The following is a 57671-nucleotide window of genomic DNA, read 5'->3' as shown; positions in this document are numbered from 1 at the left end:
CCCCTGGGAGGACGTGTTCCGGATGCTGCGCTCCATCGACTACCAGGGACCCGTCTCCGTCGAGTGGGAGGACGCCGGCATGGACCGGCTCCAGGGCGCTCCCGAAGCCCTGACCCGTCTCAAGGCCTACGACTACGAGCCGCCGTCGGCCTCGTTCGACGCGGCGTTCGGCGGCAACGACTGAGCGACCCCGCTCAGCACGTTCCCCACAGGTGTCTCCGGGATGACGGCGCATCCCGGGGCACCGATCCCTCCGGGGATCCCTCCGGGGTGACGGCGCACCCCGGCGTTTCGCACACACCCGTGCACCCCCGTACGACCAGCCCCTTCCTGGAGGCATCTCGTGCACCCGTACGACAACATCAGGGACCACACCAGCCGTACCAGACGACCAACGATCCGTGGGGCACTCGCGCTGCTGAGCGGCCTGCTGCTCGCGGGCGCGTCCCTCTCCCTCACCGCACCCACGGCCGGCGCAGCCGTCGCCGAGCAGGGTGCCGCCGCCCCGGCGGGCGCCGCCGCGGCCGAGGACTTCCAGCAGGTCACCCTCGCCAAGGGCGAACCCGAGGTCGGCGAGCCCATGTCGCTCGCCGTCCTGCCCGACCGCTCGGTCCTGCACACCTCGCGCGACGGCGCCCTCCGCCTCACCGACGCCGCGGGCAACACCAGGCTCGCGGGCAAACTCGCCGTGTACGCGCACGACGAGGAAGGACTTCAGGGCGTCGGCGTCGATCCCGGCTTCGCCGACAACCGCTTCATCTACCTCTACTACGCGCCCCCGCTGGACACCCCGGCGGGCGACGCGCCCGAGACCGGCACCGCCGCCGACTTCGCACCCTTCGACGGCGTCAACCGCCTCTCCCGCTTCGTCCTGAAGACCGACGGCACGCTCGACACCGCCAGCGAGACGAAGATCATCGACATACCGGCGTCACGCGGCCTGTGCTGCCACGTCGGCGGCGACATCGACTTCGACAAGGACGGCAACCTCTACCTGTCGACGGGCGACGACACCAACCCGTTCCAGTCGGACGGCTTCACGCCCATCGACGAGCGCGCGAACCGCAACCCGGCCTTCGACGCCCAGCGCACCTCGGGCAACACCAACGACCTGCGCGGCAAGCTCCTGCGCATCAAGGTGAACGCCGACGGCTCCTACAGCGTCCCCGAGGGCAACCTCTTCCCGCCGGGCACGGACAAGACGCGCCCCGAGATCTACGCGATGGGCTTCCGCAACCCGTTCCGCTTCAGCGTCGACAAGGAGACGGGCATCGTCTACATCGGCGACTACGGCCCCGACGCGGGCGCGGCGAAGCCGGAGCGTGGCCCCTCCGGACAGGTCGAGTTCAACCGTGTGACGAAGGCCGGCAACTTCGGCTGGCCGTACTGCACCGGCGACAACGACGCCTACGTCGACTACGACTTCGCGACCGGCGCCTCCGGCTCCGCCTTCGACTGCGCCGCCCCGAAGAACACCTCGCCGAACAACACCGGGCTGACCGAGCTTCCCCCGGCCCAGCCCGCCTGGATCCCCTACGACGGCAACTCCGTACCGGAGTTCGGCGACGGCTCCGAGTCCCCGATGGGCGGCCCGGTCTACCGCTACGACGCCTCGCTGGACTCCCCGGTGAAGTTCCCGGAGGCCTACGACGGCGACTTCTTCGCCGGTGAGTTCGGCCGCCGCTGGATCAAGCGGATCACGTCGGACGCGGACGGAACCGTGCAGTCCATCAACCCCGTCCCCTGGAGCGGCACTCAGGTCATGGACATGGCCTTCGGGCCGGACGGCGCCCTGTACGTCCTCGACTACGGCATCTCCTGGTTCGGCGGCGACGAGAACTCCGCCCTGTACCGCATCGAGAACGCCACCGACGGCCACTCGCCCGTCGCCCAGGCGACCGCCGACCGTACCTCGGGACAGACGGGGCTGAAGGTCCGCTTCTCCTCGGCCGGGACCTCCGACGCGGACGGCGACGCGCTCACCTACAGCTGGGACTTCGGCGACGGCGGCACCTCGACCGCGGCCAACCCCACGTACACGTACAAGAAGAACGGCACCTACACGGCGACCGTCACCGCCAAGGACACCACCGGCCGCACCGGCAGCGCGAGCGTGCAGATCGTCGTCGGCAACACCGCGCCCACCGTGACGCTGGAACTCCCCGCGGACGGGCAGTTGTTCAGCTTCGGCGACGCCGTGCCGTTCAAGGTGAAGGTGACCGACGCGGAGGACGGCAGCGCGGTCGACTGCTCGAAGGTGAAGGTCAGCTTCGTCCTCGGCCATGACAGCCACGGCCACCCGCTGACCTCGGCCAACGGCTGCTCCGGCACCATCCAGACCAGCGCCGACGGCGGCCATGACGAGGACGCCAACATCTTCGGGGTCCTCGACGCCGAGTACACCGACCTCGGCGGGGGCGGGCAGGCCCCGCTGACCACCCACGACCAGAGCGTCCTCCAGCCCAGGCACCGCCAGGCGGAGCACTTCAACGACTCCTCCGGCGTGACGATCCAGTCCAAGGCCGGCGCGAACGGAGGCAAGACGGTCGGCGACATCTCGAACGGCGACTGGATCTCCTTCAAGCCGTACGTGCTGTCCAACGCCACGAAGATCACCGCGCGGATCTCGTCCGGCGGCGCGGGCGGCAAACTGGAGGTCCGGGCGGGCTCCCCGACCGGCCGGGTGCTCGGCACCGCGACCGTGCCCGTGACCGGCGGCTGGGAGAACTTCCAGGACGTCAGCGCCGGCCTGTCGCGCGCCCCGCGTGACACCACCACGCTCTACCTGGTCTTCAAGGGGAGCGGCAGCGGCGGCCTGTTCGACGTGGACGACTTCACCTTCACAACGTCTTCGGCCGGCTGAGGGGGCTGTTATGAGAGCAAGCGAACGACTGGCGACCGCTGTGGTCGGCGCCGCGCTGCTGATCGGGTGCGTTTCGGGGCCGGCGATGTCGCAGGGCTCCGGGACGGGAGCGGCGGCGTCGCAGGACACGGGGTCCGGCGCCGATACCGGTGCTGCCGCTCGTGCGGAGAGCCGGGTCCTGGTCTTCTCCAAGACCGGTGGCTTCCGCCACGACTCGATCCCCGAAGGTATCGCCGCCGTGAAGGAACTGGGCGCCGCCCACGGCTTCGCGGTCGACGCCACCGAGGACGCGGGCGCGTTCACCGCGCGCAACCTCGCCCGGTACGACGCCGTGGTCTTCCTGTCGACCACGGGTGACGTCCTGAACGAGACCCAACAGGGCGCGTTCGAACGGTACGTCCGGCGCGGCGGGGGATACGTGGGCGTCCACGCGGCCGCCGACACCGAGTACGACTGGGCCTTCTACGGCGGGCTCGCCGGGGCGTACTTCCAGTCGCACCCGGCGATCCAGCCCGCCACGGTCGACGTCGAGGACCGGGCCCACCCGGCCACCTCGGGGCTGGAAGCCACCTGGAACCGCACGGACGAGTGGTACAACTACCGCTCCAACCCGCGCGAGAGGGCCCACGTCCTCGCCTCGCTCGACGAGTCCTCGTACACCGGCGGCACCATGAACGGCGACCACCCGATCGCCTGGTGCCAGGAGTACCAGGGCGGGCGCGCCTTCTACACCGGAGGCGGCCACACCAAGGAGTCGTACGCCGAGCCCGCCTTCCGGCAGCACCTGCTGGGCGGGATCCGGTGGGCGACCGGTGAGGCACAGGCCGACTGCCGCCCGGAGAACGGCTACAGGTCGCTGTTCGACGGCACCACGGAGTCCCTGTCGGCGTGGCGGCAGGCGGGGCCGGGTTCCTTCGAGCTGAGCGACGACGGCACGCTGACGTCGTCGGGCGGCCTCGGCATGCTCTGGTACGCCGCTTCCGGCTTCGGGTCGTACTCGCTGAAACTCGACTGGAAGATGGCCAGTGCCTCCGGCGACGACAACTCGGGTGTCTTCGTGGGCTTCCCGGCCTCCGACGACCCGTGGTCGGCCGTGAACAACGGCTATGAGATCCAGATCGACGCCACCGACGTACCCGAGCGCACGACCGGCTCGGTGTACAGCTTCCAGTCCGCCGACATCAAGAAGCGCGACCGTGCGCTGAACCCGCCGGGGGAGTGGAACACGTACGAGATCCGCGTCGAGGGCGAACGGCTGCGCGTCTGGCTCAACGGCGTGCAGATCAACGATTTCACCAACACCGATCCGGTCCGGAGCCTGCGTGACGGTCACGTCGGCATCCAGAACCACGGCGCCGAGGACCGGGTGTCCTTCCGCGACATCCGGATCAAGGAACTGCCCGCGCGGACCGCGGCCTCCGCGGCTCCGTCGCCGGGCGACTGAACGGCGGCGGGCGGGGGACGCCGGACTCCCGCCCGCCGTCCCCCTCTCACCGGTTTCGCCCCTCTCACCAGTGATCGCCGATCTCAGGAGTTTTCGCCGAGGTGCGCGTACGACAAGGAGGTCGCTCATGACCGTGTCCCCGTCCGTGTCCCCTTCCGTGTCTCGTTCCGAGCCCCGGGTGGGGGTCTGGCTGATCGGAGCGCGTGGCTCCGTCGCCACCACCGTCGTCGCGGGGTGCGCGGCCGTCACAGCGGGCCTGAACGCCCCGACGGGCATGGTCACCGAGACCCCGCTCTTCGCCGGCACCGACCTGCCCGCCCTGTCGTCCCTGGTGTTCGGCGGCCACGACACCCTGGACTGCCCGCTGCCGAAACGCGCGGAGGCCCTGGCCGCCGGAGGTGTCCTGCCCCACGGCCTTCCCTCCGCGATCTCCTCCGAACTGACCGCGGCCGACCGCGAGATCCGCCCGGGCGGTCCGCTGCCGGGCGACACCCGTGAGCCGACCGAGCTGATCGACGCCTTCACCACGGACATCCGGGACTTCGTACGGCGCCACGCGCTCACCCGGGCCGTCGTGGTGAACGTGGCCTCCACGGAACCCGCCCCCACCGGATCAGCCCTCCCTCCGAGCTCCCTGTACGCGGCGGCCGCCCTGCGCGCGGGCTGCCCCTACGTCAACTTCACTCCTTCGACGGGTCTGCACCACCCGGCACTCGCCTCGCTCGCGGCCGCCTCCGGCCTGCCGTACGCGGGCCGGGACGGCAAGACCGGCCAGACGCTGCTGCGCTCGGTCCTCGGGCCGATGTTCGCCCAGCGCGCCCTGACCGTTCGCGCCTGGTCCGGTACGAACCTCCTCGGCGGCGGAGACGGCGCCGCCCTCGCCGACCCGGCCGCCGCCGCGGCGAAGAACGCCGGCAAGGAGCGGGTGCTGGCGGACACCCTCGGCGGGGCGCCGGAGGGCGAGACCCACATCGATGACGTCCCCGCCCTCGGCGACTGGAAGACCGCCTGGGACCACATCGCCTTCGACGGCTTCCTCGGCACCCGCATGATCCTCCAGACCACCTGGCAGGGCTGCGACTCGTCACTGGCCGCCCCTCTGGTCCTCGACCTGGCCCGCCTCACGTCCCGCGCCCACGAAGCGGGCCTGACCGGCCCTCTCACCGACCTCGGCTACTACTTCAAGGACCCCGTCGGAGACGGCCCGTCGGCCCTGGGGGAGCAGTACACGGCCCTGGCGGGGTTCGCGGGACGGTTGCGGGAGCTTCGGGGGGAGCGGGACGCGCGATGACGAGGGCCAGGACCAGGACGAGGAGCTGTATGAGAACCGGGACCACGACAGGGGCAAAGCCGAAGCCGGAGCCGGAGCCGGAGCCGGAGGCAGATACGAAAGCGAAGGCGAACACGAAGACGAACACGAAGGCGAAGGCGAAGGCGCGGATGAAGGGCCGGGCGCGGGCCTGGGCCGAACTGCTGCGACTGCCCGCCCTGTTCACCGTCCCCGGCGATGCCCTCGCGGGCGCGGCCGCCGCAGGCGCCGCCCACCCGAACTCCCGTACCCTGCTCGCCATCGGCTCCTCCCTCTGCCTGTACGAGGCGGGCATGGCCCTGAACGACTGGGCCGACCACGCCGAGGACGCCGTCGAACGCCCACACCGCCCCCTGCCCTCCGGCCGCGTACACCCCGCTTCCGCACTCGCGGCGGCGGGTGCGCTCACCGCCGCCGGCCTGGCCCTGGCCGCCCGCGCAGGCCGCCCCGCCCTCACCGTCGCCGTACCCCTGGCGGCCACCGTCTGGTCATACGACCTCACCTTGAAACGCACCCCCGCCGGCCCGCTGACCATGGCCGCCGCCCGCACACTCGACCTCCTCCTGGGCGCAGCCGCCACCACCGGCACCACCCGCGCTGCCCGCGCCGCCCTCCCTTCCGCACTGGCTCTCGGCGCCCACACGTTCGCGGTGACCACGGTGTCCCGCCGCGAGACACAGGGCGGCTCCTCCTTGGCCCCCCTGGCCGGCCTGGCAACGACGGGGATACTGGCCTGGCGACTGACCCGTGGACACACGACAGAGCGCCCCACAGCGGGTCCCAGTCCTTCGGCCGACGCCTCTGTTCTGGGCCTGGGCCTGGGGCTGAGGCCGGCCCGGTCAGCTGACGCGGACGGCCCCGCCCGCATCCACCCGACCAGCCTGCCGGGCCCGGCCACGCTGCCCAGCCCGCCGGGTGGCGAGGACCGCGGCCTCGGTGCGGCCCTGCACACGGCCCTCGCCGTCACCTACGCGGCGACCACCGCCCGCCCCTTCTTCCACGCCACCCTGAACCCGTCACCCCCGCTCACCCAACGCGCCGTCGGCTCCGGCATCCGCGCCCTCATCCCCCTCCAGGCCGCCCTCACGGCCCGCGCGGGCGCGCCGGGCGTGGCCCTGCTCACCGCCGCCCTCGCCCCGGCCGCACGCAGCTTCGCGAGGAAGGTGAGCGTCACGTGACCGCCTCCGACCCGCACATGAGCCGTCCCCTCCGCTTCGGCTACGGCACCAACGGTCTCGCCGACCTCCGTCTCGACGACGCCCTCGCCCTGCTCGCCGACCTCGGCTACGACGGCGTCGGTCTGACGCTCGACCATATGCACCTCGACCCCCTCGCCCCGGACCTCACCGCCCGCACCGCGCGGGTCGCCCGCAGGCTGGCGGCGCTCGGGCTGAGCGTCACCGTGGAGACCGGCGCCCGCTATGTCCTCGACCCCCGGCGCAAACACGGCCCTTCCCTCCTGGACGCGGACCCCGACGACCGCGCCCGACGCGTCGACCTGCTGCTCCGCGCGGTGCGGGTCGCCGCCGACCTCGGCGCCCACGCCGTGCACTGCTTCAGTGGGACCACTCCGGCAGGCACGGACACGGCCACCGCGTGGAAACATCTGTCAGAGGCGCTCACTCCCGTCCTGGACGCCGCCACCGACGCCGGTGTTCCCCTGGCCGTGGAACCCGAACCCGGCCACCTCCTCGCCACTCTCGCCGACTTCCACCAGTTGCGCGAAGCACTGGGCAGCCCGGACGCGCTGGGGCTCACGCTCGACATAGGCCACTGTCAGTGCCTGGAACCTCTGTCACCCGCCGACTGTGTCCGCGCCGCCGCCCCCTGGCTGCGCCACGTCCAGATAGAGGACATGCGCCGGGGCGTCCACGACCACCTCCCCTTCGGCGACGGCGAAATCGACTTCCCTCCCGTACTCGAAGCCCTCGCCGCCACCGGCTACCAGGGCCTGACCGTCGTCGAACTGCCCCGCCACTCCCACGCGGGCCCCCACTTCGCCCAGCAGTCCCTCTCCTTCCTCCGCCACGCCGTCCAGCCCTCCGTACCCGCGCCGGGCGAGTCCGCTGCCACCCCCGAAGGGAGAACCCCGTGAACCACCGCCCCTCCATCCCGGGCACCCCCGTGACGGGCACCCCTGTGACGGGCAGCACGCTCGCTCTCGCCCCGTTCGACGAGTTGCGCGCCTGCGTCACCGGCCAGCTCGACACCGCCGCCCGAGCATGGTTCGACCGGGCCCTCGACGAGGCTGCCGCCCGGCCGGGGCTCCACGGCCCCATCTCCGTCTGGGAGCTGCGCCTCGCCGAAGCGGGCCGGCGCTGCGGTCCCGAGCACGCCGACGCCGTACGCATCCTCATCCTCCGCGCGGCCCGCGCCGACGAGGACACCCTCATCCGTGTCTACCGCCAGGGCACCGCCGCCGAACGCCGTGCCGTCCTGCACGCCCTCCCCCACCTCGTGCCCGGCCCGGACGCCGTGCCGATCGTGGAGGACGCCCTGCGCACCAATGACACCCGCCTGGTCGCCGCCGCGCTCGGCCCGTACGCCGCCCGGCACCTGGACGCCCACAACTGGCGGCACGGCGTCCTGAAGTGCCTGTTCACCGGCGTCCCCGTCGACGAGGTGGCGGACCTGGCCCGCAGGGCCCGCGCCGACGCCGAACTCGCCCGCATGCTCGGCGACTACGCCGACGAACGCACCGCCGCGGGCCGTCCCGTACCCGAGGACCTCTACCGCGTCCTGGCCCTGACCGAGCCGGCGCCCGGGGGCGAGCACCGGTCCGGGCCCGAGCCCGCGTCCGGGCGAGCGTCCGGGCCCGCGACCGACGTGCCCACCGCTCCGGAGCCGTCCCCCCACCCCGGCACCCCGTCCGGCAAGGAGTCCTGATGCGCATCTTCGACCCTCACATCCACATGACGTCACGGACCACCGACGACTACGAGGCCATGCATGCCGCGGGCGTCCGCGCCGTGGTCGAACCCTCCTTCTGGCTCGGTCAGCCCCGTACCTCCCCTGCCACCTTCCTCGACTACTTCGACTCCCTCCTCGGTTGGGAACCCTTCCGTGCCGCCCAGTACGGCATCGCCCACCACTGCACCCTCGCCCTCAACCCCAAGGAGGCGAACGACCCCCGGTGCGTGCCTGTCCTCGACGAACTGCCCCGCTATCTCGTCAAGGACCATGTCGTGGCCGTCGGTGAGATCGGCTACGACTCGATGACCCCCGCCGAGGACACCGCCCTCGCGACCCAGCTCCAGCTCGCCGCAGACCACGAACTGCCGGCCCTCGTGCACACCCCGCACCGCGACAAGCTCGCCGGCCTGCGCCGCACCCTCGACGTCGTGCGCGAGTCCTCGCTGGCCGCGGACTGGGTGCTGGTCGACCACCTCAACGAAAACACCGTCAAGGAGGCCAAGGACAGCGGCTGCTGGCTCGGTTTCTCCGTCTATCCCGACACCAAGATGGACGAGGACCGGATGGTCGCCATCCTCAAGGAGTACGGCCCGGAGAAGGTGCTCGTGAACTCGGCCGCGGACTGGGGGAGAAGCGATCCCCTCAAGACCCGCAAGGTCGGTGACGCGATGCTCGCCGGCGGCTTCAGCGACGACGACGTCGACCGCGTGCTGTGGCGCAATCCCGTCGCCTTCTACGGGCTCAGCGGACGCCTCGACCTCGACGTCGCGGGCACGGCCGCCACCCACGAGGGCAACTCCGTCCTGCGCGGCGGGGAGTGAGCGATGCGCTTCCGCCACCCCGACGGCTCCACCGTCCACCTCGCCTACTGCACGAACGTCCACCCCGCCGAGACGCTCGACGGCGTTCTCGCCCAGCTCCGCGACCACTGCGAGCCCGTGCGCCGCAGGCTCGGCCGCGACCGCCTCGGCATCGGACTGTGGCTCGCGAAGGACGCCGCCCACGCCCTCGTCACCGACCCGTCCGCCCTGCGCGGGCTGCGCACCGAACTCGACCGCCGCGGCCTTGAGGTCGTCACCCTCAACGGCTTTCCCTATGAGGGCTTCGGCGCCAAAGAGGTCAAGTACCGTGTCTACAAGCCGGACTGGGCCGACCCGGAACGTCTCGACCACACCACGGCCCTGGCCCGCGTCCTCGCAGGGCTCCTCCCCGACGACGCCACCGAGGGCACCGTCTCGACCCTGCCGCTGGCCTGGCGCACCGCGTATGACGACGACCGCGCCGCCCGCGCCCACGAGGCACTGACCACCCTCGCCGAACGGCTCGACGCCCTGTACGAGCTGACCGGCCGCTCCATCCGCGTCGGCCTGGAACCCGAACCCGGATGCACCATCGAGACCACCGCCGACGCCATCGGCCCGCTCACCGCGATCGGTCACGACCGCATCGGCATCTGCGTCGACACCTGCCACCTCGCCACCTCCTTCGAAGACCCGCACACCGCGATGGACGCACTCACCCGCGCCCATGTCCCCATCGTGAAGTCCCAGCTCTCAGCCGCACTGCACGCCGAACACCCCCATCTCCCCGACGTCCGCGAAGCACTCGCCGCCTTCGACGAACCCCGCTTCCTGCACCAGACCCGCACCTCCCCCACTCTCACCTCCGTTCGAGCGGGAGGGGCCCCCATCTCCGCCGGACTGCGCGGCACCGACGACCTCGGTGAGGCCCTCGCGGGCGACGCCCTGCCCGATGCCTCGCCCTGGCGTGCCCACTTCCATGTCCCGCTGCACGCGGCTCCCGCCGCACCCCTCACCTCCACCCTCCCCGTACTCCGCGCCGCCCTGACCCGCCTTGTGGGCGGCGCCCATCCGCTCACCCGGCACCTTGAGGTGGAGACCTACACCTGGCAGGCCCTCCCACCCGAGCTGCGCCCCCGCGGCCGTGCTCAGCTCGCCGAGGGCATCGCCGCCGAACTCGCCCTCGCCCGCGACCTGTTGACCGACCTCGGCCTCAAGGAGCTGCCGTGACCCCTCACCCCGAAGCGGGGCCCACTCCTCTCCTCGTCCTGGACGTCGTCGGCCTCACCCCCCGGCTCCTCGACCACATGCCCCACCTCAAGACCCTCGGCCAGTCCGGCTCCCGTGCCCACCTCGGCACCGTCCTGCCCGCCGTCACCTGCGCCGCCCAGTCCACGTTCCTGACCGGCACGCTCCCCGCCGAGCACGGCATCGTCGGCAACGGCTGGTACTTCCGCGAACTCGGCGACGTCCTGCTCTGGCGCCAGCACAACGGCCTCGTCGCCGGGGACAAACTGTGGGACGCCGCCCGCCGCGCTCACCCCGGCTACACGGTCGCCAATATCTGCTGGTGGTACGCCATGGGCGCCGACACCGACATCACTGTCACCCCCCGTCCGGTCTACTACTCCGACGGCCGCAAGGAACCCGACTGCTACACCCGGCCCCCGGCCCTGCATGACGAACTCACGGCGAAACTCGGCACGTTCCCGCTCTTCCACTTCTGGGGCCCTGGCGCCGGCCTCGCCTCCAGCCGCTGGATCATCGACGCGACCCGCCACATCATCCGCACCCGGCACCCGGACCTGACTCTCTGCTACCTCCCTCATCTCGACTACGACCTCCAGCGCTACGGCCCTGACGACCCGCGCTCCCTGCAAGCGGCCACCGACCTGGACACCGCGCTCGCCCCTCTCCTCGACGACGCCCGCGCGGAGGGCCGTACCGTCGTCGCCCTGTCCGAGTACGGCATCACCCGCGTGAACCGTCCCGTCGACATCAACCGCGCACTGCGCCGCGCCGGCCTCCTCGAAGTCCACACGCAGGACGGCATGGAGTACCTCGACCCGATGGCCTCACGTGCCTTCGCGGTCGCCGACCACCAGATCGCCCATGTCTACGTACGCCGCCCCGAGGACCTGGAGGCGACCAGGGCAGCACTCGCCGACCTGCCCGGCATCGAGCAACTCCTCGACGACGAGGGCAAGAAGACCCACCACCTGGACCACCCGCGCTCCGGCGAACTCGTCGCCATCGCGGAGCCGGACGCCTGGTTCACGTACTACTACTGGCTCGACGACGCCCGCGCGCCCGACTTCGCACAGCTCGTCGAGATCCACCGCAAACCCGGCTACGACCCGGTCGAGTTGTTCATGGATCCGCTCGACCCCTACGTAAAACTCAAGGCGGCCACGGCACTCGCACGCAAGAAACTCGGCATGCGCTACCGCATGGCGGTCGTGCCCCTCGACCCGTCGCCTATTCGCGGCAGCCACGGCCGCCTTCCCACGAGCGACGACGACGGTCCGCTCATCATCTGCTCCACCCCCCGTGCTGTCGACGGCCGCCTGGCGGCCACCGATGTGAAACCACTGCTGCTCCACCTCGCCGGTCTCGACTGATCGGCGCCGACGGACACGCCATGGCCCGCGGTCCCACCCGACCGGTCTCTTCCGACTGATCACAAGTGAAGCACTCACCACTGACAACGCCCCCGAGCACCGAGGAGTTCCAGGCATGAGCCGCTTGATCCGCCCCAGCAGCACGGCCGCGACCAGCAAGAACCACGATCCCGAACTCTCCCAACGCCTCAGCCGAAGAGGCATGCTCGGCGTGGCCGCGGGCGCCACGGCCGCCGCCCTCCTCGGCACGGCCGCGACTCCCGCCACGGCCGCCACCTCCGCCACGGCCGACGCCGCGGGCCGGGGCCGCCCCGTCCTGCCGCCGGGACGGCTCGGCATCCAGCTGTACAGCCTGCGCGACAAGGTCTCCACGCTCGGCTTCACGCCCGTCTTCGCCGAACTGGAGAAGTACGGCTACGACGAGGTGGAGTTCGCCGGCTACACGCAGGGCTCCGCGGGCCCCATCACCCTCGCCCAGCTCAAGCGCCTGGCCCGCAATCACGGCCTGAACCCGATCGGCAGCCACGTCGGCTACTACTCCAGCGACCCGAACGCGTACACCTTCGCGCAGAATCTGAACAAGGTCCTCGACGACGCCCAGGCCCTCGGCCTCAAGCACATCGGCACCGCCGCCGGCCCGTTCCGCTACGGCTCGACCGTCGACGCGTGGAAGCGCGCCGCCGAGGACTTCAACACCTACGGCGCGGCGGCCAAGGCACGCGGCATGAAGTTCTACCAGCACAACCACTCCGAGGAGTTCTCCTTCGCCACCGACCAGCCCCACGTCCGCCTCTACGACGTGCTGCTCGAAGAGACCGACCCCGACCTGGTGTACCTGGAGATGGACATCTACTGGGCCTATGTGGCCCAGTTCCGCTTCTCCAAGCGGCCCGACGGCACCCCCGCCCCCTTCGAGCCCATCGACTACGTCCTCAAGAGCCCGGACCGCTACCCGCTCTTCCACGTGAAGGACGGCGAGAGCGACCCGTCCAACCCCTACGGCTACCGCATGGTGGACGTCGGCGACGGCGACATCGACTACCAGCGGTTCATCTCGGCGGTCACCCGCCTCAAGGGCCATCGCCTCGCCCACCACTGGCAGGCCGAGCACGACAACCCCACCGAGTCGTTCACCTTCGCCCGCCGCTCCAGCGCGCACCTGCACTCGCTGAGGGAGAACTGCTGAACCACCCGCACGAAGCGGCCGTCCAGTGGCCTCAAGCCACTGGACGGCCGCTTCATACGAGGAGCGTCAGGTGGTCGCGTCCGCGGTCCGCCGGAACAACCCTCCCTTCGTGGGACCGCCCGGCTGCCGCAGTAGCAGGGAGAGACCGGCGGCGACCAGGGACACGACGCCGGCCGTCGTGTACGCGCCGACATAGCCCCACGCGCCGATGACCACGGCGCCCAGGCCGCCGCCGAAGAGACCGCTGACGAGCTTGGCGCTGTAGACCATGCCGTAGTTGGAGGCGTTGTTGTTCTCGCCGAAGTAGTCGGGGACGAGTGCGGCGAACAGGGGATAGAACGCGCCTCCGCCGAAGCCGGAGAGGAACGCGAAACCCAGGAAGAGCGGTTCGTTGCGGATCTCGCCCGCCCACAGCACCCCGAACTGGGCCACCGCGAGGACGAGACAGACGTACGTGAGCGTCGTGCGTCGGCCGATCCGGTCGGACAGCCAGCCGACGACGCCCCGGCCCGTGCCGTTGATGACAGACATCACGCCCATGGAGGAGGCCGCGACCAGCGGACCGAAACCCATCTCCTTGGCGAACGGGACCTGAAAGGAGATGCCGAAGATGGACACGCCGGCACAGCACAGCATGCAGAACCACATGAGCGGGACGACGCCGGTCCGCAGCGCCTCGCCGGGCGTGTACTGGCGCGACGCGGGCGGGTTCCTCGCCAGTGCGGCGGACGACTTGGCATCACCGGCCCGGTTCAGCGGGTCCACCTGCTCCGGCCACCAGTTCTTCGGCGGGTCCTTGAAGAACAGCCCCGACACCAGGGTGACGGCCAGCACGTAGAAGCCGACGAGGTCCAGCACCGTACGGTAGTTGGATGTGTTGAAGCCATACGAGAACAGGAAGATGAATGGCACGGCCCCATACGCGAACGCGCCGTTCACCAGTCCTGTCTTGCCGCCTCTGCGCTCCGGATACCACTTGCCGACCATGTTGACGCAGGTCGAGTAGATCAGCCCGGAACCGAGTCCGCCCAGAACACCGAAGCCCAGCAGGGCTGTCCCGACGTTCGGCGCGTGACTCAGGCTCACAAAACCGATCAGCGAGCAGAACGATCCCGTGACCATGGCGGCCCGGCTGCTGAGGATGCCTTTCTCACGGAGCTTTCCGGCGGGGAAGGAGACCCCCGCCTGGAAGAAGATCCACACGCTCAGCACCCAGAAGGTGTTGGTCGACGACCAGTGGTGGGCCCTGGAGAGGGTGTCCTCGGCGGCCCCGAAGGCGTACTCGAAGACGCTGATGGCGAGCATGGCCGCCCACGGCAGCGCCACCATCGTCCACCTCGGCAGCCCGAGGATCTGCCGGTCGGATTCTCCGACCCGGTAGACGCGCCCCCTGCGGTCGGTGATTTCACGGTACGGAGGAGTGGTGTCGGTCGTACGTCGGGCGAGGGGCTCGGCCGTCATGTCCGGTCCACCTGCCCTGTCTGACCAACCGTCATGTCAGGCCATCTCCTCACCTAGAGGCTGCGGGTTGGGCGCGATGCCCCGGGTACGCGGCCGGTCCGGTGACTTCAGGAACAGCGCGAGGACGGCCGACGCGAGACCGATGGAGCCGGCCAGCACGAACGCGCCCTCGTAGTCCCAGGCGCTTACCACGACCGCGCCCATGCCGGAGCCCACGAGACCGGAGATGAGCTTCGAGCTGTAGACCATGCCGTAGTTGGAGGCGTTGTTGTTCTCACCGAAGTAGTCCGCCGTCATGGCAGCGAACAGCGGGAAGATCGCGCCGCCGCCGAACCCGGACACCATGGAGCAGAACAGGAAGAACGGCATGCTGCCCATCTGGCCGGAGACGAGCACACCGAACTGGGCGGTGCCCAGCACGACGCACACGATGATGAGCGTGTTGCGCCGCCCGAAGCGGTCGGAGATCCAGCCGATCACACCGCGTCCCGTGCCGTTGACGATGGCCTTCAGGGACATCGCGGTGGCCACGATTCCGCCCGCGAAGCCCATGTCCTTGCCGAACGGCACCTGGAAGGCGATACCGAAGATGTTGATTCCGGCCGTGCACAGCAGACAGAACCACATCATCCATAGAACGGGTGTGCGGGCCGCCTCCTTCGGGGTGTACTGCTTCACCGCGGGAGGGTTCTTCTCCAGCGCCCGCCGGATCTTCGGGTCGTCGGTCTGCTTCAGCGGGTCGACGTGCGGCGGCCACCAGTTCTTCGGCGGGTCCTTGAAGAACCATCCCGCGAAGGCCACGACGGAGCAGCAGATGAGCCCCACCATCACCAGGACACCCTGGTAGTTGCTGAGGTCCATGTACGAGGTGAACAGGAACACGAAGGGCACCGAGCCGTAGGCGAAACCGCCGTTGACCATGCCGGTCTTGCCGCCCTTGCGCTCCGGATACCACTTGCCGACCATGTTCACGCAGGTCGCGTAGACGAGGCCGGCGCCGATGCCGCTGAACATGCCGAAGCCGATGTACGCGACGATCACATGAGGCGCGTACGCCAGCGACAGGTAGCCGCAGACGGTGCCGAACGCGCCGAGCATCATCGCGTACCGTGCGGGCAGCTTGCCGCTCTCGCGCAGCTGTCCCGCCGGGAAGGCGACGGCGGCCTGGAAGAACACCCAGACGCCCATCAGCCAGAAGATGTGCCCACTGTTCCAGAGGTGGGCCTCGTGCAGGGTGTCCTCGGCGGATGTGAACGCGTATTCCGAGGAGCTGATGCCCAGCATCCCCATCCAGGGGAAGAGCACCATGGTCCAGCGCGGTCGCCCCATGATGTCCCGGTCGGTCTCACCGACGCGGTACAGGCGGCCGTTGCGGTCCGTCACCTCCCTATAGGGGACGGACGTCGTCAGGTCGGTGGTTGTCATATCGCGAAAGCACCCCTTGCGTCGAAAGTTCTGGCCAGCGCCCCCTGTCCAATGCCTTTCGTGTGCGCTCGGGTCCTGGGGGCGGCCGACGCGCACCGACGGCCGCCCCCTCGCTAACTCACCTCATGTACCGCCCCCCGACACTCCGGATATCAGCCCCCGGCGGCCCCTGCCGTTCACAGCAGCCCCGCCGCCCGCGCCCAGCGATACTTCGCGCCGAGCACGGCCACCGGCTTCTCGGTCGTGTACGGGTACGCCACGACCCCTCGCTCGAAGAGGTACTGGCACGCCTCCTCGACCTCCACGTCACCCGCGAGCGACGCCACCACGGGCTTGCTGATGCCGCGCTCGCGGAATTCGGCCACCACGCGCGCGGTGAGCTCGGCGAAGACCATGGGAGGGGTCACGATGGTGTGCCAGTAGCCGAGGACGAGGGCGTGGATGCGCGGGTCCTCCAGGCCCAGCCGGATCGTCGCCTCGTACGTCGACGGCGGCTCACCCCCGGTGATGTCCACCGGGTTGCCCGCGGCCCCGAAGGGCGGGATGAACTTCCTGAAGGACTCGTCCAGGTCCGGCGGGATCTCCATCAGGGAGAGCCCGTTGTCGGTGACCGCGTCGGACAGCAGGACGCCGCTGCCGCCCGCGCCCGTGATGATCACGACGTTGTCGCCCTGGGGCGCCGGAAGCACCGGCAACGCGCGCGCGTACTCCAGCATTTCGTTCAGCCCGGGCGCCCGGATGACGCCGGCCTGCTTCAGGATGTCGTCGTACACGGCGTCGTCGCCGGCCAGCGCGCCCGTGTGCGAGCCCGCCGCCTTCGCTCCGGCCGCCGTACGGCCCGCCTTCAGGACCACGACCGGCTTCTTCGGCACGGTCGCCCGCGCCGCCTCGACGAAGGCGCGCCCGTCCTTGAGGTCCTCCAGGTGCATCGCGATGCACTCGGTGTTCGGGTCCTCACCGAACCAGGTGAGCAGATCGTCCTCGTCCAGGTCCGACTTGTTGCCGAGCCCGACGATCGCCGACACGCCCGTCTTCGTGGTGCGCGCGAAGCCCAGGATGGCCATTCCGATGCCACCGGACTGCGAGGTCAGCGCGACACCGCCCTTGACGTCGTACGGCGTGCAGAACGTGGCGCACAGGTCCTGCCAGGTCGAGTAGTAGCCGTAGATGTTCGGTCCGAGCAGCCGGATGCCGTGCCGCTCGGCGATCGCCACGATCTCGGCCTGCAACGCGTGCTCGCCGGTCTCCGCGAACCCGGAGGGGATCAGTACGGCGTTGGGGATCTTCTTGCGTCCCACCTCCTCCAGGGCCGAGGCCACGAACTTGGCGGGGATCGCGAAGACCGCCACATCCACCTCACCGGGAACGTCCGTGACACTCTTGTACGCCTTGCGGCCCAGAATGTCATCGGCCTTGGGGTTCACCGGGTGGATCTCCCCGGAGAAGCCACCGTCGATGAGGTTGCGCATCACCGAGTTGCCGATCTTGCCCTGTTCGTTGGAGGCGCCGATCACGGCGACCGCGGAGGGCTGCATCAGGCGGCGCATGGAGGTCAGGATCTCCTCGCGCGTGTAGGTGCGCCGTGGCGTCGGCACCGAGTCCGCGAGGATCACGCGGATGTCCGCCGCGACCGCGCCCTCCGCAGTGGCGATCACCGGGTTGAGGTCGACCTCGGCGATCTCCGGGAAGTCCGCGACGAGTTCGGAGACCCGGCGGATCTGTTCGGCGATCGCCCACCGGTCCACGGCGGCGCCGCCGCGCACCCCGTGCAGGATCTCCGCCGAGCGGATCGAGTCCAGCATCGACAGGGCCTCGTCGGCCGCCACGGGAGCCAGCCGGAAGGTCACGTCCTTGAGGACCTCGACCAGCACGCCGCCGAGCCCGAAGGCCACGACCTTCCCGAACGTCGGATCGGTGACCGCCCCGACGATGACCTCCTGCCCCTGCGGGAGCAGTTCCTGGACCTGCACGCCCTCGATGCGCGCCTGCGGATCGTACGCCCGCGCGTTCTCGACGATCTTGTGGAAGGCGGCCCGCACGTCGGCGGAACCCTCCACCCCGACGATCACACCGCCCGCGTCGGTCTTGTGCAAGATGTCGGGCGAGACGATCTTCATGACGACCGGCCCGCCGAAGCGCGCCGCGTACGCCACCGCCTCGTCGACGTCCCTCGCCAGCTCCTCACCCGGAACGGCGATCCCGTACGCGTCGGCGATCACCTTGCCCTCGGGCGCGGTGAGCGCGCTGCGGCCCTCGGCCCGTACGGCGTCGAGGAGCGTGCGCACCCTCAGCACCCGGTCTTCGGCCATCACTTCAGATCACTCCGTTCGACTTGAGCAGGCGCAGCTCCTCGTCGCCGAGGCCGAGCTCGCCGATGAAGACCTCTTCGTTGTGCTCGCCGAGCAGCGGCGAACTGGTCACGTCCACGGGGGAGTCGGAGAGCTTCAGCGGACTGCCCACGGTCACGAACTCGCCCCGCTCGGGGTGCGGGACCTTGACGACCATCTCGTTGGCGGCCAGCGACGCGTCCTCGATGATCTCCTTGGTGGACAGGATCGGCCCGCACGGGATGTTGTGGGCGTTGAGCTTCTCCAGCACCTCCCACTTGGGGAGCGTGGACGACCACTCCTCGATCAGCTGGAACATCTTGCTCAGCTTCGGCAGCCGGGCCTCGGGCGTCGACCACTCGGGGTCGTCGGCCAGCTCGGGCCGGCCGATGAGCTCGCTGACCGGCTTCCAGCCGACGGGCTGCACGATGACGTACACGTAGTCGTTCGGGCCACCCGGCGCGCACTTGACCGCCCAGCCGGGCTGACCGCCCCCGGACGCGTTTCCCGAGCGGGGAACTTCCGTGCCGAAGTCCTCGTTGGGGTATTCAGCGAGCGGGCCATGGGCCAGGCGCTGCTGATCGCGCAGCTTCACCCGGCAGAGGTTGAGCACGGCGTGCTGCATGGCCACATTGACCCGCTGACCGCGCCCGGTGTTCTCCCGCTGGTACAGCGCCGCGAGAATCCCCGCCACGGCGTGGATGCCCGTGCCCGAGTCCCCGATCTGGGCCCCCGTCGCCAGCGGCGGTCCGTCCTCGAACCCGGTGGTCGACATCGACCCGCCCATGGCCTGCGCGACGACCTCGTACGCCTTGAAGTTGGTGTACGGGCCCTCGCCGAACCCCTTGATGGAGGCATAGACGATACGCGGATTGATCTCCTGGATGCGGTCCCAGGTGAACCCCATGCGGTCGACCGCGCCCGGTCCGAAGTTCTCGACCATGACGTCGGAACGCCGGATCAGCTCGGTGAGCAGTTCCTTGCCGCGCTCGGTCTTGGTGTTGAGGGTGATGCTCCGCTTGTTGCAGTTGAGCATCGTGAAGTAGAGGGAGTCGACGTCCGGGAGGTCGCGCAGCTGCTTGCGCGTGATGTCCCCGGTCGGCGCTTCCAGCTTCACGACGTCCGCGCCGAGCCAGGCGAGCAGCTGGGTCGCGGAGGGCCCGGACTGGACGTGCGTCATGTCCAGGACGCGGATGCCTTCGAGGGCCTTGGTCGCTGTCATCGGGGGCACCTCACTTGTACATCGTCTGGTTCATGGTTCCGGGGGCGTACGCGTCCGGGTCGACCCAGACGTTGATCAGGGACGGCTTGCCGGACTCGCGGGCACGGCGGAGCGCGGGGCCGATGTCGGCGGGGTCGCGGACCTCCTCGCCATAACCGCCCAGCATCTGCGCGAACTTGTCGTACTGGACGTCACCGAGGGTGTTGCCCACCCGCTCGCGCTCCTCGCCGTACTTGGCTTTCTGGCCGTAGCGGATCTGGTTCATGGAGGAGTTGTTGCCGACGATGCCGACGAAGGGGAGGTTGTAGCGGACGAGGGTCTCGAAGTCCCAGCCGGTGAGGGAGAAGGCGCCGTCACCGAAGAGGGCGACCACTTCCTTGTCGGGCCGTGCCTGCTTGGCCGCGAGGACGAAGGGCACGCCGACGCCGAGCGTGCCGAGCGGGCCGGGGTCCATCCAGTGGCCGGGCGACTTGGGCTGCACGACCTGACCGGAGAAGGTGACGATGTCGCCGCCGTCGCCGATGTAGATGGAGTCCTCGGTGAGGAAGTCGTTGATCTCGCTGACCAGCCGGTACGGGTGGATGGGTGAGGCCTCCGACTTGAGGCTGGGCAGCCGCTTCTCGATGGCCGTCTGCTCGGCGGCGCGCAGTTCGTCGAGCCACTCCTTGCGCTTCGACGCGCCTCCGTTGATACGCCCGGAGACGGCCTCGGTCACCGACTTCAGGACCAGCCCGGCGTCGCCCACGATCCCGAGGTCGATGTCGCGGTTCTTGCCGACGGTCCGGTAGTCGAGGTCGATCTGTACGACGGTCGCGTCCTGCGAGAGCCGCTTGCCGTAGCCCATGCGGAAGTCGAAGGGCGTGCCGACGATGACGATGACGTCGGCGTTGGAGAAGGCGTATCGGCGGGAGAGCTGGAAGTGGTGCGGGTCCCCGGGCGGGAGGGTGCCGCGGCCGGCGCCGTTCATGTACGCGGGGATGTTGAGGGTCCGTACGAGGTCGATGGCCGCCTCGGTGCCGCGGGTCGTCCACACCTGGCTGCCCAGCAGGATGGCGGGCTTCTCGGCGTGCACGAGCAGGTCGGCGAGTTTCTCGATGGCCTCGGGGTCGCCGGCCGAGCGAGTGGAGGCGCGGTAGGCGCCGGCCTTCGGCACGCGCGCCTTCTCCGCCGGCACCTTGGCGTCCAGTACGTCGCGCGGGATCTCCAGGAAGGAGGGGCCGGGCGCGCCGTGGTAGCACTCGCGGAAGGCCATGGACACCATGTCCGCCGCGCGCGCCGTGTCCGGCACGGTCGCCGCGAACTTGGTGATCGGGGTCATCATGTCGACGTGCGGCAGGTCCTGCAGGGACCCCATCTTGTGCTGGGTGAGAGCTCCCTGGCCGCCGATCAGCAGCATCGGCGACTCCGCGCGGAAGGCGTTGGCGACACCGGTCACGGCGTCGGTCGTCCCGGGGCCCGCGGTGACGACGGCGCAGCCGGGCTTGCCGGTGATGCGTGCGTAGCCGTCGGCGGCGTGGGCGGCGACCTGCTCGTGGCGTACGTCGACGACCTCGATGCCTTCGTCGACGCAGCCGTCGTAGATGTCGATGATGTGGCCGCCGCACAAGGTGTAGATGACCTCCACACCCTCCGCTTTGAGTGCCTTGGCGACCAGGTGCCCACCGGAGATGAGGTTCTGGCTGTTGTCGTCGGGCATAGCGAAGTCCTGTCCCTTCGTAGGGGATCGGGCGCGTGTTTGCGCAGCTCACACGCCATTCACACGGTGCTCGTGGATCCTGTCGCGGTAGATTGCATACAGTCGACGAATACTGTATGAAACTTGTTATCCCGCATCCGGTGGGTGGTGTCCAGGGGGCGTGCGGCATTTTTCGAGGGCCCGGTGGTTGGCCCTCCCGATGACTCAGTGGTCAGGAGCCGGAATGGACCTGTTCGAACACCAGGCAAGGGAACTCTTCGAGGAATACGGCATCTTGGTGCCGCGGGCGGAGGTCACCGACTCGCCCAAGGAGGCACGGGAGATCGCTCGCAGGCTCGGCGGACGCGTCGTGGTCAAGGCCCAGGTGAAAACCGGAGGCCGCGGCAAGGCGGGCGGAGTGAAGCTCGCAGCCGACCCCGCCGCCGCCGAACTGACGGCCCGGCAGATCCTCGGTATGGACATCAAGGGCCACACGGTCGGCAAGGTGATGCTGGCCCAGCCTGTCGACATCGAGCGCGAGTTCTACGTCAGCTACGTTCTCGACCGCGCGGCCGGCCGCTTCCTGGCCATCGCCTCGGCCGAGGGCGGCATGGAGATCGAGGAGGTGGCCGCGACCAGGCCGGAGGCGGTGGCGCGCATACCCGTCGACCCGGCCGAGGGCGTGACAGCGGCGAAGGCCGCGCACATCGCCCGGGCCGCCGGTCTGCCACCGCAGGCCGTCGATGTCCTTGTGCGGCTCTGGGAGGTCCTCATCCGCGAGGACGCCGTACTCGTCGAGGTGAACCCCCTCGTCCGTACGGCGCAGGGGCAGATCCTCGCCCTCGACGGCAAGGTCACCCTCGACGACAACGCACATTTCCGGCAGGCCCGTTGGGGCGAGGACAGCGCCGCGCACGACGATCCCCTGGAGGCCGCGGCCGCGGCGAAGGGCCTCAACTATGTGAAGCTGGACGGCGAGGTCGGCATCATCGGCAACGGCGCGGGCCTTGTCATGTCGACCCTCGACGTGGTCGCCGGCTGCGGTGCCCGACCCGCCAACTTCCTTGACATCGGCGGCGGAGCGAGTGCCCAGATCATGGCCGACGGCCTCTCCGTCATCCTCTCCGACCCGGCTGTGAAATCGGTGTTCGTCAACGTCTTCGGCGGCATCACCGCCTGCGACGCGGTCGCCGACGGCATCGTGCAGGCCCTGGAGACCGTCCAGCTGACCAAACCGCTGGTCGTGCGCCTCGACGGCAACAACGCCGCCCGCGGCCGCGCCATCCTCGACGGGCACGCCCACCCGCTGGTCCAGCAGGCCACCACCATGGACGGCGCCGCGCGCCGGGCCGCCGACCTCGCCAACGCAGCCTAAGGAGACCGGACATGGCCATCTATCTCACCAAGGAGAGCAAGGTCCTCGTCCAGGGCATGACCGGGGGCGAAGGCATGAAGCACACCCGCCGCATGCTCGCGGCCGGCACGGACGTCGTCGGCGGCGTCAACCCCCGTAAGGCGGGCCGCACCGTCGACTTCGACGACCGCGCCGTCCCCGTCTTCGGCTCCGTGTACGAGGGCATCGAGGAAACCGGCGCGGACGTGACCGTCGTCTTCGTGCCGCCCGCGTTCGCCAAGACCGCCGTGATCGAGGCCGCCGACGCCGGCATCGGCCTCGCCGTCGTCATCACCGAGGGCATCCCGGTCCACGACTCGGTCGCCTTCACTGCCTACGCACAGTCGAAGGGCACGCGCATCATCGGCCCCAACTGTCCCGGGCTGATCACGCCCGGCCAGTCCAACGCCGGCATCATCCCCGCCGACATCACCAAGCCCGGCCGTATCGGCCTGGTGTCGAAGTCGGGCACGCTCACCTACCAACTGATGTACGAACTCCGCGACATCGGCTTCTCCAGCTGCGTCGGTATCGGCGGTGACCCGGTCGTCGGCACCACCCACATCGATTGCCTGGCCGCCTTCGAGGCCGACCCGGACACCGAACTCATCGTGATGATCGGGGAGATCGGCGGCGACGCCGAGGAACGGGCCGCCGCGTACATCCGCGACCATGTCACCAAGCCCGTCGTCGGCTACATCGCCGGCTTCACGGCGCCCGAGGGCAGGACGATGGGGCACGCGGGCGCGATCGTCTCCGGCTCGTCGGGCACGGCCCAGGCGAAGAAGGAGGCCCTGGAGGCGGCCGGGGTACAGGTGGGCGGCACACCGACCGAGACGGCGCAGCTGGTGCTGGCCCGGCTGGACGCCGAGCGTGCGGGAACCGACCCCAACTGAATCGACCCCAACGGAACCGACCCCAACTGAACCGATCCCACTGAAACGATCCCACTGATCCGGGCCAGCTGAACCGACCGTAGCGTCCCTCACGACTGAAGCGCGGTGACCACCAGGCGCCACGCAGCATCTCGCCGCCTTCTTCCGTACGACCGTACGACCGTACGTCGTGCGAACCCGACTCAGCCCGCCCGTCTCCCGCCACCGCCCCTCCAAGGAAGGGCCCACGGCCATTCCTTCTCGACTGTGCACCGAGAGCGGAGCAACCGAATGGCAACCACCCTCAACCCCACCTTCACCCTGAAAGCCGGAACCTCCTGGCCGGACGCCTGGCAGCGCTGCCTCGCCGTCGCCCCCGAGGCCTTCCGTGACGACCGCGTCCTCAACCTCTGGGGCGCTGCCTGGCAGCCGGACGGCCGGACGCTCCCGGCCACCAGCCCCGTCGACGGCAGCCCCATCGCAGGCCCGCCCCGCATCGACGCCGCCACCGCCCACCAGGCGGTGCGCGCCTCACTCGACCAGCACCGCGCCTGGCGTCACGTCCCCCTCGACGAACGCCGCGCCCGCGTCGCCGCCACCCTCGACGCCCTCACCCAGCACCGCGAACTGCTCGCCCTGCTCCTCGTGTGGGAGATCGGCAAACCCTGGCGCCTCGCGCAGGCCGACGTGGACCGGGCCATTGACGGCGTGCGCTGGTACGTCGACGGCATCGAGCCCATGGTGGAGGGCCGCGCGCCGCTGGACGCCCCGGTGTCCAACATCGCGAGCTGGAACTATCCGATGAGCGTGCTCGTTCACGCAATGCTGGTACAGGCACTGGCAGGCAACGCGGTCATCGCCAAGACCCCGACCGACGGCGGTGTCGCCTGCCTCACCCTGGCCAGCGCCCTCGCCGCACGCGAAGGGATCCCCGTCACCCTCGTCAGCGGCAGCGGAGGCGAGCTGTCCGAGGCGCTGGTGCGGGCACCGGAGATCGGCTGCGTCTCCTTCGTCGGGGGCCGCGACACGGGCGCCGCGGTGGCCACGGCCGTCGCCGACCTCGGCAAACGCCATGTACTCGAACAGGAGGGACTGAACACCTGGGGCATCTGGAACTACACGGACTGGGAAGCGCTCTCGGCCGTCATCCCCAAACTCTTCGACTACGGCAAACAACGCTGCACCGCATACCCGCGCTTCGTCGTCCAACGCACGCTGTTCGACGAGTTCCTGGCGGCCTACCTCCCCGCGGTCCGGACGCTGAGAGTCGGCCATCCGCTGGCGGTGGAGCACCCCGAGGACCCGTACCCGGCGCTGGACTTCGGGCCCGTCATCAACGCGGCCAAGGCAAAGGAGCTGACCGACCAGGTCACGGAGGCCGTGGACCGCGGCGCGATCCCACTGCACCGCGGCAGCCTGAGCGAGGCCCACTTCCTGCCCGGCCAGGACACGGCGGCGTACATCCAGCCGGTCACGCTCCTCAATCCGCCGCCGTCCTCGCCACTGCACCACGCGGAACCCTTCGGCCCGGTCGACACGATCGTCCTGGTCGACACGGAGGCCGAGCTGCTAGCTGCCATGAACGCGTCGAACGGCGCTCTGGTCGCCACGCTGTCCACGGACGACCAGGCGACGTTCGACCGCCTTGCCCCACAGATCCGCGCCTTCAAGGTCGGCCAGGGCAAGCCCCGTTCCCGTGGTGACCGTGATGAGTTGTTCGGTGGCTTCGGCGCGTCCTGGCGCGGCGCGTTCGTGGGCGGGCAGCTGCTCGTACGCGCGGTGACTCAGGGGCCGGCGGGGGAGCGGCTGCCCGGGAACTTCCCGGAATATCACCTCATGCCCTGACGAGGACACGGCAGTGAGTCCGTGACGGCAGGCGAAGAGCAACCGGACGTGCGCCGAGGTTGACAGCCGCACGTCCGGCCGCCGCCAACCGTCACCTCGGGCCCTATATGCAGGTGAGAGCCACTCCGAAACCTTGGTATTGTTGTCCGTGTCGCCGCCCCGGGGTAGAGCCCCGGCAAGGCGGCAGACACCTGGTCCGGGTGGCGGAATGGCAGACGCGCTAGCTTGAGGTGCTAGTGCCCTTTATCGGGCGTGGGGGTTCAAGTCCCCCCTCGGACACTCGCACTCGCTATAGCGATACGCGGATGAGGGCCTCGACCTGACGGTTGGGGCCCTACCTGCATGTTTGTAGCTGATCGTGATCCCGAGAGCCTCGTAGAGCGGGCCCTTCTCCTCTGCGTCGACGGCGTGCACGCCTTGTGCGATGTCGCCGAGTCTCTCAGTGATCTGCCGGATCTGGTCGGCGTTGAGTGGGGTCTCCTTCTTTCGCGTGGTGGCGGGTGGCGTGTCCCGTGAGGGTCTTGGCCGCGTTCGCTGCCGCGCTGGCGTGGGGGAGGGCGGTGAGGACGGAGGTGAGCCGGTTGGGGGCGAAGGCTTTCGTGATCCACCGGTCCAGGCCCGGCACACCACGTCCTCCCGGAGGTAGACGGTCCGGGGGTGACCCAGCCCGGGGGCCCGCAGTCCCGGCCTCGTACGCTCCGCGAGGCGGCCTGACCAGCAAAATCCACCTGGCCTGCGTCAGTGTCGGCCGCCCGCTCGCCTTCACGCTCACGGGGGGCAACACCAACGACTGCACCCAGTTCACCGCCGTGATGGAAGAGTGCGTATGCCTGGTGCAGTCGATCATCCAGGTCCTGACAGAGGGCGAACGCCTCACGGTGGCGCCGCTTGGCGAGCTTGTACTCGCCCAAGAGGCAGTGCACGATGCCGAGATCTCGCAGCGAGTTGACCTGCCCAAACCGGTCGCCAACCTGGCGGTAGAGGGCGAGGGCCTCGGTCTGGGCCTGGGCGGAAGCTTCGTTGTCCGCGGTCAGGTACCAGACGATGCCCGCCTGGGGCAGGGCGTCGGCTTTGCCGCGTGGGTCGTCCACGGCGTCGTACTGCGTCACCGCTTCGTTCAGGGCCTCGGTCGCCTCGGGATAGGCGGCCATGAAGCGTCGTACGACGCCGAGCTCGGCCGGCGCTGCTGCCAGTGCCCGCTGGTCGCCCGAGTGCCGGGCGGCCTCGGCGGCGGTCCGGGGTGGCCCTGCGTGTGATCAACCAGGGCTGTCCCGCAATCGGCCTTTGGCTTCGGTGGGGCACCTGGTGTCTCAGGCGCCGTGGGACCCCGGCACGCCGTATCGGGCGAGCATGGTCAGCACCGCTTGGTCGACCGCGTTGGTGATGGCGGAGTCGTCGGGCTCCCAGTGAGCGAGCAGCATCCGCGGCCAGAACACGTAGTTGGAGATCATCCCGAGGAATTGGGTCGCTGCCATCTCCGCATCGTCAAGCCGGGCTGTACCAGCGGCGTTCTCCGCCGCCAGGTAGCGGCGGACCGACTCGAAGTAGGGCATCTTGCCGAGCTTGAACTGGGTCTCGCCGAGCTCCGGGAAGCGCGGTACCTCGGCGATGACGATGCGGAACAGGGCAGCCATGCCGGGCTGGGTGAGAAGCGCCACGTACCGGCGTCCGATGGCCTCAAGCCCTGCGCGGAGGTCCCCCGGCTCGGGGAGGGGAGCCTCCTCCTCGTCGACCTTCCAGTATTCGGTGACGATCGCCTCGAACAGGGCCGCCTTGGTGGTGAACTGCTTGAACAGTGTCGCCCTCGACACTCCGGCCGCCTCGGCGATACGGGCCAGCGAGGTGCCGTCGTAGCCGGAGTCGAGGAACAGCTTGGTGGCTGCCTCGATGATGGACGTCCGCTTCTGCGCTGCCACGCGCCGGTGGTATTCCGAAGGCTGTGCCGTCATGCCCTCAGTATGCCTCTGGCTGCGAGGTGAGTCACTTGACTCGCCTCTGGTCCCGCTCCTACCTTGAGAGAGGAGGTGAGTCACTCGGCTCACCATTAATGCAAGCCTGGAAGGACGCACCATGGGGCGCTTTGAGGGCCAGACCGTCATCGTCACGGGCGGCAGTGGGGGCATGGGCAGCAGTCATGTGCAGGGCTACCACGCCGAGGGGGCGAACATCGTCATTGCCGGCCGCGACGACGACGCCGGCCGCGATCTCGCTGCTCAGCTCGGTCATCGGGCTCTGTCCGTTCACCTGGATGTCGCCAGCGAGGACGACTGGGCGGCGGTGGTGCGAGACGTCGAAGGCCATTTCGGGCCGATCACCATCCTGGTGAACAACGCGGGCGTCCAGAACCCGGCGGCCCTTATCGAGCACACCGAACTCCGCACCTGGGAGCGCACCTTCAGCGTCAACGTCACCGGCCAGTTCCTCGGCATCAAGGCCGTGGCTCCGTCGATGCGCAGGGGCGGTGGCGGAACCATCGTCAACATCGCCTCGACCATGGCCCACCTCGGCACGGCCTTCTACGCCCCCTATACCGCCAGCAAGTGGGCCGTACGCGGGCTGACCAAGACGGCCGCGCTGGAACTGGGGCGGGACAACATCCGGGTCAACTCCATCCACCCCGGCGTCGTCTCCACACCGCTGATCAACGAACCCACCGTCGCAGGCCAGCCGGCCATCGCCGACTTCTACTCGCCCGATCCCTTCGCCATCCCCCGCCTCGCCGAACCCTCTGAGATCACCCGCCTGTTGCTCTTCATCACCTCCCAGGATGCATCTTTCGCTACGGGCTCGGAATTCGTCCTGGACGGGGGCCTGCTGCTCGGCCCTGCACTCCAACCCGAAGCCGACATCGCAGCTTGAGCCGGCATTGCGGTGGAGCGCGCAGTCGCGGGCGCCCATCGTGTTCAAGGGCGAAGCGATCTCGCCCTGCGATGATGATGCGCTGTGGCAGTTGTGATCACGGCATCCGAGCCGTCCTGGATAGCTCCATTCACTGGGTTGAGCCCGCGCTGCTTCGTCGTGACAACGTACTGGCGCACAAACTTGACGATGCGCCAGCGTGGTCGGCCGACCGCTGCCCGTCAATCGCCATGACTCCCGCGGCTGGGAGGAATCCGGCGCCAAGGCCGCCGTGGGCACCACCACGACGCTCGCCGATGGCGGCTACCAGGGCACCGGACTGGTGATCCCCCACCGGCGAGCGGCCGGGCAAGCTGAACTCCCGGCCTGGAAAGAAGAACACAACCGGTACCACAAACAGGTTCGCGCCCGCATCGAGCACACCTTCGCCCGCATGAAGACCTGGAAGATCCTGCGCGACTGCCGCCTCAAAGGCGAAGGCATCCACCACGCCATGCTCGGCATCGCCCGCCTACACAACCTCACCTTCGCCAGATAGACGTTCCCGACGAGCAATCCGCGCAGACATGGCCCATCAAAGATCATTAACGGGGCATCCCTTAAAACGCGCCCGCTACACCGGTCCACTATAGGACCGGCCTGGGTAAGTAAACGAAGGGGTAATTCGTTGAGGCGAACTATCGCACGGATAGGTTCCTTGGCAACCGTGGTAACTCTGGCGGGCACTGGCCATGCGGCCGTAGCCGAATCACACGCCGTTTATGACGTGCGCACCAAGGCCGCCAGAGGGTTTGGTGAACTGACGGTCTGCCTGTACGACACCGAAATTGTCGAGGAACCCCTAGTCCACGAGACCTGCAACGTCATACCGATCACGGCTTGACGGCGACTGCGACTGCGACTGTTCTCCTCCGCTGCAACCAGACGATGGCCCGGGTCCCTCAGTCCCGGGCCATCGTCATGCGCCCGATCACCCCGAACCCCGTTTTCGGATCCGCGAACGCCTCAGGCCGTAGCCCACCCGGTGCACGGCCGACGCACCGCACACTCGGTATGTCCGGAACGGCCGCCCGTCCGATTGCCAACCCGACCGTGCGCACCCGGGCCTCCGCCTGGGGCGGCACCACCAGAGGCGTGGCCCGTCACCACGGAGAAAGTGACGGGCCACGCCTCGGTCTACGGTGCCCTTCCCCAGGATCGGGACCCTGGCGTCAAGGAGCACCGTCAATTTCAGTGCAGCTCACACCGCTCGGTCAGCGACCACCAGAGCCTACCGAGGCTCAAGCGCTGTCCTGCGCATAATCGCACGCCTCGCCGGCATGGGCGGATCTGACGTCGGAGCGTATCAATTCAGTGACACAAATCTGATACTTGTACGCCTTGTCCGTCCAGCCAGAATAGTGCCCGGCGACGTAGCATGCATTTATTCTCGCTGTGGTGGGTGCGTAGCTCTTACCCTGAAGGTATCTCACACAGTCAGCTGTCACAGCCGATGCGGGTGAAGCCACAGTGATGGACACCGCCGATACTGCGATGAGAACTCCGGCAGACGCCACTGCTCTTTGAATTGCCAGCTTTCCGTCCAACGCTTTCCCCTCTCCTGAACGAATTTACCGCTGCTTGTCCGGCATGCGGGGCCACTCCTACGTGATCCGTATCAGGCCACGCCGGACTCGCTGTACACACTGGCAGTTATGGAACTGCCCTTGGACGACCACTGGTGGATCCGTACGATCGTCCCGTCCTTGATGGATCCGTTGACCCAGGTCCAGTCGCTGCTGTCGCTCGGCTGGCTGGTGTCGTCGAAGCAACGCAGCGTGGTCTCCTGCCAGGAGTTGGTGCCCGTGTGCCACTCCTCGATGGCCGCCCTGGTGCCCCAGCCGTCGGCTGCGAAGTCCAGGCAGCCGAGATGCTCGCCGTCCCCCTGGAACTCGCTCTCGCCGAAGTAGTTTTCCCTGGTCAGGATGTCGTCGCCAGGGTCCGCAGAGGCAGAGCCGGACAGTGCGGCCACCAGGACGGCGCTGAACAGCGCGGTGCCGAAGGCCTTCCAGCGGTTTCTCGTCATGTTGTCCCTTCTTTGGGTCAGAGGCCCATTGCTCGGAGCGTGTCTTCGAAGGTGTCGGCGTACAGTCGCGCGCCCTCGATCTTCGGGTGGAAGGACTGGGCGGACGGGCCCAGTTCCCAGGAACCCCAGTCGATCAACGGGTCGTCGCCCGGGGTCAGGTCCATGACGATGCCGTGGATGGTCTCCGGGCTGCCGCAGATCGCCGTGCCCTGGAAGTTCTGCTCCGGGTCGGAGAACGTGACGTACGGCGCTTCCTCGGCGTCGTTGGCCTGGATCACGGCGTCGTTCATGGACTGGAGCATGGTCTCGCCCATGTCGTTGAGCCACGCCGACTCCTCCCCGCTGATGAGGTACTTCCTCAGGCAGGAACCGCCGTCCGAGATGAGCGGTGGATAGCCCATCAGGACCACCTTGGCGTTCGGGGCCATCGCGTGGATCTCGTCCAGCGTCTCCACGATCGAGGCCTTGACGCTGTTCTCGATGCGCTTGGGCTCAGCGTCCATGAGCGGCTCGCTGTCCCCGCCCAATGTCTCGAACATGCACTCGGATAGGCCCAAGATGCATTTCTTGATGACGTCGCTGAACCGCGCGTCGTTGCCGCCGATCGACAGGGTGACCAGGGTGGTGTTCTCGTCCAGGTACCCCTTGTCGATCTGGGACGGCTCGCCGTACTTGGGCGCGCCGCCCATCTTGACGTTGTCCGTCGTGGCGCTGGAGCAGGCGATCAGGTGGTAGTCCATGGACGGGTCCAACTGGTTCGCCCGGTCCCCGATGGACAGACTGGAATCAGCCAGCTTCGCCTGGCGCGACCATGCGTACGGGGAGCGGTGGCAGGCGTTGCGCAGCCGTCCCTGGTCGCCGCCGTAGTCGGTCTCCGGGTAGTAGTCGGTACCGAACTGGGCCGAGGCGCCCTCTCCGGAGGAGTACGAGTCGCCCATCGCCACGATGAAGCTTTCCGGCTTGCCGGGCAGCTTCTGGAAGGCGACCGCGTCCCACGCGATGTCCTCGGTGCCGTCCCCGTCCTGGGTGTCGGTGGACAGGGTCACCTTCGGAGTCCCGGAGAACTTCATCACGCCGAGGCTGACCCATTGGTTCTTCCTGGTGCGCTGCTGGGCCACCCGCCGCTTGACCTCCGTGCCGGTGCTGATCGAGTACGCGGCCTGGCGGGTGTGGGCGCCGTGGTCGGGCATGTGCACCAGGACCCGTGCCCATCCGTCGAGCGGCTGGTTCAGTTTCCAGGTTCCGGTCATCTGCATCTTGTCGTTCTCGTCCCACCCGCCGGGGACGGTGTCCTTGCGGGTGTGGGAGAAGTAGAAGTGCCCGCCGTAGCCGGCCCCGAGCTGGTGGGTGTCTACTTTCGCGGGCCAGACGTAGTTGTCGTCGGGCGCGGGACCTATCTTGACGCCGTCGCCGAAGTCCAGCGAGAAGGTGCCTTGGGAACTGGAACTGCCGCAGCGTGGGTTCGGGGCGCCGTCCGGGACGTCGTCCACGATGAGCGTGTCGGGCATGTCCCAGCTGCAGTCGGGCGGGTAGGAGGTGCCGTCGGCCTGTTCCGGGTAGTCGTTTGCGTTGAAGCGGTGGATTGCGTTGCCGCACTCCGCGTTGCCGCAGTTCTTCCAGGTGACGGACTTGTGCCACCAGCAGTACAGGTCTTCGCGGGTGCAGGCGCCCTTGCCGGGGTCGTTGGAGTCGTTGTCGCCCATCCTGGTCGAGTCGCACTCGTTGTCGGCCGTGCAGAAGATGCCCTCGCTGGGCTTGACCTTGGTCCGGTAGTCCGGTGTGTTCCACCACGCCGCGCGGTAGCCGGAGACCGATTCGCCCGGCGCCTCGAACGCCTCAAGCGGGCGAGCCGCCCAGCCCAGCACCTTCTCCTGGTAGGGCCAGTCCTGCGGGTGCGCGGCCTGCGAGTAGTCGTCCGCTCCGTCCTTCCGCTCCAGGAACGGGGTGCGGTTGTACTTCCACAGCGGATTGGCCGGGTTGTTGGTGAAGCCCAGTCCCCACTTGCCCTTGTTCTTGTCCGCGTCCGACTCCGGGTAGTACCCCGAGTTGTAGGCCCAGAGGGCGAAGAACCAGTTCTCCAGCCACTTGGGGTTACCGTCGTTGACGACCATTCCGCCGTCGCGGGTCAGGTTCCACTTGTCGATCAGGATGTTGACGCCGGCCGCGATGTTCGCCGTGTAGTCCAGTGCCACGGCCTGCTGCTGCGTGCTGGTCAGTGATGTCTCGTCCGGCTTCTCCTTGCCCGGCATGCGCATGCCGTCGGTGACCTGGGTGATGCCGTAGCCGCAGTCGGCTTCCGGCCAGAAGATCCCGAACGGGTCGGTCTGTTTGCCGTCCGGGTCGTACTGCGTCCCGTAGTAGTTGCCGATCAGTGGGTTGGCCGTGACGCCGGGCAGCGCGAACCGCGCCGCCTGCCACATGTTGGACTCCTGCGCCGTGATGCCGAGCATCACCTGGGCCGGGATCTGGCCACCGCCTCGAAGCGACTTGCGCGGGAACAGTGTCTGCGGCTTGTACGCGGACATGCCGAGGTTCTTCCAGTTGGCCGGCCGCGAGATCCATTTGTCCAGGTTGTTCGAGATGGCCTGGTCGACAGCCCATTCGATCTGACGGGGCGTGGGCTGATATGCCTGCTTCCGGTAGTCATTGCGCGGTACCGAGCAGGTCCGTTCCGATTCGACGATCTCGGTGCGGGAGCCGCCCGCCAGCAGCCCGGAACCGGGTGCCTTCGTGCCGCCCGGGCCGGCCAGCGCGGGGGACAGTTCGCGTCCTTCCCCGCTGTGGGTCCCGCTTGCCACGGGCATGACCTCGAACCGTGCGTTCTTCCCGGTGCCGACCGATGTCAGACTCACACGGGCCGCGCGCACCAGCACATCGCCGCCCTGAGCGGCACGGGCGTCCTTGCCGTCTGCCCACACCGCGCCGGACAGAGCCTCTGCGCGCGTGGAAGCCCGGAAGTCCTTTGGTACCTTCGGGTACTTCACTGTCTTGGGCAGGTTCTCGGCCACAGTGGCCTCTCCGGTGATGAAGACGGTCCCGCTCGCGCTGGCCGACAGGTCCATCCCGGTCAGGTCGCCCGTGGCCAGCCGGGCTGTCGTGGCGTTGCCCGGCTGTCCCGCCTCGATGTCTGCGGCGCCCACGCGTTTGACCGCCCCCTGGGCCTGGACCGAACGGCTCCTGGCCACGGGTCGGTCCATGAAGACGAGCCCGCCGTCCGCGTCCGGCCGCAGGAGGAACGGGATCTGTTCGGTGCGCGCCACCGGGACGCGGTGTCCCGTCTTCGCGTCGATCCGGACGATGCGCGCGGAGTCCGCCGCCAGGATGTGCCCGTGGGCGCCCGGCACGGCGGACGTGACCTGGCCGTCCACCTTCAAGGGTGTGCCCGTGGTGCCCTGGGCGGCGTCGATCGTCACCAGCTGCGTGGTGTTGACGTCCTCGTCGGAGAACCGCGACACAACGGCCGTCTCGCCCGTCCCACAGCCCGGGCTGAAGTACGCCAGCGACGCCTGGACCGTCAGCTTCGTCACCGCGCCCGAGGTCAGGTCGACCACGGCGGTGAATGCCCCGCGGTTCATCAGCTGCGCCTTGTTGGTGAACGTGCGCGGGGCGTACGCCACCACGGCCCGCTTGCCGGAGCCCGTCACGCACGCGTTGCCGATCCACATGTCGGCCTCGAAGCCGGGCTCGTTCAGCGTGGCTGCGGTGCGCCACGCATACCCCTTCCTGGCATCGGCCACCAAAAGATGGAAGCCCTCGGCGTCACTGCTTGTGGTCCACGCCCGGTCCGCGGACTCCTTCCAGTCCGCACCCAGCACCTCGTCCCGGTCAGCGACCGGGACGACTGTCCGGTTGGGCCCGGACGGCTCCGGCTGCCTGCTGGTGTCGGCGACCGGTACCGGGTCGTGCGTCGCTCCGGTCGCGAACGAAACGCTGACCGAAGCCATACACAGCGCCAGCACAGTCGCCAGGAATAAGCCGGCACGTATATGTCTCTCCCTGGGAGTTCTTCCCACGAATCGCCCCTCTCATCTTCTGTGCTCTGAGCGGCAGGTGCATTAAAGACTCCCTGGCAGTGACTGACGAGTCGTTAGCACAGAGCGCACAAGTGAGTTGGCTGTGCCTCTACGCCCGGGTTCCACCTACCGGAAGGCTGTGCCCGGAACTTCCGGCCGAGGCGGAGCCGTGGCGCCGGTAGTCCTTCGGAGGTATGCCGTACGCGTTACGGAACGCGCGGCTGAAGTCGGCAGCTCGGGGGAAACCCCAGCGGGAGGCGATCACGTGGATGGCGGTGCCTCGCAGCGTGGGGTCGACCAGGTCGCGGCGGGCATGTTCGAGACGCTGACGTCGGATCCAGCCGGAGACTGTGAGTCCGTGCTCCTGGAAGAGGCGGTGCAGGTAGCTGGTGGAGATGTGGTGTACGGCGGCGATGGCGGGCGGCGTCAGTTGCGGATCATGCAGGTGCCCCTGGACGAAGGCACGGACGCGTAGGAAGAGGGTCTGCCGGTGGGTTTCGGGTGGGAGAGAGTTGTCCGAGTCCAGGGCATGGGCGATCAGTGCGGACAACAGGTCGACCACGACAGTCCCGAGCCGGGGCCCATCGGCCGGTTGGTACGAATCCGTGTCTCTCGCCAACTGGGTGAGCAGTTGTGCCAGCAGGGAGCCGAACCCGTCCTGCGCTGACAGCCGCAGCCGGGCCGCCTGGTCTACCTGGTTCCGGGGCACTGGCAGCAGCGCTTTGGGGACCTCCAGCCCAACTCCCGTGTGCAGACTGGCGTCGTCACCCCCATAGACGTCAACGGGCCGCGAGGTGTCGATGACGCACAGACTGTCCGGACCGTACACGGCCTCCTCCTCACCCCGGACAGCGCGCAGCGCCCCGCTCAAAGGCAGTGAGATGTGCAGCCCTTCGGGATCGGACTGCCGGATCAGTCTCGGCGTCCGCCGAAAGCACACCGGCTGGAAGGTTGTCGGCCACACCGATACGGCACCGAGGTCCAGCACGCGCTGAGAGGCCCGAAAATCCGCCCGATAATCACTGCGAAGCTCCAGTGGAGCATGCGTCTGACCGACCAGTTCGCGCCAGCAGTCGAACCGGTCCGCCGGGGACAAGTCCTCACTGCGGAATACCTTTTCCATCAGCATGTCGCCTCCCCACCGCCCTGCGAATCCCTGCGGGGCCCCTTGGTATGACCCTGATGAGGGCAAGGCAGGAGTACACCATCCACAGATACACATCCGGTGAATGCCCCGGCGGAGGCGCCCCGGTCATGGCTCAGGACGCGTACCAGCCGCTCTCGATTGGTGCCGAGCCTCGGTTGCGTGAAGCGATGCTCTGCGGAGTCGGCTCTGGTCGGCCGGGCCGACGGCGACTGGCCGGCCAGGATCTCGCTGCACGGCTCATGCCTGCCCGGCCGCCTCACTGATGCGGCTGGGCGCCTTCCTCGACGAGGACACTGTGTCGGCGGCGGCTGAAATCGTGGTTCGGCCGCCGAGATCCTGGCCACCGCGCAATACAGATGCCCTCCTTCGTTGTATGGCCGCGGTGTTACGTGCTGAGCGAGTGTGGATGGGGCACTCTGAGGCTGATCCTTTGGAGCGGCTCACCGCCAGGCTGCGCGCGGTCGGCCTCGGAGCCATTGCTGACCTGGGATTCGTCGGGCTCGACGACAGTGGTCCCGACACCGATCCGGCGGTGATCATCGGCTGCAAGGCCGCCCGGAACCGGCCGCTGACGCGAGGGCAGAAGCTGTCCAACAAGGCCCCTGCCGCGGTACGAGCGCCGGTCGAGGACGGCTTCGCCCCCCTGAAGAACTGGCGCGTCCTCGGCAAGGTACGCACCGACCGGAAATGGGGGACCGCCCTGGTGAGGGCTCTGCTGGTCCTGACGCACCGCGAAGCCTCCCGGTGACAACCGGGATCCCCTGGCCTTACCCCTGCTCGACTACTCGCAACGCCCTGCTGCCGTGGTAAGTTATAGGTCGACCACTAACGTAGGAGCGAAAATGACAGTCCAGCAAGACGGGGCCGCCCGCCGTGCCGCTGCCCAGCACGCCGTGGCCGAGCACCTGCGCCTCACCGCCGCAGGACGCACCGACGAATGGGTGAAGCTGTTCGCCCCGGATGCGGTGCTTGAGTTCCCGTACGCGCCGGCCGGCGTGCCCCAGCGGGTAACGGGGCGAGACGCACTGCGCGCGCACATGAGCAACTTTCCCAAGACCTTTGACGTGGAGTTCGTCGACCTGGTGTTCCACGAGACGGTCGATCCGAGTCTGGTGATTGCCGAATTCCGTTCGACGGGCACGGCGCTGCCGACCGGCAAGCCGTACGAGCAGACGTGCATCTCCGTCGTCCAGACCGATGGCGACGCGGTCATCACCCACTACCTGGACTACTGGAACCCGCTGGTAGCGATCGAGGCGCTCACACCCCACGACGTGCCGTCCGACCCTGACCTCAGCGTGACTTTTGGAGGCTGAGGGGAGAGCCTGTTTAACTGATTGCCATGCCCGCCGCCGGTACCAGCACGAAGAGCGACGAACGACGTCGGACCATCATGGCCGCCGCGGTCGATTGCTTCGCGCAAAAAGGTTTCTACGGTACGACGACGCACGAGATCGCAGACTGGGTCGGCATCTCTCAGCCGTATCTCTATCGCCTATACCCGAACAAGGAAGCGCTGTTCGCGGCGGTGGTCGACCACGTGTCCGTCGTCATGACCGAAACGCTGGTCGCTCACTCGTCGGCGTCGGGTGAGGCCGGGCGGGCGCCCGAGGCGGCGCTGGATGCGGCGCGCGGCGCCTACGCCGCGCTCGTCGCGGACCGGAGCATCCTGCGTTTCCTCATGCACGCGAACTGTGCCGCCGGCGAGCCGCTGGTAGCAGAGGCCGTGCGCCGGTGCTACGCCAAGCAGGTTGACACCGTTCGGCAGCTGCTGGGCGACGACGACGCGGTGCGGCGCTGGTTCGGCGCCGGAATGCTCGACAACGTGGTCGCCGTGCTCGGTCTGGCCGACATCGATGAGCCGTGGGCACACGTCCTCACCGCTCGATGACCCGACACCGGCAGTTCGGCGACGAGGCCCCCGAGTCTTCCTTGTAGGCCAGCTCGGCTGGTGGGACTCGGCTTCTTCGCCCAGCCGCGGGCAGGCCTCTTCCGGGTCAGCCTCCTCCCGGGCGGCGTCCGGGCGACGGCCGTACCGTCCCACGCTCTCCCGGCGTACCGGCCCGGTGACGGATCGCAGAAGCGGCACAGCGGTCGGCGCAGCAAACCCAAGGACGGCCCCGAACGACATGTCAGACGATCTGCGCCACATCCTGTGGCCGCGTGTCGACAGCTGGGCAGGGGCCTGATCGTGGAGGGCCCCTGCCCAGCTGTCGGGCGGCGTCAACGCTTCCCGGGTTGCTGTTCCACTCGCCGCGCCGTGTCTTTGTTCGGTGGGCTGGCGGGGTTGAGGGTGAGCCACGCGGTGAGTGCTGCGTGCAGTTCGACGACGTCATGGCGGCGCAGCACCGCACTGCGGCGGAGGGCGTACAAGCGTACGTCTTCTGCGGTGACCGAGTAGCCGACCGGGAAATGCGCTGGGCCGGTGGTCCCGGAGCTGGCCGATGTGTTCGCCACCGTGCCGCCGAGACGGTGGTCATCGACACGTCCAACCACTACCCCGAGCTGGGTAGGAACATCGAAGCGGTGGGCAACGAGCAGTGGAAAGCCTGCACAACGCCGAGCAGTTGGGGCGGTCTCTGGTCAAGCGTGGCCGCAGGCTCCGAGGAGCCGCGACAGGTGGCGATGCGTCTCGTGGACGACACCGGATTGAACCCGTTCGACGCCGGTGCACTGGCGGACCCCTGATGCCAGGGGCACGCCCGCCTGAGGGGGCCGGGGACCGGTCGACCGCCATGGACGGCCTGTGCCCGCGCGGCTACCAGCGCTCCTTCCGTAACGCACACACCGCTTGCTTCCTCGTCCCGTGCGAGCGTCCCAGCGGGGAGGTCACAGCATCAGCAGGTGTCAAGCATGTGTGGTGGGCCACGGACAGTGCCGGATGACGTGCAGATCGGCTCTCAGCCGAGGCTGAGGATGGTGTCGACCAGCAGGTCCGGCTGCTGCTCCTGTAGGAAGTGGCCAGCGTCGGGGACCGTCACATGGTCCTGTTTCCGCGCACCCGGAATGCGGGCCTGGAGGATCCGTTCAAATGCGCGCGTGATGTCTTCATGGTCGGCGAAGGCGGTGAGGAACGGCCTCTCGAAGGCTGCCAGCCCGGCCCAGGCGCGGTTCAGCATCGAGGCGGGCGGGTCTGAGCCGTCGAGCGGTACGAGTTGAGGGAACCGCCGTGCTCCGGCGAAGTGCCGCTCGGATGGGAAGGGGGCGTCGTAGGCAGCCGTCTCCTCTGAGCCCGCTCGACCCCTTGCACGGAGGTGGGTGGTTACCGGAACTCCGCTGCCGCTGCCGTTCCCCGGCCTGCCCGGCTCTGACGGTGCTGACCGATCAGTCCGTCGACAGCCTGGGCTCCAGTCTGGCCCGGTCGGCGACGGCGCAGGCGGCCGAGGGCGCATCGCTGCAGGTGGGCAAGGAACTGACTGGCCGCAGATCGCGGCGCTGCCTGGCTTCTACCGTCCTGGCGGAGTTCGAGCCGCTGCGGCAGATTACCGGCGGCCTCCGCTCGATCCTCTCCTGTGACGCCCAGGCCGACGCCGGTCCGGCCCGGGGCTGGTTGACGATGGCCGCCGGCCTCGTGGCGGCCGCGGTGTTCGGCTTCGGTGTGACGGGCCGGTGCGACCTCAAGTCTGAGCCAGACCGCCGCCCTGGTGTAGAGGAACTTCGGCTCACCCCTCCGGCGGACCACGGAAACCGATCGGTTTATGTTTCGCCCGAATCGGGTTAACCTCACAGTATGAGCACCGAAGTGAAGCCGAGTCCCCGAGACCGGCTGCTGGAGGCGGCGGCCGCACTCACCTACCGAGACGGCGTCGGCATCGGCATCGAGGCGCTGTGCAGGGCGGCGGGGGTGTCGAAGCGCTCCATGTACCAACTGTTCGAGAGCAAGGACGAACTGCTGGCGGCGAGCCTGGAGCAACGCGCTACCGCCTTCGTGACGGCACTCCTGCCCGCGGCGGACGACGGCCGTTCACCCCGCGAGCGGATCCTGCACGTCTTCGAGCAGGTGGAACTGCAGGCGGGTGCACCCGAGTTCCGAGGATGCCAGTACCTGGCCGTGCAGATCGAACTCAAGGATCAGAGCCACCCCGCGAGCCAGGTGGCCCACCGGGTCAAGGGAAACCTGACGGCTTTTTTCCGCGCCGAGGCCGAACAGGGCGGCGCGAGCGATCCCGACCTGCTGGCCCGACAGCTCAGCCTGGTCTTCGACGGCGCCAGCGCCCGCGCGGGGATCGGAGCCGACAACCTCACAGGCCTCATCGCCCCCACAGTGGCCACCCTGCTCGACGCGGCAGGCATGCGCTGACGGATCGCTTTCGGGCGGGGCTTGGTGGCTGACTGGGCGCACGGGGTCGACGTCCGCGCTTGGCTTTCGAGGGGGCGGCCGAAGGCGCGGAGGGTGATGACCAGGAACCGCGAGATCGTCCGAGCCGACTGGATGGGGCTCTGGGGGACCGGGCTCCTGCCGCTGGGTGCAGATGTCAACGATGCCACGGCTTTCCTCGCACACGGCATGCTCATCACACCCTTACGGCTATCAGGCTTCCCTCGGATGGCTGCCGGGAAGCAAGGGGCCGGCCGCTGGAGGCGGGTGTCCTCCATGTTCCGCGTCACCAAGGTGGATCGCCTCGGTAGAGGTGTCGTGGTAGCCCCTGGGCGGTTGAATCAGCGATCGCTGAGCGGATGACGCTCTCATGTCTCTCCGGCGCGCTGCCCCTGCCCATGCCGCCGCCGTTCTGGTAGGAGGCGCCGGTCGGACAGCATTCCCTGGGCTTGCACCTTGAAACCGGTCGGTTTACCTTGTGAGAAACCGATCGGTTTCTCAGTGAGTTCGGGAGTCCATGATGAGCACACATCGGCCGGTGGCACTCGTGACGGGTGCGTCATCCGGCATCGGGAAGGCAGCCGCGCTCGCGCTGGTCGAAGCGGGTTTCGACGTGGTCGGCACCAGCCGCGACACCTCCCGCCTCACCTCGCTCGACGGTGTGAGCTTCCTCGATCTCGACGTGGCCAGTGATGCCTCGGTCGTCGCCGTGGTCCAGCAGGTGATCGACCGGTTCGGCCGGATCGATGTCCTGGTCAACAACGCCGGTATGGGCTTGATGGGTGCCGCCGAGGAGAACTCCGTCGCGCAGGCCCAGGTCGTCTTCGACGTCAACGTCTTCGGCGTGATGCGCATGGTGAAGGCAGTCCTGCCACACATGCGCGCCCGGGGGCGCGGACGCATCATCAACCTCTCCTCCGTGGTCGGCTTCCTCCCCTCGCCTTACATGGCCGTCTACTCCGCCTCCAAGCATGCGATCGAGGGGTACTCCGAGTCTCTGGACCACGAGGTCCGCGAGCATGGGGTTCGGGCGCTTGTCGTCCAACCCGCCTACACCAACACCGGATTCGAGGCCAACAGCCCGCGACCCGACACGCCCCTGGAGGTCTACGCGGACCAGCGGCGCGCCTTCGACCGCATGATGGAGACGGCGATCAAGGGCGGCGACGACCCCGCCATCGTCGCCAAAGTGATCGTCGCGGCAGCGACCGACCCGAAGCCGAAGCTGCGCTACACCGCCGGTCTCCTGGCCGGACGTGCCAGCACCCTGCGCCGCCTCGCTCCTGCTGGGGTCTTTGACAAGCAGATCCGCAAGCTCAACCAGCTGGCCGGCTGACACCTGCCCGTCCCAAGCGCAGCCACAAGTACAAGACGTCCAGGAAGCGGCACATGGCGCATGTCCGGATCGAGTTGATGTTCCGGCCAAGATGCGTGACGGTAGGGCGTTGCGTGCGGAAGTCTCGGCGGACCGTGGCCGGTGCTGCTGAGCCGGCTGCCGTACGGCAAGCAGCCGGGGAAGCAGCCGCCCATGGTGGCCATTGGGTTCCGGCCCGGGCCGCTCGGCCAGGCGGCCGTGGAGGAGCACGACGTCTCCCGTGATGTGACCGGCGGCATCCTGCGGGTCAGGGCGACACCGGGCGATCTCTCCAAATCTCAACGCCGGCGAACCCGAGGAGAGCGCGACCACGGGCCACGGCCCGAGTGGCCAGCAGCAGCCGGGACGTGGATGTGGCCGCGTGCTACGTCGTCGAGCCGCCGCACGGGCTGATCGTCTCCCGGCAGTCCCCCAGGTGGGCAACAGTGAACCGATCCCTGCGGCGGTGGCTCGCGCCACGAGCCCCCGGCCGCTGCCGGGTCCGCCCGAGCAGCTGCCGCCCTGACTTCCCTGCGCCGCCGCAAGGCGGTCGCCCGTAATCGCCGACCCCGGGTGGGCCCGCGGCTGGCCGCCGGACTTCGGTGAGGTCATCGCCCCCGTGGCTGCTGATGCGTTTCAGTCAACTATGAACCCTGCTTGCGCGAGAAAACCGATCGGTTTACGGTGGGTAAACCGATCGGTTTCCAGCCTCTTGGAGGTAGTCGTGACAGCGATCGAAGGCGCCACCGTCCTCGTCACCGGAGGCGGCCGGGGCATCGGCAAGATGCTGGTGGAGGAGCTCTGCGGGCGCGGAGTCGGCAAGGTCTACGCCACGGCACGTGACCCGCGCACGGTGACCCCTCCCCCCCGTGCCGTTCCGCTGGCGCTGGAGGTCACCGACCCGGCGTCCGTCGCGGCGGCCGCCGAGCAGGCCCAGGACGTCACCATCCTGATCAACAACGCCGGCGCCTCGGTCCGCGCCTCAATATCTCGACTCCTCGATGGAGGATGTCCGCCGGGATATGGAGACCAACTTCTACGGGCCGCTGCTGGTGACCCGGGCCTTCGTGCCGATCATCGAGCGCAACGGCGGGGGCCACGTCCTCAACGTCCACTCCGCCCGGTCCTGGCTGGCCGACGAAACGGCCTACGGCGCCTCCAAGGCCGCCCTGTGGTCGCAGACCAACTCTCTGCGCCTGGAGTTGCAGCCGGGCGGTATCGCGGTGACCGGTCTGCACGTGGCCTACGTGGACACCGCTATGGCGGCGGGCGTCGACGCACCCAAGGCCGACCCCCGCGACGTCGCCGTGGCCGCGCTCGACGGCATCGAGGCGGGAGCGCACGAGGTGCTGGCCGACGACATCACCCGCTGGGTCAAGTCGCAACTGTCCGCCGACCTGGAAGCCCTGTACGGGCAGCTGAAGAAAGAGCACGCGCGCACCGATTCATAGGTTCCTCAATTCATAGATCCAAAAGGCTCATGGAAATGCTCATGGAAAGTTCGCTCACCCACCGCTTCGTCGACGTGAACGGCGTCAGACTGCACATCGCCGAGCAGGGGCAAGGTCCGCTGGTCCTCCTGCTGCACGGCTGGCCGGAGAGCTGGTACTCCTGGCGTCACCAGTTCGGGGCGCTGGCAGCGGGCGGATACCGGGTCGTCGCTCCTGACCAGCGCGGCTATGCCCGCAGTGAGCAGCCGCCGGACGTCTCCTCGTACACGCTGCTCCACCTCGTCGGCGACGTGATCGCCCTGATCGAGGAACTCGGCGAGGAGCAGGCGATCGTCGTGGGTCACGACTGGGGCGCACCCGTCGCCTGGACCGCCGCGATGCTGCGCCCCGACAAGGTCCGCGCGGTGGCCGGGCTCAGCATTCCGCCGATCCTGCCCGGCGGGATGGTCCCGCCGTCGATCACCCGCACCCAGTACGGCGAGGGCTTCTACCAGGTCTACTTCCAGCAGCCGGGAGTCGCCGACGCGGAGTTCGCCAAGGACATCCCGGAGTCCTTCCGACGCCTCCTGGTCGGTGCCTCAGGCGACAACCCCCTCGGCAGGGAGCCCCGCCCGCTGGTCATACCCGACGGCCTGGGTCTCCTGGACACCATGCCGCAGTCGCCCGACCTCCCGGCCTGGCTGACGGAGGAGGACATCCAGGCGTACGCCGAGGACTTCGCCCTGCACGGGGAGCAGGCGTTCACCGGAGCCTTCAACTGGTACCGGAACATTGAGCGCAACAACGAGCTGCTCGCTGCTTTCCGGGGGCGCGGGATCGACGTCCCTGCCCTGTACGTGGTGGGCGACCGTGACATGGTCACCTCGCTGCGCGGGCCGGACGGGGGCAGCTCTCTGGGCGAGATTCTGCGAGGCGAGGGCGGGTCGGGCAACCCGCTGAGCGCCGTCGCGCCTCAACTGCACGACGTGGTGGTGCTGCCGGGTTGCGGGCATTGGACGCAGCAGGAGCGTCCCGCGGAGGTCAGCGCCGCGCTTCTGGAGTTCCTTGAGCGCATCGATGGCTCTTCGCCCCGATGACCCTGCGGAGGATCCGCCTGGCGGGCACGGTCCGACTGGATCAGGGCCCAAGGCCCGCGTGGAGGCGGCCACCGAGCCCGGCGGCTTCATCGTCATCGACCGCCTCCGGCGCGGATGGTCACCTCCGCGAGCCAGACCGAGACCCTGGCCGGCCACCGCGCTGAGCGACGGCATAGACGCCCCAGGCCACCCAAGCGCCGCAAGACGGTCGCCGACCCCATCCTGCGGCTTTCCCAACAGCTGACTTACGTCACCAGACAGAGGACCCAACGATGCCAGAGCGCAATCCCATCCTGATCAGCGGAGCCGCCGGCCACATCGGCGGTGTGAGCCGAACGATTGTCGACATGCTGCTGGAACAAGGGCACCCGGTGCGCGCGTTCGTGCGACGGGACGACGAACGCGCGCACGCGCTCCGCCAGGCCGGGGCCGAGGTCTTCGTCGGAGACCTGCTCAACATCGCCGACGTGACCGCCTCGCTGAAGGACGTCCGACGTATCTACTTCAGCATGAGCCTGTCGCCGTACTACACCGACGCCGTCAGCCTGATGGCCGCGGCGGCACGGGCCAAGGGCGACATCGAGGTCTTCGTCAACATCTCCGAGTTCGAGCAGTCCTTCATGACGGTCGAGAAGATGACCGCACCGGAGGCAGAGCGGCGTGCGTGGCTCGGCGGGAACGTCACGGAGTGGTCGCCGCAGCAGCGGGCCCACTGGGTCGCCGAGCGGGTGCTGGAGTGGTCCGGCCTTCCGACCGTCAACATCCGGGGGGCCATGTTCGTCGAGAACCCCCTGATGACCTGGCTGGCGCTGGAGCCGCTGAGCAAGGGTGAACTGCGCCTGCCCTTCGGCCCTCACCGGCTCGCGCCCGTCGTGGGTTACGACGTGGCGGAGGTGTCCGCGAAGATCCTGGCCGACCCGGCGCCGCACATCTCGAAGTCCTACGAGCTCAACGGTCCGGAAGCGAAGGACATGCACGGGTTCGCGGAGGACTTCGCGGCCGTGCTGGGACGCGAGGTCGTCTACGTTCCCGAAGACATCGAAACCTGGAACGAGACCTACGTGGACAGCAACCTCGCCGAGTATCCGCACACTGCGGCGCACCTGAAGACCCTGACCCGGCTGATCGGCGGCGGAGGGTACCGCGGCGTCACCGACCAACTGGAGACCCTGCTCGGGCGCCCGCCGAAAACCGTGCGGTGGGCGCTGGAGAACCATCCGCGCATCCAGGAACTGGCGGCTGCTCCGAGCCACTGACCGGCCCGGAGAGGAAGCCGGTCTTCCGGCGCGCCACCGCTCACCGCTGGAGGAGACGGCGAACGGGCGGAGCGCGGTGCAGAGCAGCGCTGTGGGCAAGGCGCCTGTGCGAGCGGTTGTGGCCGGCTGATCACGTACTGGTGCCATGGCTGGTACGCGGTGCCGCACGGGCTGTAACGAACTGCGGTCATGAGCGAGGACACGAGCGATGAGGTTGCCGGGGACCTGTGGAGGAACAAACACCACCCTGGCGGTTGCAGCGCGTCGACTTGACCTCCCTGACCGAACTCGCCGCCGAACGCGGCCTGCCGACCCCAACCCACACCGAGGTGCACGACGCGGTCGTACGAGCGGTCACTACGCACCTGACACCACGTTGGAAAACACTCGAACGTTCGCGATCGGCGGCGCGACTCTCGCCGCCGAGGCGGCCGCGTTGGGTCTGATCGACTGCCGCGCGTCGAGGACAGCCCGGGGGCCGGCTGTACAGGTCGCCAGGACGGGCAGGAGCCGGTGCTGCGGGCCGGTTCAAGGCTGAGGGAAGCATCGACGGCGTCCACGTGTGCGTGGTAGGTGGGGCCAGGTGCGCGGCGTGCCGGGCGGGGCCGCAGGCGCGGTCCAGGACGCGCAGACCCCTGAGGTCCCCCAGGAGGTGGTCTCCTGGGCCGTTCGCTGCGGGGCCCAGGTGATCTGGTCCACATCGGTCACGGGCGTACCGCGCCGCAGATGGTGATTTCCGTAGGCGTCCCGGGCGAGGCGTGTCTGTCGTTCGATGTCCAACGCAGTCGGCTCCCATGTCGGGTTCAGGGGCGGAGTGCGTAGCAGCGCAACACGTCGAGATCGGCGGTGCGTACGACGGACCAGCTTGCCGTGAGCGTCTCGGCCTCGGCGACGGTGATCCCGAGGTGCTTGTTCGGATCGCTGTCCTCGCGGCGGCCGCCGAGTTCGGTGACGACCCAGAAGATCCCGCCGGGTGCCAGGACCTGCCGGACGCGATCGAGGAAGGCCGGCTTGTCGTCCATCCACCGGTACGCCAGGCGGCAGGTGACGATCGCGTACGCCGGGTCCGGCAGGGCACTGAGGTTCTCGTTGGTGAAGTCCATCAGCCGCCAGGTCGGCCCTTCGCCGTGCTGGTGGCCGGGCGCGTTCTTGGCTGCTGCGGCGATGGCGCTGGGTGCGAAGTCTATTCCGGTGGTGCAGTAACCGAGCTTGTGGACGTGGTGGGCGAGGGCGCCGTAGCCGGTGCCGATGTCGAGGGCCAGGCGTCCTCGGCCGGGTCCCACAAAGTCGGCAAGGAGTGTGGCCTCGCTGCTGGTGACTTCCCGGTACCGGCGTCCGCCGGCCCAGAGCGGCTCCCAGTAGTCGGCGGTGGCAGGGGTGGTCGTCATTCGGCTCCTTCGCGTGCGGGCGGGACAGCTGCGCGCCGCCCAAGTACCGAGATGCCGCCGCAGTTCGGGCATGTGATCCCAGAAGCGGGCGCGGATCGCGGCGACAATGGACGCCGCGGCCCAGCCGAACCTCCGCGTATGGCGACAGCAGTCTCAGAGGTGGAGCCGCCCTTGCGGCACCACCGACCTTGTCGTCAGTGGTCAACTCGCCCCCTCGGACACAACCGCTGACGACACGCAGACGAGGGCCTCGACCTTACGGTCGCGGTCCTCGTGGCGTGTTCGTGACTGATTGTGATGTCCAGGGCCTCGTGAAGTGGGCCTTTCGTGCGGGTGGCGACGGCTGGGTCGGCTCCGGCTCCGAGGGCTGCTGGGTAGCGGGCAAGGAACCGCTCACAGTCCTTGATCGCCTGGCGTGCTTGGGCCTGATGGGGTGTGCATCGGACCCGTCCGCGCTGAGCGTGCCGGGTGTAGGGGGCCCGCCGTGCTTTTCAGGCCCTGCCGGAGCGGGAGCGCCAACGCAGCAGGGCCAGGGCGATCAGGCCGCAGACCGCGCCCTGCGCGGCGTTGAAGACCAGGATGCCGATCATGCCGGGTACCGGGGGCACCTCGGCGTCGTCCAGGAACGGCTGGAGCGAGAGGTTCAGCAGAAGTGCCAGGACGCCGTAGGCCACGCCGACGAATGCCAGCGACTCGACCGGGCGGGGGAAGCGGCGCACCACGGCGGTGCCGATCCACACGACGATGATCAGCGCGGTGAGGATCAGCGGCCCCACCGGTTTCTTGAGGGGTCCGTCGTCGTATGCCCCGACGATGCTCAGGATCGGTCGCAGGAGTGAGAAGGCGCCCAGCGCGATGATCGTCGCCCATGGCAGTTTGCGCAGATCACTCAGGGTCGTCTCCTTGATCGCCATGCGTCTGTTCCCCTTTCTGGCGCGTGGTCGAGGCGCCGTGCCGGCGCCCGTCCGGATCGGCCGCCCTTGACGGAAATATAGACAGTCTACATGTAGGTAAGCAACGTGCTCACTCATCGCTGCCGGATCCGGCACCGGCCGCTTCAGCGGCCCACGATCCGACCTCGAGACCTCGCGGGAAGCGTGAGAGGCCGATCCGGTGCCGGCGCCCGTCGGCATCGGAAAGGGCAGTGTGCGTACCCGTGGACGGACGTCGGAGGGCGATGACATGTCAGGTCTGGTCGGCTGGATTGACTTCTCTCGCAATCTGGCCCTGCAACGGCCGTTGATCACCGCGATGACCGGCTCCCTGGCCCATCGCGGACCGGACGGCGAGAAGGTGTGGACGTCGCCCAGGGCCGCCTTCGGGCACCGCGCGCTGGTGGTGGAGCCCGGGGATGGACGCCAGCCCGTCGTGACCGAGGCGGACGGCCACGACGTCGTGCTGTGCCTCACCGGAGCCCCCGGGGGCCTCACGGCGCTGCGCGAACGGCTGCGCGGTGCCGGACGGCCGGTGTCACCGGACGCCCCCGCGGCGGAACTGCTCAGCCAGGCGTACCTGTGCTGGGGCAGTGACTTCGTGCCGTGGCTGAGCGGGGCCTTCGCCCTCGCGGTCTGGGACGGCCGCACCGAGGAGCTGGTCCTGGCCAGGGACCAACTCGGCGGGCAGACGCTCTTCTTCACCGAGACCCCCACCGGCGTGGTCTTCGGTTCGGAGCGCAAGGCCCTGCTGGCGCACCCCGAGGTGCAGCCGGCCGTGCACGCGGCCGGACTGCGAGAGGTGATCTGCCACGCCGTTCCCACCGGCCCGCTGTTCTCCGGCTTCTCCCAGGTGGAGGCCGGGGAGATCGCGGTGTTCGGCCGTTCGGGCTGGACCCGTAGGCAGTACTGGAAGCTTCAGACCCGCCCGCACGAGGACGACCTGCAGACCACCGTGGCCCGCATCCGGGCCATGCTGGAGGAGAGCGCCCGCGCCGCCACCCCCTTCGACGCGGACCTGGCCGCCGTCACCCTCTCCGGCGGCGTCGACTCGTCCTCCGTCACCGCGCTGATCGCCGCCGAACTGCGCCGCCGCGACCTCGGCCGGCTGCACGCGTACACCATCGACTACGCCTACGACGGCTTCCGTTCCGACGCCATGCGCACCAGCAAGGACGAGCCCTACGCCCGGATGGTCGCCGAACACGTCGACGCGCTGCACCACGTGGTGCAGCTGGAGGCGGCCGACATCCTCGACCCCGTCGTCCGGCTGTCGATGCTGCGGGCCAAGGACTGCCCGACCCGCATCTACGACATGGACGCCTGGCAGCAGATCTTCCTCCAGCGGGTGGCGGCCGACGGTCACAAGGTGGTCTTCACCGGACTCGGCGCCGACAACGCCTTCCTGGGCGCCACCTGGTGCAACGACCGCGGGCTCGTCGAGTCCGGCACCTTCCCGTGGATCGCCCTGGCCCAGCGGCACGGGGCACGCAACGGCTTCGGCACCGGGCTGGTGAACCAGGACCTGCTCGCACGGCTCGACCTGCCCACGTACTACGCGGACACCTACGCCTCCGCCGTCGCCGGCGTCGAGCACCTCCCGGAGGAGGACGACTGGGCCCGCAAGATGCGCACGGTCGCCTACCTCGTGCTGACCCAGTTCCGCGGCGACTCCTCGATCTTCTCGGCCACCGGGCTCCAGGTCCGCTCGCCCGTCAACACCCATGAGCTCCTGCAGTACACGTACAACATCCCGGCCGAGATGCACCGGCACGGCGACATCGAGAAGGGCCTGCTGCGCGAGGCCGTCGCCGACCTGCTGCCGCAGGAGGTCGTCCGCAGACCCCGCAGCGCCACCCCGATCAGTCACGACCCGGGTTACCCGGCGCGACTGCAGGAGGAGTTCAAGGCGATGCTCGCCGACACCGAGGCCCCCGCCCGGCCCCTGACCGACCTGACGGCGGCCACCGAACTCGTCGGTCAGCCGGACCGGTTGGCCAAGGACCGGTTGGCGCGCGCGAGCGTCGAGCTCATCCTCCAGCTCAACCTGTGGCTGGACCACTACCGGGTGCGGCTCGTCCTGTGACCGGCCCCCACCACCCGCCGACCGGAGGACACCCGTGACGGACACCGAACTCTGCGAGGTCCAACCGTGATCAGAGACAGCCTCCTCGACACCATCGGACACACTCCGGTGGTCCGGCTGCAGCGCTGGTCGGTGGCGGGCTCGGAGATCCTGATCAAGCTGGAGGGCTGGAACCCCGGCCGTAGCATCAAGGACCGCTCGACCCTGTCGATGGTCAACCACGCCGAACAGGACGGACTGCTGCCCCCCGGCGGCACCATCATCGAGTCCACCTCCGGCAACGTCGGCAAGGCGCTGGCGCTGATCGGGGTGGTCCGCGGCTACCGGATCGTCCTGGTGACCGACCGCAAGGCGCCCCGCTCGATGCTCAGTTACGCCACCGCCCTCGGCGCCGAGATCGAGGTCGTCGACAAACCCGATGCCCAGGGTTCCCTGCAGGGCGCCCGGATCCAGCGGGTCAAGGAACTGCTCGCCGAGATCCCCGGCTCCTTCTGGCCCGATCAGTACAACAACCCCGCCAACCCGCTCGCCCACGCCGAGACCACCGGGCACGAACTGCTCGCGGACGACCCCGACTTCGACACGCTGGTCACCGTGGTCGGCACCGGCGGGCACATCAGCGGCATCTCCGCCACCGTCAAACGCGCCCGGCCCGACGTCGTCACCGTCGGCGTCGACGTGATCGGCTCCGCGACCTTCGGCTACCCGCACGGCACCTGGGCCACCCGGGGCATCGGCCTCGGCTGGCACCCCGGCTGCCTGGACCGGGAGGTCATCGACCGGGTCCACATGGTCGCCGACCACGAAGGGCTGGCCACCTGCCGGCTGCTGGCCCGCACCGAGGGCGTCCTGGTGGGGGAGTCCGCCGGGCTCGCCGTGTTCGGCGCGCTGCACCACGCCCACCACCACCCCGGCAGCCGCATCATCGTGGTGGCGGCCGACGACGGCGCCAACTACCTCGGCGAGACCTTCGACGACGACTGGCTGTGGTCGCGCGGGCTGTTGCAGACCATCGAGGAGGCCGGCCTGACCTCCCTCGACGCGCTGATCGAAGCCGCCCGCGACCCGGTCAGCCCGGCCGTGCCCGAGCCCCGGGCGGGAGCCGACGACCTTCCCGCACCCACATGGTGAACGGCCCGGAGGGAGCAGCGATGCCGGCCAATCTGGAACGACTGACCGCGCGGATGGACGAACTCGGCCTGGACGCCGTGGTCGCCACCACGTACGAGAACGTCTACTACCTCACCGGTGTCCCCAGCGTCGCCCTGGAGGTCTTCCCGCACTCCGGGCAGTTCTACGCCGTTCTCACCCGCGACCGGCCCGAACAGGTCCGGCTGGTCACCTCCCGCTGCGACGCCGACCAGGTGCAGGACGTCCTGCCGCCGGTGGCGTCGGCCGTCGGATACGGCACCTTCTACCGCGAGAAGGGCGAGGACGCCGTACTCAGCGACGACGAGGAGGCGCTGTGGCGGATCGCCGTCGACGGGCCGGCGCCCGCCACCGCCCTCGACGGCCTCGTGCACACCCTGCGGGCGGCCGGGCTGGAGCGTGCCCGGATCGCCGTCGACGAGGAGGGGGTGCCGCACGGCTACCTCGACGTGCTGCGCGAGGCGGTGCCCGGAGCCGACGTACGGCTCGGGGCCGAGGTGCTGCGCTGGACCCGCAAGGTCAAGACGCCCGAGGAGATCCGCCGGCTGGAAGCCGTGGCCGCTGTCACCGAGCAGGGCATCCGGGCGGTCACGGCCGCGGCACGGCCCGGGGTGACCCAGCGGGAGCTCGTGCGGGAGTTCGAGACGACCGTCGTGGCCGCCGGGGCCCGGCCCAAGTTCACCCTGATCCGCTTCGGCCGGGGCGGGGTCGCGGGCCAGGCGGTGTCCCGGGAGCCGCTGCGGCGCGGCGACTCGCTCTGGCTCGACGTGGGGTGCGTCCTCGACGGCTACTGGTCCGACATCGCGCGCCTCTACAGCCTCGGCGAGCCGTCCGACCGGCTCGCCCGGTACCACGCGGCCATGGTCGCCGGGGAGGACCGGGCACTGGCCGAGGCCCGCCCCGGCATGACGGGGAAGGAGCTGTTCGACCTGGCCATGGAGGCGGTGCGTGAGGCGGGGGTGCCGCACTATCGTCGGCACCACGTCGGGCACGGCATCGGGGTGGAGATCTACGACCCCGTCCTCATCACCCCCGACAACGACGACCGTCTGGAGGAGGGGACCGTGGTCAACTTCGAGACGCCGTACTACGAGTTCGGGCTCGGTGCGGTGCAGATCGAGGACCCGTTCGTGGTGACCGCGGGGGGAAACCGGCTGCTGACCACCCTGGAACGCCGTCTGACGGTGATCGGCTGACGATGGGAGCGCCGACTGCCCGGGCCGTCACCCGCCACCCCGCCCTGCGCTCGCTGCGGTGCATCCGCTGCGGCGACCATCAGCCGCTGGACGACCATCCGCGAGGCTGCCCGTCCTGTCTGAGGAACGGCACGCCGGCCAACCTGGCCTGCGTGTACGGGGAACCGGACGCCACCGACGGCGTCCGCCTGCCCTACGCGGGGGCGCCCACCCTCGGAGAGGGCGGAACGCCGCTGCTGCGGTGCGACACGGCCGGTGACCTCGATCTGCGGCTGAAGTGGGAGGGCGCCAACCCCACGGGATCGCACAAGGACCGGTTCAGTGCCCTCGCCGTCGCGCGGGCGCTGCACGCCGGGTACGAGGTGGTGGCCGCGGCCTCCTCCGGCAACGCGGGCGTCTCGCTGGCCGCGTACTGCGCCCGGGCAGGTCTGGGCTGCGAGATCGCGGTCACGGACGACACGCCCGGACACGTCGTCGGGCTGATGCGCGACCTCGGTGCCGAGGTCGTCGTCTTCCCGGAGGCGGAACAGCGCTGGCGGCACCTCGCCGGATACCTTGACTCGCGGACGGTGCTGCCGGTGACCAACGTGGTGGTGCCACCGGTCGGCAGCAGCCCCTTCGGGATCGAGGGCTACAAGACGCTCGCCGCGGAGATCCGGGCCGACCTCGACGGCCGTCTGCCCGACTGGGTCGTCGTCCCCGCCTCCCGCGGGGATCTGGCGTGGGGCGTGTACCTCGGCTTCCGCGAGCTGTGCGGGAGCGGGCCGGTGCCTCGCCTGTGCCTGGTGGAGCCGTTCCCGCGGGTCTCGGCCGTGCTGGACGGCGCGGATCCGCACGGCTCGTTCCCGGGCGGCACGTCGGTCATGCCCTCACTCGCGGGCAACAGCGTGGCCCTGCAGGCCCTGGAGGCCGTACGGCTCTCGGCCGGGCGGGCCGAGGTGGTGGACGACGCCGCCGCGACCGCGGGGACCCGCCGCGTGTGGCGAGCGGGACTGCCCCTCGAACCGAGCAGCGCGGCCGCCGTGGTGGCCGTCGAGCAGGCACGGGCCGCCGGAGCCATGGCTGACGGCTCGCTCGTGGTGGCGCTGGCCACGGCTCATGGCCTGAAGGGCATGTGACAGCCCTTCCGCACGCACGGAAAGCACCTGCCCCGCGGACAGGCCGGCAGCGTCCTCTGCGCGCGCACGGCCCGTCCGCGGGGTGGTGGCTCCGGAGAAGTGCCGGGGGTGGGGCCGCTGCCGGGGCCGTGATGCGATCAGGTCTCCGCGGTCCTCCGGCAGGTTGATCCCGCCGGGTGCTCCGGAGCCCGGGCCGGACACGGCCCAGGACTCCGTCCACGCGCGTCGACACCGGAGGAGGCCCGTGGGCCCGGCCCGGGGCCGCGCCGGCCGGGGAAGCCCCGGACCGTCGTTCGATCCAACCGCGGGGGAGGTGGGGGAGGACGTGGACGGGTCGCGGGCTTCATCCTGGCGGGTCTTGGAGTCTCGGGGTCTTCGGGCCTTCGGGCCGAACCGGTCGCGGACTTCATGAGAACGGCCGTCGTACGAACGGGCTTCGGACGTGCGGTCTTGGGACGTGCGGTCTTCGGACCGCACCTGTCACATCGCCCACTCCTGGGGCCGCCCGGCCCCGACCGGACCCGGAGAGCTTCACGTACCGCCTCCGGCGGTACGCCGTCCGGCCTCAGTATCTGACCTCGTGCATCGCCCATGCCCGCTGCGACGGCGACTCCGGTGCCGGACCCGGTCCGAGGTCACCGGTGAGGATGGCGTGGTGCAGCCGCTGGAGGGTCTCCGAGGGGTCCACGCCCAGTTCGCGGACCAGGCTCTCCCGGGCGTGCTGGTAGACCTGCAAGGCCTCGGAGCGCCGGCCGGCACGGTAGAGCGCGATCATCAGCTTGACCTGGAACCCTTCGTGCGTCGGCTGTGAGGAGACCAGTTTGATCAGTTCGGCGAGCAGCTCGTGGTGGTAGCCCAGCCGCAGGTCCGCCTCGATCCGCAGTTCCAGGACGCTCTTGCGTATCTCATCCAGTCGTAGTGCCTCCGAGACCAGTACCGGGCCGGGGTTCAAGTCGACCATCGCCGGCCCGTGCCACAGGTCCAGGGCCTCCCGCAGCGTGCGAGCCGCCCCGGCCACGTCACCCGCCGCCAGCTGGGCCCTGCCCCGCTGCGCCCGCTCCTCGAACCTCAGCGAGTCCAGGTCCTCGTGCGGCAGCGTGAGCATGTAGCCCCCGACGAAGGTGCGCAGTTCGTCCCCGGGATCCCGGTCGGTTCTCGAACCCCCCGCCAGGCGCAGCGATTTGCGCAGCTGGTAGATGTACGTCTGCAGGGTGGTGGCCACGCTGCTGGGCGGCCGGTCCTCCCAGACCTCCTCGATGAGCTGCTCGTTGCGTACCACCTGGTTCGCGGACATGGCGAGCAGCGCCAGAATCCGTCGTGGTTTCGGCGCCGTAGGTGTGACGTTCCTCCCGTTCATCGTGACGGACAGTGGACCCAACACGCTGATCTGCATTGCCTCCACACCCTTCGTAGCGAACGCAAAACACTATCTTTTTCCGCGTTGGACGCATATGTCGGACAAAGAGTCCGGTCAATGGGTCGGGTGGTGCCAGACGTCAGTGGTGTGAGGCCGGATGTCGGCAGGACAGAGTGACGCTTCTCGACTTGGCCCGCAGGGGGCTGCCGTGAAATCAGGGCAGCCGAATTCGCCCGCGTGGCATGCCGAGCGGTGATGGGTGAACCTCTCGTGGCAGCGCGCCTTTGGGGCTCCGTTCACCGGTGGCTGTCGACCGTCGTCCGGTCTCCTGTGCGCGGTTCCTGAGTTCAAGTGCCCGTGGCCCGTGGAACTATGCTGCTGTCCAGGCCCCGGTCGACTTCTCCTCTAGGTGCGCGGACTTCGCCCGCGTGGGCGTGCGGGCGCGGTGAAGAAGGAGGCGGGTCGCGGCCGAGCGTCGTGAGACATCCTGTAGATCCCCCGATTTTCTGGATTGTGTGTTGCCCGGTGGTAAAGATTCCGTTTCAGACTATGCCGTGCCGAACAATTACAGGCAAGTCAACGGGGCGCGCCGGTCGTTTTCTTTCCGAATGGGCACAGGTGGAGCGGGGCTTTCATCTTCGGGCGGCGAGGTCAGTGCAGCTGTGACCACAGGGCTTGTTCCTCCGGTTCTGGCGGAATGTGCGGAATAAGTCGTTCAGGGTGGCCCGGTGCCGGCCCTCCGGCGGCCTTGCTGATATCTGGATTTGTTGATTCCAGAACATTCCGGGGTTCCGGATCAGGGGCGTTTCGCAGCTGCGTGGGCTGCGTGGGCTGCGTGAAGAGATGGGGCGGTGGTGGCATGCCGATGGTGAGAGCGCCCATGAACTGGGCACCCGCGCCCACGTCGTGCGCGAGCGACAGCAACATCCGGCCGCACCATCGCAGGACTCGCGGTACCTTCATGCGTCGACCTCACCCTCGCCGCGGAATCGGGTCTCCCGCATCCTGGGCGGGGCACCTCAACTTCTGGTCGAGGCGCAGTGAGGGCACACCACGGCACATGCGCTCGCGCCGGTGCGAGGAGCGCCGGAGGGCCGACAGCAAAAGTCCGGCCTCCACGCCCGCGTCGGGCGTGGAGGCCGGCCGGTCCCTGACGGGAGGCGGGGGATTCCCCCCCGTCAGGGGTGTTCGATGGCCACCCGGGGCAGGCGCTTGGCCAGCCCTCCGGGAAGCCACCAGGCATAGCGGCCGAACAGGTGCATCACCGCGGGCAGGATCAGGCAGCGGATGATGACGGCGTCGACGAAGACGGCGACGGCCAGCCCGAAGCCGAACTGCATGAGCATCCGGTCGCCGCTGAACATGAAGGCGCCGAACACCACGATCATGATCGCGCCTGCGGCCGTGACGACCTGGCCCGTGGTGGCCAGCCCCTGACGGATCGCCAGGGCCGCGTCCTTGCTGCGCTCCCACTCCTCGTGCATGCGGGAGAGCAGGAAGACCTCGTAGTCCATGGACAGTCCGAAGACGATCGCGAAGATCATCACCGGGACGTACGCCTCGATCGGGCCCTTCTCGATGCCCAGGGCGCCGTTCTGGAAGACCAGCGTCATGACGCCCATGGCGACGCCGACGCTGAGCAGATTGAGCACCGCGGCCTTCAGCGGGATGAGGATCGAGCGGAACACCAGCAGGAGCAGCAGCACCGACAGTCCGACCACCACGGCGATGAAGGCGGGCAGCCGGCCCGCGACGGCGTCGGAGAAGTCCTCGGCGGAGGCGGTGCTGCCGCCCACCAGGAAGGTGGCGTCCGTTTCCTGGGCCACCGGCGGCAGCACGTCGTCCCGCAACTCGCTGACGAGGTCGTTCGTGGCCGCGTCCTGAGGGGCGGAGGTGGGGAAGACGATGATGGTGGACAGGCCGTCACCCGAGGACTGCGGTGGCAGCGCGGCGGCGACGCCCTTGCTGTCCTCAAGCGCCGCACGGGCCTGCGAGGCGGCTGCCGAGTCGCCCTCGGCGACCACGATCAGGGGTCCGTTGAAGCCCGGACCGAAACCCTTGGCGAGCAGGTCGTACGCCTGGCGGGTGGTGGTGGAGGTGTCGTCGGTGCCTGCGTCGGCGAAGCCGAGCCGCATGTCGAGCGCGGGCAGCGAGAGGGCCGCGAGCAGCGCGGTCGGCACCAGCGCGGCCGCCCAGGCGCGCCGCTGGACGGCAGCGGTCCAGCGGCCCCAGCGCTCGCCGCCGGCCCGGCGGCCCTTCTCGACGCGGCGGCGCACCTGCTTCTCGATCCGGCTGCCGAAGATGCCCAGCAGGGCGGGCAGCAGCGTCAGCGACGCGATCATGGTGAGCAGCACGGTCAGGGCGACCGCCACGGCCACGCCCTGCAGCGAACCCAGGCCGAGCACGACGAGCCCGAGGAGGGCGACGATGACCGTGCATCCGGCGAAGAACACGGTACGGCCGGCGGTGTCGATGGCCTTGACCGTCGCCGCCTCGCGGTCGGTGCCGGCGAACAGCTCGCTGCGGTAGCGGGAGAACACCAGCAGGGCGTAGTCGATGCCCACGCCGAGACCGACCAGCATCATCAGCGGCGCGGTGAAGTTGGCGATGGTCGCCACATGGGAGGCGAGGATGATCAGGCCGAGCGTGGTGCCGACGGCGAACAGGGCGATCGCCACGGGCAGCACGGCGGCGAACAGGGAGCCGAAGAGCAGGACCAGGATCACCAGGGCGGCGAGGATGCCGATGCCCTCGGCGGAGCCGCTGTCCTCGCCCTGAGCGGCCCGGACCGGGTCACCCGACAGTTCCACGCGCAGACCGGCGGTGTCGGCCTTCTGCGCGGTGTCGATGATCTTCTGGGCGTCCTCGGTGGGGATGTCCTCCGACTGCTTGTCCAGCGCGACCGAGGCGTAGCCGATGGTCCCGTCCTTCGACAGCGCCTGGCGGTTGTCGTAGGGGCTGACCACGCTGACGACGTGCGGTTCCTTCTTGACCTGGGCCAGCATCGACTCGACCCGCTCGCGCGTCTGCGCGGCGGTGAGTCCGCCGTCGGCCTCCAGCACGATCGTGACCGTGGCGCCCGCCTGCGAGGGGGCCCGGTCCTGGAGGACGTTGAGCGCCTTCTGGGACTCGGTGCCCGGCAGGCTGAAGTCGTTGTGGTAGTCGTCGCCGACGGCCTGTGAGCCCATGCTCACCGCCAGCAGGACGACGATCCAGCCCACCAGTGCCCACCACTTGCGGCGGTAGGAGACCTGGGCGAGACGTTCGAAGAGGCTCGGCCTCGCCGTCCCCGACGAGTCACCCGCCTCGGTAAGGGTCCGATTGGGCGTGGCCACCGTGGTCCGACCTCCCTTGTCCAGTGGCGTCACCCGCCACGATAGATAGCTTGGCTACATGTAGGACGTCGACGCTAGCACATGATGTAGATTGCCTACATGATGTCTGAAGCGCTACGGGGCCATCTGGACGCGCTGATCCTCGCGGTGCTCGAAACGGAGCCTCTGCACGGATACGCGGTCATGGAGGCTCTCCAGGTCAGCAGCGGTGG

At 69.1% G+C, this 57671-nt stretch carries 45 protein-coding genes, 1 tRNA gene and 3 pseudogenes (2 of these 49 cut by a window edge); 34 read left to right on the top strand and 15 right to left on the bottom strand.

The genetic code is table 11. From position 1 onward, the window contains the following. The 11 genes from IE262_RS19200 to IE262_RS19150 all read left to right on the top strand — a co-directional run. Nucleotides 1-184, top strand: partial view of a sugar phosphate isomerase/epimerase family protein gene (locus IE262_RS19200; RefSeq protein WP_134027895.1) — the end only. The gene continues 821 nt to the left of window position 1, outside the view; the window shows 184 of its 1005 coding nt (coding positions 822-1005); its start codon lies off the left edge, out of view; it ends in the stop codon at nt 182-184. A 159-nt stretch (nt 185-343) separates the two neighbouring features. Beyond that, nucleotides 344-2863, top strand: coding sequence for a PQQ-dependent sugar dehydrogenase (locus IE262_RS19195; RefSeq protein ID WP_189875114.1), 2520 nt, complete (start codon nt 344-346; stop codon nt 2861-2863). A 10-nt stretch (nt 2864-2873) separates the two neighbouring features. Beyond that, nucleotides 2874-4307 carry a ThuA domain-containing protein gene (locus IE262_RS19190; protein ID WP_189875112.1) on the top strand — a complete coding sequence of 478 codons (1434 nt, stop codon included), beginning with the start codon at nt 2874-2876 and terminating at the stop codon, nt 4305-4307. A 127-nt stretch (nt 4308-4434) separates the two neighbouring features. Next, nucleotides 4435-5598 carry an inositol-3-phosphate synthase gene (locus tag IE262_RS19185; protein ID WP_189875110.1) on the top strand — a complete coding sequence of 388 codons (1164 nt, stop codon included), beginning with the start codon at nt 4435-4437 and terminating at the stop codon, nt 5596-5598. A gap of 149 nt (nt 5599-5747) precedes the next feature. After that, nucleotides 5748-6794, top strand: coding sequence for an SCO3242 family prenyltransferase (locus IE262_RS19180; protein WP_229877359.1), 1047 nt, complete (start codon nt 5748-5750; stop codon nt 6792-6794). A 17-nt stretch (nt 6795-6811) separates the two neighbouring features. Beyond that, complete coding sequence (locus IE262_RS19175) at nt 6812-7711, top strand: sugar phosphate isomerase/epimerase family protein (protein ID WP_189875390.1); 900 nt, start codon at nt 6812-6814, stop codon at nt 7709-7711. Then, entirely contained in the window at nt 7708-8502 is a 795-nt protein-coding gene (locus IE262_RS19170; protein ID WP_373305081.1) for an EboA domain-containing protein, read from the top strand. Before IE262_RS19175 ends, IE262_RS19170 begins: the two co-directional genes overlap by 4 nt. After that, a complete protein-coding gene (locus IE262_RS19165; protein WP_189875106.1) occupies nt 8502-9350 on the top strand; it encodes a TatD family hydrolase in 849 nt (282 codons plus the stop codon). Before IE262_RS19170 ends, IE262_RS19165 begins: the two co-directional genes overlap by 1 nt. A gap of 3 nt (nt 9351-9353) precedes the next feature. Further along, nucleotides 9354-10559: a metabolite traffic protein EboE gene (gene eboE / locus IE262_RS19160; protein ID WP_189875104.1), complete on the top strand. Its 1206-nt coding sequence runs from the start codon at nt 9354-9356 to the stop codon at nt 10557-10559. Next, nucleotides 10556-11950, top strand: coding sequence for an alkaline phosphatase family protein (locus tag IE262_RS19155; protein ID WP_189875102.1), 1395 nt, complete (start codon nt 10556-10558; stop codon nt 11948-11950). The genes eboE and IE262_RS19155 overlap by 4 nt, the downstream gene beginning before the upstream one ends. Before the next feature lie 115 nt (nt 11951-12065). Then, a complete protein-coding gene (locus IE262_RS19150) occupies nt 12066-13136 on the top strand; it encodes a sugar phosphate isomerase/epimerase family protein (RefSeq protein ID WP_189875100.1) in 1071 nt (356 codons plus the stop codon). A gap of 66 nt (nt 13137-13202) precedes the next feature. Here IE262_RS19150 and IE262_RS19145 read toward each other — a convergent pair whose 3' ends face one another. From IE262_RS19145 to IE262_RS19125, 5 genes are all read right to left on the bottom strand, one after another. Next, the gene (locus IE262_RS19145; protein ID WP_189875098.1) at nt 13203-14597 is read right to left on the bottom strand and encodes an OFA family MFS transporter; all 1395 of its coding nucleotides are present in this window, start codon (nt 14595-14597) and stop codon (nt 13203-13205) included. Between the two features lie 36 nt (nt 14598-14633). Further along, nucleotides 14634-16022: an OFA family MFS transporter gene (locus tag IE262_RS19140; protein WP_134027875.1), complete on the bottom strand. Its 1389-nt coding sequence runs from the start codon at nt 16020-16022 to the stop codon at nt 14634-14636. A 176-nt stretch (nt 16023-16198) separates the two neighbouring features. Continuing rightward, entirely contained in the window at nt 16199-18331 is a 2133-nt protein-coding gene (locus IE262_RS19135; protein ID WP_189875096.1) for an acetate--CoA ligase family protein, read from the bottom strand. Between the two features lie 4 nt (nt 18332-18335). Next, nucleotides 18336-19571 carry a formyl-CoA transferase gene (gene frc, locus IE262_RS19130; RefSeq protein WP_134027871.1) on the bottom strand — a complete coding sequence of 412 codons (1236 nt, stop codon included), beginning with the start codon at nt 19569-19571 and terminating at the stop codon, nt 18336-18338. A 10-nt stretch (nt 19572-19581) separates the two neighbouring features. Next, the gene (locus IE262_RS19125) at nt 19582-21267 is read right to left on the bottom strand and encodes a thiamine pyrophosphate-binding protein (protein WP_189875093.1); all 1686 of its coding nucleotides are present in this window, start codon (nt 21265-21267) and stop codon (nt 19582-19584) included. Nucleotides 21268-21490: 223 nt separating this feature from the next. Here IE262_RS19125 and sucC point away from each other — a divergent pair, with 223 nt between their 5' ends. The 6 genes and pseudogenes from sucC to IE262_RS19095 all read left to right on the top strand — a co-directional run bounded on the left by sucC (nt 21491) and on the right by IE262_RS19095 (nt 26615). Continuing rightward, complete coding sequence (sucC, locus tag IE262_RS19120; protein WP_189875091.1) at nt 21491-22621, top strand: ADP-forming succinate--CoA ligase subunit beta; 1131 nt, start codon at nt 21491-21493, stop codon at nt 22619-22621. A gap of 11 nt (nt 22622-22632) precedes the next feature. Further along, complete coding sequence (gene sucD / locus IE262_RS19115; protein ID WP_189875089.1) at nt 22633-23535, top strand: succinate--CoA ligase subunit alpha; 903 nt, start codon at nt 22633-22635, stop codon at nt 23533-23535. A gap of 270 nt (nt 23536-23805) precedes the next feature. Beyond that, a complete protein-coding gene (locus tag IE262_RS19110) occupies nt 23806-25359 on the top strand; it encodes an aldehyde dehydrogenase family protein (RefSeq protein ID WP_189875087.1) in 1554 nt (517 codons plus the stop codon). 194 nt (nt 25360-25553) lie between these two features. Continuing rightward, a tRNA-Leu gene (locus IE262_RS19105) sits at nt 25554-25638 on the top strand. A 422-nt stretch (nt 25639-26060) separates the two neighbouring features. After that, nucleotides 26061-26159: pseudogene (locus IE262_RS19100) on the top strand (IS5-like element ISNeu3 family transposase); the annotation flags it as partial. 33 nt (nt 26160-26192) lie between these two features. Beyond that, a complete protein-coding gene (locus tag IE262_RS19095; protein ID WP_189875416.1) occupies nt 26193-26615 on the top strand; it encodes a hypothetical protein in 423 nt (140 codons plus the stop codon). Between the two features lie 54 nt (nt 26616-26669). Here the strand turns inward: IE262_RS19095 and IE262_RS19090 are convergent, their stop codons facing one another. Then, nucleotides 26670-27308, bottom strand: a complete 639-nt coding sequence (locus tag IE262_RS19090; protein ID WP_134027817.1) for a TetR/AcrR family transcriptional regulator — start codon at nt 27306-27308, stop codon at nt 26670-26672. Nucleotides 27309-27429: 121 nt separating this feature from the next. Between IE262_RS19090 and IE262_RS19085 the strand changes: the two genes are divergently transcribed. Together IE262_RS19085 and IE262_RS19080 are read left to right on the top strand one after the other, a co-directional pair. After that, the gene (locus IE262_RS19085; RefSeq protein ID WP_189875084.1) at nt 27430-28218 is read left to right on the top strand and encodes an SDR family oxidoreductase; all 789 of its coding nucleotides are present in this window, start codon (nt 27430-27432) and stop codon (nt 28216-28218) included. A gap of 84 nt (nt 28219-28302) precedes the next feature. Continuing rightward, nucleotides 28303-28756: pseudogene (locus tag IE262_RS19080) on the top strand (transposase). Between the two features lie 1119 nt (nt 28757-29875). Here the strand turns inward: IE262_RS19080 and IE262_RS19075 are convergent. The 3 genes from IE262_RS19075 to IE262_RS19065 form a co-directional block, all read right to left on the bottom strand. Next, the gene (locus IE262_RS19075; RefSeq protein WP_189875083.1) at nt 29876-30283 is read right to left on the bottom strand and encodes a hypothetical protein; all 408 of its coding nucleotides are present in this window, start codon (nt 30281-30283) and stop codon (nt 29876-29878) included. Between the two features lie 17 nt (nt 30284-30300). After that, nucleotides 30301-34227 (bottom strand): golvesin C-terminal-like domain-containing protein, encoded by a 3927-nt coding sequence (locus tag IE262_RS19070; protein ID WP_189875081.1) that lies wholly within the window; start codon nt 34225-34227, stop codon nt 30301-30303. 178 nt (nt 34228-34405) lie between these two features. Next, nucleotides 34406-35425, bottom strand: a complete 1020-nt coding sequence (locus IE262_RS19065) for an AraC-like ligand-binding domain-containing protein (protein ID WP_189875079.1) — start codon at nt 35423-35425, stop codon at nt 34406-34408. Between the two features lie 424 nt (nt 35426-35849). Between IE262_RS19065 and IE262_RS19060 the strand changes: the two genes are divergently transcribed. The 4 genes from IE262_RS19060 (at nt 35850) to IE262_RS19045 (ending at nt 38131) form a co-directional block, all read left to right on the top strand. Beyond that, nucleotides 35850-36191, top strand: a complete 342-nt coding sequence (locus IE262_RS19060; protein ID WP_229877336.1) for a hypothetical protein — start codon at nt 35850-35852, stop codon at nt 36189-36191. 94 nt (nt 36192-36285) lie between these two features. Further along, nucleotides 36286-36759: a nuclear transport factor 2 family protein gene (locus IE262_RS19055; protein WP_134027812.1), complete on the top strand. Its 474-nt coding sequence runs from the start codon at nt 36286-36288 to the stop codon at nt 36757-36759. 26 nt (nt 36760-36785) lie between these two features. Then, complete coding sequence (locus IE262_RS19050; protein ID WP_134027811.1) at nt 36786-37334, top strand: TetR/AcrR family transcriptional regulator; 549 nt, start codon at nt 36786-36788, stop codon at nt 37332-37334. A 425-nt stretch (nt 37335-37759) separates the two neighbouring features. Then, entirely contained in the window at nt 37760-38131 is a 372-nt protein-coding gene (locus tag IE262_RS19045) for a hypothetical protein (protein ID WP_134027810.1), read from the top strand. 212 nt (nt 38132-38343) lie between these two features. Here the strand turns inward: IE262_RS19045 and IE262_RS19040 are convergent, their stop codons facing one another. Further along, the gene (locus IE262_RS19040; protein WP_189875077.1) at nt 38344-38562 is read right to left on the bottom strand and encodes an alpha/beta hydrolase family protein; all 219 of its coding nucleotides are present in this window, start codon (nt 38560-38562) and stop codon (nt 38344-38346) included. Between the two features lie 194 nt (nt 38563-38756). Here IE262_RS19040 and IE262_RS39530 point away from each other — a divergent pair, with 194 nt between their 5' ends. From IE262_RS39530 to IE262_RS19010, 6 genes and pseudogenes are all read left to right on the top strand, one after another. Continuing rightward, entirely contained in the window at nt 38757-39164 is a 408-nt protein-coding gene (locus IE262_RS39530) for a hypothetical protein (protein WP_373305080.1), read from the top strand. Nucleotides 39165-39173: 9 nt separating this feature from the next. After that, on the top strand, nt 39174-39743 hold the full coding sequence (locus IE262_RS19030) for a TetR/AcrR family transcriptional regulator (protein ID WP_189875075.1): 570 nt from the start codon (nt 39174-39176) through the stop codon (nt 39741-39743). Nucleotides 39744-40281: 538 nt separating this feature from the next. After that, on the top strand, nt 40282-41097 hold the full coding sequence (locus tag IE262_RS19025) for an oxidoreductase (protein ID WP_208329629.1): 816 nt from the start codon (nt 40282-40284) through the stop codon (nt 41095-41097). A gap of 742 nt (nt 41098-41839) precedes the next feature. Further along, nucleotides 41840-42566: pseudogene (locus tag IE262_RS19020) on the top strand (SDR family oxidoreductase). A 41-nt stretch (nt 42567-42607) separates the two neighbouring features. After that, nucleotides 42608-43642 (top strand): alpha/beta fold hydrolase, encoded by a 1035-nt coding sequence (locus IE262_RS19015; protein WP_189875073.1) that lies wholly within the window; start codon nt 42608-42610, stop codon nt 43640-43642. Between the two features lie 272 nt (nt 43643-43914). After that, on the top strand, nt 43915-44898 hold the full coding sequence (locus tag IE262_RS19010; RefSeq protein WP_189875071.1) for an NAD(P)H-binding protein: 984 nt from the start codon (nt 43915-43917) through the stop codon (nt 44896-44898). A gap of 803 nt (nt 44899-45701) precedes the next feature. On the opposite strand, the gene IE262_RS19005 is transcribed toward IE262_RS19010, so the two are convergent. Further along, a complete protein-coding gene (locus IE262_RS19005) occupies nt 45702-46286 on the bottom strand; it encodes a class I SAM-dependent methyltransferase (RefSeq protein WP_189875069.1) in 585 nt (194 codons plus the stop codon). A 491-nt stretch (nt 46287-46777) separates the two neighbouring features. Further along, entirely contained in the window at nt 46778-47200 is a 423-nt protein-coding gene (locus IE262_RS19000; RefSeq protein ID WP_134027802.1) for a hypothetical protein, read from the bottom strand. Between the two features lie 268 nt (nt 47201-47468). On the opposite strand from IE262_RS19000, the gene IE262_RS18995 reads away from it, so the two are divergent. The 4 genes from IE262_RS18995 (at nt 47469) to IE262_RS18980 (ending at nt 52767) form a co-directional block, all read left to right on the top strand. Further along, the gene (locus IE262_RS18995) at nt 47469-49304 is read left to right on the top strand and encodes an asparagine synthetase B family protein (RefSeq protein WP_134027800.1); all 1836 of its coding nucleotides are present in this window, start codon (nt 47469-47471) and stop codon (nt 49302-49304) included. A 66-nt stretch (nt 49305-49370) separates the two neighbouring features. Further along, a complete protein-coding gene (locus tag IE262_RS18990; protein ID WP_134027798.1) occupies nt 49371-50435 on the top strand; it encodes a PLP-dependent cysteine synthase family protein in 1065 nt (354 codons plus the stop codon). 20 nt (nt 50436-50455) lie between these two features. Beyond that, complete coding sequence (locus tag IE262_RS18985; RefSeq protein ID WP_134027796.1) at nt 50456-51649, top strand: M24 family metallopeptidase; 1194 nt, start codon at nt 50456-50458, stop codon at nt 51647-51649. Between the two features lie 2 nt (nt 51650-51651). Then, nucleotides 51652-52767 carry a pyridoxal-phosphate dependent enzyme gene (locus IE262_RS18980; RefSeq protein ID WP_189875066.1) on the top strand — a complete coding sequence of 372 codons (1116 nt, stop codon included), beginning with the start codon at nt 51652-51654 and terminating at the stop codon, nt 52765-52767. A gap of 565 nt (nt 52768-53332) precedes the next feature. Here the strand turns inward: IE262_RS18980 and IE262_RS18975 are convergent. The 3 genes from IE262_RS18975 to IE262_RS18970 form a co-directional block, all read right to left on the bottom strand. Next, a complete protein-coding gene (locus IE262_RS18975) occupies nt 53333-54124 on the bottom strand; it encodes an AfsR/SARP family transcriptional regulator (RefSeq protein WP_268249574.1) in 792 nt (263 codons plus the stop codon). A 651-nt stretch (nt 54125-54775) separates the two neighbouring features. Beyond that, a complete protein-coding gene (locus tag IE262_RS40550; RefSeq protein WP_373305087.1) occupies nt 54776-55006 on the bottom strand; it encodes a DUF6059 family protein in 231 nt (76 codons plus the stop codon). 296 nt (nt 55007-55302) lie between these two features. After that, the gene (locus IE262_RS18970) at nt 55303-57459 is read right to left on the bottom strand and encodes an MMPL family transporter (protein ID WP_373305078.1); all 2157 of its coding nucleotides are present in this window, start codon (nt 57457-57459) and stop codon (nt 55303-55305) included. A 99-nt stretch (nt 57460-57558) separates the two neighbouring features. Between IE262_RS18970 and IE262_RS18965 the strand changes: the two genes are divergently transcribed. Continuing rightward, a protein-coding gene (locus tag IE262_RS18965; RefSeq protein ID WP_134027788.1) for a PadR family transcriptional regulator crosses the window boundary here: on the top strand, nt 57559-57671 show its start. It continues 220 nt past the right edge of the window; 113 of the gene's 333 nt are visible here — the first part of the coding sequence; it begins with the start codon at nt 57559-57561; the stop codon falls past the right edge of the window.

The sequence above is a fragment of the Streptomyces bluensis genome (assembly GCF_014650715.1).
In the GTDB taxonomy this organism is placed as follows: domain Bacteria; phylum Actinomycetota; class Actinomycetes; order Streptomycetales; family Streptomycetaceae; genus Streptomyces; species Streptomyces bluensis.
Note: the sequence above shows the minus strand (reverse complement) of the source record. Positions and strands in the feature narration are given on the sequence as shown.

Coding starts and splice junctions, on each gene's coding strand:
- IE262_RS19150 (WP_189875100.1), top strand. CDS start 12,066: ATGAGCCGCTTGATCCGCCCCAGCAGCACGGCCGCGACCAGCAAGAAC.
- IE262_RS19070 (WP_189875081.1), bottom strand. CDS start 34,227: ATGGCTTCGGTCAGCGTTTCGTTCGCGACCGGAGCGACGCACGACCCG.
- IE262_RS19140 (WP_134027875.1), bottom strand. CDS start 16,022: ATGACAACCACCGACCTGACGACGTCCGTCCCCTATAGGGAGGTGACG.
- IE262_RS40550 (WP_373305087.1), bottom strand. CDS start 55,006: ATGGGCGCTCTCACCATCGGCATGCCACCACCGCCCCATCTCTTCACG.
- IE262_RS19065 (WP_189875079.1), bottom strand. CDS start 35,425: ATGCTGATGGAAAAGGTATTCCGCAGTGAGGACTTGTCCCCGGCGGAC.
- IE262_RS18995 (WP_134027800.1), top strand. CDS start 47,469: ATGTCAGGTCTGGTCGGCTGGATTGACTTCTCTCGCAATCTGGCCCTG.
- IE262_RS19060 (WP_229877336.1), top strand. CDS start 35,850: ATGGGGCACTCTGAGGCTGATCCTTTGGAGCGGCTCACCGCCAGGCTG.
- IE262_RS19135 (WP_189875096.1), bottom strand. CDS start 18,331: ATGGCCGAAGACCGGGTGCTGAGGGTGCGCACGCTCCTCGACGCCGTA.
- IE262_RS19085 (WP_189875084.1), top strand. CDS start 27,430: ATGGGGCGCTTTGAGGGCCAGACCGTCATCGTCACGGGCGGCAGTGGG.
- IE262_RS19090 (WP_134027817.1), bottom strand. CDS start 27,308: ATGACGGCACAGCCTTCGGAATACCACCGGCGCGTGGCAGCGCAGAAG.
- IE262_RS19165 (WP_189875106.1), top strand. CDS start 8,502: ATGCGCATCTTCGACCCTCACATCCACATGACGTCACGGACCACCGAC.
- sucD (WP_189875089.1), top strand. CDS start 22,633: ATGGCCATCTATCTCACCAAGGAGAGCAAGGTCCTCGTCCAGGGCATG.
- IE262_RS19055 (WP_134027812.1), top strand. CDS start 36,286: ATGACAGTCCAGCAAGACGGGGCCGCCCGCCGTGCCGCTGCCCAGCAC.
- IE262_RS19025 (WP_208329629.1), top strand. CDS start 40,282: ATGAGCACACATCGGCCGGTGGCACTCGTGACGGGTGCGTCATCCGGC.
- IE262_RS19145 (WP_189875098.1), bottom strand. CDS start 14,597: ATGACGGCCGAGCCCCTCGCCCGACGTACGACCGACACCACTCCTCCG.
- IE262_RS18985 (WP_134027796.1), top strand. CDS start 50,456: ATGCCGGCCAATCTGGAACGACTGACCGCGCGGATGGACGAACTCGGC.
- IE262_RS19040 (WP_189875077.1), bottom strand. CDS start 38,562: ATGCTGAACCGCGCCTGGGCCGGGCTGGCAGCCTTCGAGAGGCCGTTC.
- IE262_RS19005 (WP_189875069.1), bottom strand. CDS start 46,286: ATGACGACCACCCCTGCCACCGCCGACTACTGGGAGCCGCTCTGGGCC.
- IE262_RS19000 (WP_134027802.1), bottom strand. CDS start 47,200: ATGGCGATCAAGGAGACGACCCTGAGTGATCTGCGCAAACTGCCATGG.
- frc (WP_134027871.1), bottom strand. CDS start 19,571: ATGACAGCGACCAAGGCCCTCGAAGGCATCCGCGTCCTGGACATGACG.
- IE262_RS19125 (WP_189875093.1), bottom strand. CDS start 21,267: ATGCCCGACGACAACAGCCAGAACCTCATCTCCGGTGGGCACCTGGTC.
- IE262_RS19180 (WP_229877359.1), top strand. CDS start 5,748: ATGAAGGGCCGGGCGCGGGCCTGGGCCGAACTGCTGCGACTGCCCGCC.
- IE262_RS19075 (WP_189875083.1), bottom strand. CDS start 30,283: ATGACGAGAAACCGCTGGAAGGCCTTCGGCACCGCGCTGTTCAGCGCC.
- IE262_RS19175 (WP_189875390.1), top strand. CDS start 6,812: ATGAGCCGTCCCCTCCGCTTCGGCTACGGCACCAACGGTCTCGCCGAC.
- IE262_RS19030 (WP_189875075.1), top strand. CDS start 39,174: ATGAGCACCGAAGTGAAGCCGAGTCCCCGAGACCGGCTGCTGGAGGCG.
- eboE (WP_189875104.1), top strand. CDS start 9,354: ATGCGCTTCCGCCACCCCGACGGCTCCACCGTCCACCTCGCCTACTGC.
- IE262_RS19050 (WP_134027811.1), top strand. CDS start 36,786: ATGCCCGCCGCCGGTACCAGCACGAAGAGCGACGAACGACGTCGGACC.
- sucC (WP_189875091.1), top strand. CDS start 21,491: ATGGACCTGTTCGAACACCAGGCAAGGGAACTCTTCGAGGAATACGGC.
- IE262_RS18980 (WP_189875066.1), top strand. CDS start 51,652: ATGGGAGCGCCGACTGCCCGGGCCGTCACCCGCCACCCCGCCCTGCGC.
- IE262_RS19185 (WP_189875110.1), top strand. CDS start 4,435: ATGACCGTGTCCCCGTCCGTGTCCCCTTCCGTGTCTCGTTCCGAGCCC.
- IE262_RS19015 (WP_189875073.1), top strand. CDS start 42,608: ATGGAAAGTTCGCTCACCCACCGCTTCGTCGACGTGAACGGCGTCAGA.
- IE262_RS18975 (WP_268249574.1), bottom strand. CDS start 54,124: ATGAACGGGAGGAACGTCACACCTACGGCGCCGAAACCACGACGGATT.
- IE262_RS19190 (WP_189875112.1), top strand. CDS start 2,874: ATGAGAGCAAGCGAACGACTGGCGACCGCTGTGGTCGGCGCCGCGCTG.
- IE262_RS19110 (WP_189875087.1), top strand. CDS start 23,806: ATGGCAACCACCCTCAACCCCACCTTCACCCTGAAAGCCGGAACCTCC.
- IE262_RS19010 (WP_189875071.1), top strand. CDS start 43,915: ATGCCAGAGCGCAATCCCATCCTGATCAGCGGAGCCGCCGGCCACATC.